Below are 43,396 nucleotides of genomic sequence, written 5' to 3' on the forward strand. Positions count from 1 at the left end.
TTTTTCTCCGCTGAACCATATAATCTGCAAAACCCAATTTCTGTTCGTTTTTCATAACCTAAAATACATAAAAATATCCTAAATAACAAAAAAAAACAAGTGTAATTTATTGTTAATCAATTAGTTAAATAACATATTGCCTTGCAACGGTCTTAATTGGTGTAAACAAATCGGATGTTCGTGAATATTTCGAGATATTTACGAATATCATCAAAGGTAACAAACGCATTTTATATATATTCAGAAGCGTTTTCAATTATTTGAGATTGTCAGGAGTCGAATCTGCTTCTGGGTACATAAACTTTTTTTCCCAAATTTTGAAAGGATTGCTCATAATAAAGCAATCCTTTTTCGTTCATTTCCAGTTTTTTTCTCTGAATGAAGGGTCGATGTAGGGAACAAGCAGAACAATATCTCATAAGTTTATTACTGACTGAAGGCATTCTGGATTATCTCGAATTTTAAAAGTTGTTTTTGTAGTTTGGTTAGGAATCCATAAACAGTATGATAAGATAAATGCTAAAACAATCAGTTATGTTAAGAACAATTAAGACCGCAGGGAAATAATTTCAATAAAAAACAGCTACGGGTCTAATTACCTGAAGCTGTTTTAAATTTTTAAAATTATTTAGCCGTAATAACATAAATAAGCAACATCAGTTTCACATTCCACATCGAATGAAGTGCCTGCTGCTACCTCAAATTCATCCTGTTCTTTATAGATATTAAAGCCAGCCTCTTCTAAATTTACATTCATCGTGCCTGATATGACTACCATTTTCTCTGGTGATGATGTTGAAAATGTATATGTCCCTTTTTTCATTACTCCAAGTGTAGCCTTGCCTTTTACTGTTTCCAATCCCAGGCTTTGCACTTTGCCTTCAAAATATAAATTGTGCGATACCACTTCATTTGTTGTGGAAGAATTAGTTGTATTACTCATGATTTTAGTTTTATTTGATTCTTGTTAAAGTTGAAAACAAATGTATCGACTGTCAAGTATAATAAATAATTAAATAAAACCTGTTTTGCTATAATTTAAACCCAGGATCTATCAAAGCATTTAAAATTCGAGTTGCGGTACGTTGCTGCTAAAAGTAACGGGGGCAGTAATAGCCGTTAACAAATTCTTCCTAAATTCATCTTTTTCCATATTGATCAATCCATATTGGCTAAACCAGGAGTTTGCCGCTCCACTTACATGTAATTTAAATCCATCATCTCTCAGTTTGACCAATAGATAATAAAAGGCTACTTTGCTCGCATTATTAATGGTATGGAACATACTTAAACTTGCAAAAGATCCGTTTACTGCCATACCCACTACACCACCAACAAGTACGCCATTGATATAAGTCTCCACACTATGGGTAAGGCCCATTTTATGAAGTTCTGTTGCCGCTTCAATATATTCAAGAGTTATCCATGTTTTTGTTTTAGTGCCCCTTGGCATTGAGCAGGCAATTAAGGTCTCCTTAAAATTGGTATTAATTCTTATTTCAAATCGCTGGCTTGGCTCTTTTAACTTTTCCTTTTTTAATTGACGCAATAAATCTTTTCGAATTTTAAAATCCTGTATAGGTATTATTCCTCTTATTTCCGGGTCATACCATTCAATAATTTTACCGTTTTTCATATTAGGTAATGGGAAAATTCCTTGTAGAAATCCTTGTAAAATGATATAAGGTGACAATTGAAACTGACCATAAGACCAAAGCAAGGCTTTGTCCTTACCCCCAGATACCTTAGTTAAGGCAGTATGAGATAATTTCTGAAGTACTTTCTTTGTCGACTGTCTAAAATTTGATGATATTTCTTGTAATAAATCCCCCATATTTAAATGATGTTATGTTACATAAATGTAAATAATTTATTTACTTATTAAGCTATATAGTTCTTAATTAAGAATTTTATTTCATTAAATAGCGGTATTAGTCCTTTATTCGAATGCTAAGGTTTCTTTAATGGAGTACGGTTTTTGATTGCTTTATTGTACAAATATCCGGTAAAAGGAAAGGATTGCTTTTCGGCAATCCTTTCCTTTCAATATAAAACTTTAGTCGTTATTTTTTTAAATTATTCAGGTAAACTTCTAAAATACTTTTTAAATAAAGTTCCGGCTTAGGCATATTAATAATTGTTCCTGGTTCTTTATCCTGCGACTGTTTAATGTAATTGGCTTTAATCTTTCCCCAATCTTTAGAATAAAGTTGTATAAAGACATCAACAAACTCCTTATCAGTGTACTCTTCTGGAAGCTTACTCAACACAACTTCAATTTTTTCTTCTTTTCTATGTAATACTGCCATGATGATCTTATTCGACTTTTTCTTTCAAAGTTACAAAAAATCCTTCCATGATGTCTTTATAGCGGTGAAAAACCAATAGCTTGTCAGCTATGCCGACTAATAAAACAATATACCACTTATTAGCGGTCTAACCATTGTTTAAACATTGCCGATTTTTCTCTGCTGATAAATATTTCTACTTCTTCTTGCCCATTTATTATTACTTTCAGTTTCCCATTAAAAAAATTATGAATGGATTTAATACTGTTAATGCTAATTAAATGCTGTCGGTTAGCCCTAAAAAATACTGATGGATCTAGCTGGTCTTCTAACTCATCCATGGTAAAAGTTATAGCCTGTACATCACCGTTTTCAAGCACTAGATTAGAAACTTTAAATTCAGAAAAAATATAAACAATGTCGCTCACATTAATGGTTTTATAACCATCATGTATCGGAATTAAAAACCGGGAGCGGAAAACAGTACCTGGTTTTTTTATAATTTCTACTAGGTTATTTATCATCTCACCGGTTTGGTGTTGAGTAGAAATTTGTTTGTATTTTGTTAAGGCATTGGCTAATTCGAGCTTATCTATAGGTTTAAGTAAATAATCAATACTGTTTACCTTGAAAGCACGGATAGCATATTCATCATAAGCAGTAGTAAAAATTACCGGTGCGGTTATGGTGCAGGCAGAAAATATTTCAAAACATAAACCATCCGCCAGGCGAACATCCATCAAAATTAAATCAGGCTCGTCATTTGAAGCAAACCATTCTACACTATCTGCAACACTCTCTAATATGCCCACCACATTAATTTCTGGATTGATTTCAAGGAGCAGGTTTTGAAGCCTTTTGGCATTCCTTTGCTCATCTTCTATAATTAGGATTTTCATAGGATACAGGTTATTTTGATTAGTTATAAAGTGTTGATTTCCTTTTTATTAACTAAATCTGCAGTAAGGGTAATTTAACAATAAACTGGTTATCAGTTTCTATAATCTCAAGTGTTTGATCAGATAGCAACTTATACCTGCTTTCTATATTCTTTAAGCCCATGTGCGTGGAGGGAATATTATAGTTTAGCCGCTGTAAGGAATTGGAAATAACTAGGTGCTCTTCTCCGTCCATGCAAATGCTAATGAACAAAGGTTTAGTACGGCAAGCCATGTTATGTTTGATGGCATTTTCTAGCAACAATTGTAAGGTAATAGGCGGAATTCCTTTCTTAAGAACTTCATCGCTGACATTGATTTCCATTTTAACATTATCACCAAGCCTGATTTTAATCAGGTAAAAATAAGCCTTTGCAAATTCTATTTCCTCCTCTACGGCTATAATGTTTTTATTCAAGTTAATAATCATATACCTGTAAACCCTTGATAAATTTTCGAGGAAATGCTGTGCCAACAATTGATCTTCAGTAATGAGCGCTGATAGCGTACTGAAGTTGTTAAACATAAAATGAGGATCAAGCTGTGCCTTGAGTGATTGTAGTTGCGCTTCTAAAGCGATATGCTGAAATTCTGCCGCTTTTAAATTAAGTTCTGCTGCTTCAAGCATGGCACCCTTCCATTTCTGTAAAAAGAAGTTACCGGTATAAATAAAACTGATCAGAATGGATAATAACATACTGACCACAAATACTTGTCTGATAGCAAGTTCATCTATATCACTAATTTTGGAATCGCCTTCAAATATTAAAAAAGAAACACGCAAATAAAAATAAAGCAAAACGATTGTAGAAACAATCTGTATGCTTAATTGAATAATAAACCTGCCAAGGGGATAGGTTACCCAAGGTATTTTTTTGTCAAGTTTCCTGGCTACAGAGAGGCTAATTTCTGTGAGGATCCAACAAAATAACAACACAAAAATCCATTCACCTATAATTCTATATATGCTGCGGTTAAAAAAATCTCCCCAGGGCCGGTATGGGTCTACCAGGAAAGCGAGTAAATAAAAGCCTGAAAAAACTACAGGGGTGATAATGAACCTGAAGTATTTGTAAAAGTCTTTATTTTGCTGTTTTAATTTCATGTTAAAATAAATCATCACAGATGAGGTTTATCAAAATCTATTAATGTGCTGTAAAAATACCCTTAACCAAGCTAAATAAAGCGGATAACTTACTGAATGATGCGTTTTTAAAGCTAAAGCGGTTATTACTGCAACCCAAATGCATTTGTTTTGTAACAAGTTTGGTTGCTAAAGCCTATTCTAAGTTGGCAGACTACATTTGGGGGTTCAATAGTTCCGCTTCAGCAATAATTTTACTTTGTTCAGTGAAATTATAACGTCAACTGTTTAATCCCTTCCTTACTTTTGCATCTTCTAAAATAACCCATGTAATGTTAATTAAAAAGAAAGTATCAGTCTATTTCTTAATCGGGAATGATTGGTTTTACAATCTTTTATTAAAAAAAATCAATTTAATGAAACCACATGGCTATGCTAGCTTCATCACCTTTTAAAATAGATACATACTAATGAAAACCCACAAATTATTCTTTGTGCTCCTGGGCTTCCTTCCCGTATTTCTGCCGGGATTTGTCTTTGCTCAAACAAATCCGGAAACAGAGGTGCTAAAAAATGCTACACTTGCACAAGTAATTGACTATGCCTTAAGGTATAAACCAGAAGTTAAGCAAGCCTTACTGGATGAAGAAATAGGCGAGCGTGATATTAAATCAGCGCTTTCAGGATGGTTTCCGCAAATTAACGCAGATGCCAACTTTAACCATAACCTTAAACAACAGGTAAATGCTTTGACCACCAATGGTGAAACAAATTACATTGTGTTTGGTACAAAAAACACCTCTTCAATGATTTTACAGGCCGATCAGCAATTTTTAAATGCCGGTTTAATTCAGGCTTCTAAAACAGCTAAGTATTACAGGGCGCAATACAAGCAGACTACAGAAAGTAAGAAAATTACTACTATTGTGGACGTAAGTAAAGCCTTCTTTGATATCCTTACTAGTCAGGAGCAGTTATTGATCATTTCTGAGAATATTGCCCGTTTAGAAAAACAACAGAAAGATGCTAAGGCTCAATATGAAGCTGGCTTGGTTGATAAAACCGATTATCAACGTGCTCAAATTAGTTTGAGTAATTCAAAAGCTGATAAAAAAAGAACTGATGAACTGTTGAAATATAAGTATGCTTATATAAAAGGATTAATTGGTTATAATTCTGAAAAAGATTTCAGTTTATCTTTCAATGCGCAGACTATGGAACAAGAGGTTTTAATGGATACAACTCAAATGCTGAACTATCAAAATCGCATTGAGTACCGTTTGTTGGAAACTCAAAGACAATTACAAGGCATAAATACTAGTTTTAATAAAGCAGCTTACCTACCAAAACTTTCTGGCTTTGTAAATTACAGCTGGAATTATTTAAATAATGATTTCAACAATTTGTACAATCAATCCTATCCAGGTTCAATTGTGGGTTTAAAATTAAATATTCCAATCTTTCAAGGGACTAAACGTACTCAGGAAATCAGGAAATCTCAATTGTTGGAGAAAAGGATTGACCTTGATCTGGAAAATACAAAAAACCTGATTAATACGCAATATGAACGTGCTTTGGCTACCTATAAATCTAATCTTAACGATTGGAAAACGGCAAATGCTAATGTGGGAATCTCTAAACAAGTTTATCAAACGATAAAACTTCAATATGATGAAGGTATCAAAACTTATTTGGACCTGATGACTTCAGAGACTGATCTGCGCACCGCACAATTGAACTATCTTAATTCTTTATATAGTTTGCTCTCTTCCAAACTAGATGTAAAACAGGCTTTAGGCACTATCACTTTAACTCAATAATAAATAGCAATGAACTATAATTTTATAAAATCAGGTTTTTTTATACTTGGTACGCTCGTTTTAGCCTCTTGTGGAAATTCAAATCCAACACAACAACAAACTGCTCCACCACCAACATCGGTGTCAACTTATACCGTTGGCGAAGAAGAAGTAATAGTTGTTGATACTTATCCAGGAGTAGTTGTTCCATTAAACGAAGTAGAATTGCGTGCCGAAGTTGGTGGATATATTACGGCTATTTATATTAAAGATGGTCAGAAAGTTACCAAAGGACAGAAGTTATACGAGATTGACCGCACAAAATACATCGCTGCTCATCGCGCTGCGCTTGCAAATGTACAGGTTGCAAAAGCTAACCTTGCTAAAGCTAAAAAAGATGCAGACCGTTATATAAAGTTGAATCAGCAGGAAGCCATTGCTAAACAGCGTGTGGATTACGCGTTAACAGATTTGGCAAATGCTGCCTCACAAGTTGCAGCGGCAGAAGCGGCTTTAGCTACTGTGGCTTCTGACCTTAGGCGTTCCATGATCTTATCTCCGTTAAATGGAACTATTGGAATCTCTCAGGTTAAGTTAGGTGCTTTTGTGAGCCCTGGTACTACCTTATTAAATACAGTATCCACAACCAATCCTATTGCTGTAGATATTGCTATTAATCAGAAAGATATTGCCCGTTTTGTTAAATTACAGCAAAACCCTGCTACACTTAAAGATTCTGTGTTTAGCATAGAAATGCAAGATAATACAACCTACCAGATGCCTGGTCAAATTGTAACCATAGACCGTGCAGTAGATCCTGATGCCGGAACAATAAAGGTGAGAATTAGTTACCCCAATGCTAAAAATAGTTTGCGTGCAGGTATGACTTGTAATGTTAAAGTGTTAAACAGAATTGAGGGTAAACAATTGACTATTCCTTATAAAGCAGTAGCTGAGCAATTAGGCGCTTATTCAGTTTACGTTGTTGGCGACAGCAGTAAGGCTGAACAGCGTATTGTTAAATTAGGTAGTGTGGTAGGTGATAAAGTGGTGATTACTGATGGTGTCAAAATAGGAGATATTATTGTTTCTGAAGGTGGACAAAATGTAAGACCAGGTGCTGTAGTTAAGTCTACACCAAAAAATTAATTTTTACTCCAATTAAAATCATATGATTTCAGAAGTATTTATACGAAGACCGGTTACGGCCATCGTTATATCCATTTTACTTGTATTGATAGGTGTTATTGTACTTACAGGATTACCTATCAGTCAATATCCAAATGTTGCCCCACCTACAGTAACCGTTAATGCAACGTATACCGGTGCCGATGCAGAAACAGTAGAACAAACCGTTACTACCCCTATTGAAAGCCAGATTAATGGTACCCCGGGTATGAAGTACCTTACTTCTAACAGTACATCTGATGGTCGTTCTTCCATTACTGTTACTTTTGAAGTGGGTACAGACATTGACATTGCAGCCCTGGATGTTCAAAATAGGGTCGGTATTGCAGAACCTTCCTTACCTGAATCGGTAAGGCGTTTGGGTGTAACCACTAAAAAAGCTAATTCTGATCTTTTGATGGTGCTCGGTTTATATTCTCCTAACGGTACTTACGATCAGAAATTCCTTTCTAATTATGCCAACCTTTACTTAAAAGATGCCTTATTAAGGGTGCCTGGTGTTGGTGATGTTATGGCTTTTGGCCAGCCTTTTAGTATGAGGATCTGGATGGACGCTACAAAAATGGCCAGCTTAGGCATTACCCCTGCAGAAGTTACAGCAGCTATTCAGGAACAAAATTCACGTGTTCCGGGTGGAAGTGTAGGTGGCGCGCCTCAGCAAGATAACCAGACTTTTGAGTATTCCATTATTTTAGATGGTGACCTGACCAATGAAGAGCAGTTTAGAAATATCATTGTGAAAACGGCACAAGATGGTTCGGCAGTTTATCTGAAAGATATTGCAAGGATTCAGCTGGGTGAATTCTCTTATTCCATAACCGCTAAACTTAATGGAAAAGTAGCTTCCATGATGGGGGTTAATCAAACCCCTGGAGGTAATGCAGTTCAAACAGCTGATGGTATTAAGTTAACGCTAGAAAATTTAAAGAAATCTTTCCCTACTGACTTAGATTATACCATAGGTTACGAAACGGTATCTATCGTTAAAGTTTCCATCAACAGTGTTGTTCATACCCTTGTTGAAGCTTTAATATTAGTTACTATTGTTGTCTTTATATTCCTTCAGAGTTGGAGGGCAACGCTTATTCCTGTTTTGGCTATTCCAGTCTCTATTATTGGTACTTTCATCTTCTTTACGCTTTTTGGCTTTTCGGTAAACATCCTTACGATGTTAGCTTTTGTATTGGCTATTGGTATTGTTGTGGATGATGCTATTGTGGTTGTTGAGGCCGTTCAGCATTATATTGACCATGAAGGTATTTCTGCTAAAGAAGCAACTAGGAAGGCCATGAAAGATATTACTGCTCCGGTTATTGCTATTGCCTTAATATTAGCCGCTGTATTTATTCCCGTTGGTTTTATACCAGGTATGGTGGGTCAGCTGTATCAGCAATTTGCAATCACCATTGCCGTTTCCGTATTAATATCTGCCTTTGTCGCCTTGTCACTTACTCCTGCTCTATGCTCATTATTGTTAAAACCAATGAGCTTAAATAAGGATTCTAAAGGTTTAAATAGCTTGTTCTTTAAGTTTAATACTTGGTTTGCAAGGGTAACTGCCAGCTATTCTGAAGGTGTTCGCTGGTGTTTGAAAAAAGCGCCAATCGTAATGGTCATAATGGTTTGTATTTATATAGGTACCCTAGCTATGTTTCAGTCAAAACCTACTGGATTTATCCCTAATGAGGATGCTGGTGTGTTTTTAATTGGGGCTACCTTACCCGAAGGTTCTTCTTCTTCTCGTACAAATGTTTTTATAGACAGGGTTACAGAAACAATAAGGAAGGAAAATCCTGAGGTTGCCAGTGTAACTTCCATTTCTGGGATCAATATTTTAAATAGGTCGTTTAAAGCTAATGCGGCAACTTTCTTTGTGCAGTTAAAACATTGGGATGATCGTGATCAAGATCTTTCCGCCGTATTGGCTAAGGTAACTAAAACTTTTGCAGGTGATAAAGAAGGCCATATATTAGCAGTTCAACCACCTCCAATTCCAGGATTGGGTGTTAGTGGTGGTTTTAGTATGCAAATACAGGAACAGCAATCTGGTGATATTAAAAAATTTGAAGCTGTTGCTGGCAAGTTTCTTGCTGCAGCTAACCAACGTCCGGAAATTGCAATGGCCTATACTTTGTTCAGTGCAAATACACCGAATTATAAAATCACTGTAGATCGGGAACAAGTAAAAAAAATGGGTATATCTATTGGCGCTGTTTACAGTACCATATCAACTTATTTTGGATCTAGCTATATCAACGACTTCACTAAATATGGCCGAAGTTATAGGGTAGTGGCACAAGCAGACACAACATTCAGGAAAAATATTGAAAACCTGAGTAACTTATATGTTAAAAATAATACTGGCGGTACGGTGCCGTTAAGTGCATTGGTAACTTACAAGAAAATAGAAAATGCTTCCATTATCAATCACTATAATTTATTTAGAGCAATTGAAGTAAATGGCGGGGCTAAACCTGGTTACAGTAGTGGTGAGGCCTTAAAAGCATTAGAAGAAGTTGCTGCTCAAACTTTACCTGCAGGTTATTCTTATAACTTCTCTGGCTTAAGTCAGCAGGAACAAGAGGCTGGTAACAGTACAACAGTCATCTTTTCTTTAATTATTGTATTTGTATTTCTACTGCTTGCCGCTTTATATGAAAGTTGGTCTGTGCCTTTCTCTATTTTATTAAGTGTGCCTTTAGGGTTGTTTGGTGCTATCCTGGCCCTGATGTTTCTTCCCCATTTGGATAACAATATTTATGCACAGGTAGGTCTAATTACCTTAATCGGTTTATCGGCTAAGAATGCCATCCTGATTGTGGAGTTTGCCAAAGAGCGTGTGGATTGGGGAATGCCATTAATACCTGCAACAATTGAAGCGGTAAAATTAAGGTTAAGACCTATTATCATGACTTCCTTTGCCTTTGTTTTAGGTATTATTCCATTAATTCTTTCTTCGGGTGCAGGATCGGTTTCCCGTCAAACTATTGGCTGGACAGTTGCCGCAGGTATGCTTTCAGCAACCATTCTGGCCTTGTTTATTGTGCCAGTACTCTTTGTATTGATTACTAAAGTAGCTTACGGAAAAAAACACCTTGCTGAATTAGAAGCTAGTTACAAACCTGATGAACATAAGGATACCTTACATGCAGATTAGGTTTCTTTTTAACCGCTGTAAATAGTAATAACAATACCATTCAATCCCCCTCTATTTATTTAGACGGGGATTTTTTTTAAACTTATTTTGTACTTCTCAAATAATAATTCTTTAATATCAGCTGAATTTATAACTTTAGATAACTTATATAAAATTACTGTATGAAATATTTCACTTTTTTATTGTTGCTTTCTGCAATATCTTTTTCTGGCTTTTCACAAAATAAAGATGCAATACTGGGCCAATGGGTTAATCCAACAGGCGAGGCACATATTGACATTTTTAAAAAAGGTGACAAATTTTACGGTAAAATCGTTTGGTTAAAAGAGCCAAAGGATGAAAAAAGGAATGTAAAAACGGATTATAAAAATCCAGACCAAGGTTTACAGTCCAGACCTATTATAGGATTAGAAATGTTAAAAGGTTTTATTTATGAAGATGGAAAGTGGACTGATGGTAAAATCTATGATCCAAAATCAGGTAAGACCTATAGCTGTAACATTACAAGAAAGGATAATAACCAGATCAGCATCCGTGGTTACATGGGGATCTCCATTATTGGCAGGTCTGAAACCTGGAAACGTGTTAAATAAATAAAATATTTAGTGTGCTTGTTCTTCTTCCTACCTTTTATTTCTATTGCCCAGCAATATGAATTACAAGGAAAACTCAGTTTACTTGCTGGAAATCAAGGCATAATTAATAAACTTACCGGCTTTATTCAATAGATAAAATCGTTTTAGCGAGGTTAATCATGTTTTCACTTCCTGTATACTTACTTTGTTCATCTGATAGTTTTACCACTTCAGTCCATTCACCGTCTTGAGGATGAGCATCAGTCATTTTTATAACAATATTCATAGGCTCCGGGCCAACATCATTGGTGAGGTTTGTGCCTATACCAAAAGATATTCCAATTTTATCACGGAAATGGCTCTCAATTCTGGCAACTTTATCATAGTTTAATCCATCTGAGAAGATGATTGTTTTCGTTCTTGGGTCAATACCTAGCCTTTTATAATGTGAAATAACTTTATCACCAAAGAGCAGGGCATCGCCACTATCGTGCCTTACGCCATCGAACAATTTAGAATACATTTTATCAAACTGTTTAAAGAAGACTTCCGAGGTATAGGTGTCTGATAATGCAATCCCTAAATCGCCCCGGTAAACCTCCACCCAGTGTTCCAGACCTATGGCATTGGCCATCTTAAACCCATAACGAGCAGCATGAAACATAAACCATTCATGTGCATGCGTTCCAATGGGTTTAGTTTGGTAAAGCATTGCCAAGTGAACATTGCTGGTGCCAATGAAAGTGCCCGCTCCATATTGCTTTAAAGCTTGTAATACTAAACGATGTACATTATAGCCATACCTGCGCCTGGTGCCAAACTCTGCTACAGTAACCCCTAAATTGTGGTACGCTTCAATTTTACTCCTGGTAATGTTTATAACTTCTTCATCATTAACCCTAATGGTTCGGCTCAGTTTATAATATAATTCACAGATCAACGACATCAGTGGTACTTCCCATAAAATTGTGCGGTACCAAAAACCTTCAATTTTCACTTCCAATTGGTCTCCGCGTTGGTAAATTTGAACTTCCTCAGGATTATAACGGAAGCCTTCGAGTAAATCAAGATACACCGGGTCAAGGTAAGGACAGGTTATTTGCAGAAATTTTTTCTCTTCTGGGCTAAGCTTTAAGGAAGCCATTTCATTTACAGCATGCCTCAAGGCTTCAGAAAAGCCAACTGGAAAAGAATGTTTACCACGGTTGATAAACTTATAACGAGCTTTTGCACCTGGAAATAGCCTTACAACACCTTGTTGCATTGTGAATTTATAGAAATCATTATCAAGAATAGAAGCAAATGAAAATGTGGTTTGTCTTAATTCCATTTATTAATTTAATGTAGAACGTGTTTTTAATTTATTGAACCTTTTGTTGATCAAATACTTTAACAATTCAATGCCGAGAACGCCAAAAATAGTAGCTAATAGGATAACCAGCATGATGGGCCAATCTAAACTTACTGTTTTAAAAATTGTTTGTAATGGCGGCATATATACAAGTAAAAGCTGTAGTATAATGGTTAAAATAATGACTAACAACAGGCCTTTGTTTGTGAAAATTCCAACTTTAAACATAGAATTATAGGCAAGGCGTACTGAAAGAGCGTTACCCAATTGTATAAAGCAAAGTAAAGTAAATACTGCTGTTTGTTGGGTTTTTACATCATAGCCTTTGTTTGCTGCCCAGGTTTGCACAAAAAGGACTATCATAGCCATGAAAGTTCCAGTACATAATATTTTTGCAATCATGCCTCCGGCAAATAAATTCTCTTTAGGAGGTCTGGGAGGCCTACTCATGATCCCTTTTTCTGCAGGTTCAGCGGTTAATGCCAGACCCGGTAAGCCATCTGTAACCAGGTTTATCCAAAGAATATGAATGGGGAGCAGGGGTATAGTCAGCCCCAAAATTGGAGCAAAAACGATAGTTAATATTTCTGCAAGGTTACATGAAAGTATATAAAGAATAAATTTTCTTATGTTTTCATATATACGCCTTCCTTCTTTCACTGCTTTTACAATAGTGGCAAAATTATCATCGAGCAAAATCATATCAGCCGATTCTTTAGAAACATCTGTGCCGGTAATGCCCATTGCAATACCAATATCTGCCTGTTTCAATGATGGTGCATCATTTACTCCATCACCAGTCATGGCAACGAATTCTCCATTTTTCTGTAAAGTTTTTACAATATTTAATTTTTGTTCAGGAGAAACTCTGGCATATACAGCAATGTTTTCTATTTGCTGAATAAAATCTTCAGCAGAAAGCTTTGCCAATTCAGCCCCAGTCATGGTCTTGTTAGAATCTTTATCTATTATCTGCAATCGTTCTGCAATAGCAAAAGCCGTTAATGGCTGGTCGCCGGTTATCATTACTATTTTAATGCCAGCCAGTCTACATTCTTTAATGGCATCAATCACTTCTTCCCGCGGTGGATCGATCATGGCGGCCATGCCCAGGAAAGTCAATTCCTTTTCGATAGCTTCATTAATTTCAAGAGGTTTTTCATCAAAAACTTTATATCCAAAAAACAACACCCTTAAACCATCTGCTGCAGATGCTTTGTTTAGATCTAACCATTTCGGTGATTGTTTTTTATGTTCTTCCGTTAAAACTTCTACAATCTTACCGGGGGCACCTTTTACGAATAAGATCCACTTGTTTTGGTGTTCATGTAAAGTGCTCATCCGCATTCTTACAGAATCAAAAGGAAGTTTATCGACAAGAGGATATTTGAGGTCTGCGTCAGCTTTTGATAGGCCATGGAGTAGTGCATAATTAACCATTGCCGTTTCTGTGGAGTCACCTAAAATCGTTCCATCATCAGAAAAGCGCACTTCGTTATTGAGCATCATTGCATATTTCAATAATTCTTCTGTTCCATCAATTGCCTTGATCTTTTCAACCTTCATGATGTTCTGAGTAAGCGTACCGGTTTTATCGCTACATATATAGGTAACAGAACCCAAGGTTTCTACAGCAGGCAGTTTTCTCATTAAGGCTTTTTGATTAACCATTCTGCTTGCACCTTTAGAAAGTGCAATAGTAATTACTGCAGGAAGTGCTTCAGGTAATGCAGCAACTGCTAAAGACAATGCGGTAAGAAACATCAATAAAGGTGCCGCTCCATTCCATAAACCAATGCCAAAAACAAGCACACAAATAACGATGACTACTATTGCCATTTGTATACTGAACGAGGCAAGTCTTTTCTGCAGTGGCGTTTGCTGCGTGCTAGTATTCAAAAGGTCTGCTATTTTACCGATTTCGGTATTCATTCCGGTTGCGGTAACGAGTGCTTTTGCACTACCATTACTAATGATGGTCCCTTTAAATACCATATTTAGCTGATCTCCAGGGCCAAGGTCCTCGTTATTGATGGCATCAACTGTTTTTTCTACAGAATGGCTTTCACCAGTAAGAGCAGCTTCTTCTATTTTAAGTGCGCTGCATTGAAATAGTCGGGCATCGGCAGGAGCAATATCTCCAGCCTCCAATAAAATCACATCACCAGGCACCAATTCGTCTGAGGTAATTTTCTCTGGGTTATTGTCCCGGAGCACAATGGCATATTGAGCAGACATTTTTTGCAGCATCCTTACTGACTCCTCGGCCTTATATTCTTGTATGTAACCGATCAGTGCATTAGCGATAATGATAGCTAAAATTACATAGGCATCAATATGTTCCCCCATAGTGAAGGAAATAGCAGCAGCAATAATTAAGATGATGATCATTACATCTTTAAACTGCGAAAGAAAAATAGCGATTTTACTTTTTTGTTTAGCTTCCTTTAATACATTCTTTCCAAACTTATTTTGCAGGGAAGCAATGTCATTTTTTTTAAGTCCAGATAATGATGTGTTTAACTCTTTAACTACTTCACGGTAACTCAGTTGGTAAAATTCTTTCATTTTTTGGTCTTGCTATTAAAGCGCTAAATGATTAATAAGCCCAGGTTTTTCCAGGATGGTGGTTTTTTAAGCTTGTTAGCACAAGTTCGTCATTATTTTTAATTAAGTAACGTTCAATCTATTTGAGGGCGATTTAATTTTCTGATTATTGCTATATTTCTTATATAGACGACAAATCCAGCAATCTGTCCGATCAATAAAACAGGGTCTTTTCTGATTATTGCATAAATTAGTATTAATATGCAGCCCGAAAGACTGATTAGCCAAAAGCCCAGGGGAAGGAGAGATGTTTTTCTTTTTTCAGAATAGGCCATTTGGTAAATAAAGCGAAAAGTAAAAATCAGCTGACCGACGCTGCCTAAAATAATTAACCAGTGCGGTATGTTTTCATTTTTAAAAAACCTGTGCAGGTCTATTTGATTGTTGTTGAAAGAATAGATCAGGATAAATACAGGAAACAGCAGTAAGAAAAGTTTTAGTAGCTGATGGGGTTTCTGCCAGGCACCCTGAAGTTGCATATTGCGGATGTAGATAAAATAGGTAATTGACTGACCTAAAACAATGGCAAAATCATTTCTAAACCAGCCATAAATAAACAGTAAAAATGAAGCTAATAAACTATGTATCCAAAATTGTTTAGGCACTTGCGTTTTTTGTGTTTTTTCAGAAGAAATCCATTGCTGAATCATTCTCCATGAAAAAAGAAGCTGCGCGGTAAAACCGATGGCATAAATTAAATAGTTATGAATTTGCGTCGCCATTCCTCATTTTGATGATTTCAATTTCATAATTGATATAACGTTTTCGCATCCAACGATAGGCAAACGCATCCTGCAAAGGTTTTATGGAACGATTGAAAATACTGAATTTAGATTTCCCGGCGATTCGTGGGAAGTGGCGCACATTAACCTGTTTTACGGTGCCATGCCGTCAAAAAAAGGAATCTTTTTTACTGCTGCCGTACGCATGATCTTAAGAGGACAGCCCGTATCAATAATGCCATCATTTATTAAGCTGCGGCGAATGAAATTAGCGATTTTTGATTGGATCCGTTTGTTGATTGTATCTTTTCTATTGCCACGATAACCTGTTATTAAAGTATTATCCTTCATTTCGCTTAAAAGTAAGTCGAAATCAAAAGGAGTGGTCTGTAAATCAGCATCAATATAACCTATAAGTGGTGTAGTAATATGATCAATACCAGCCTTTATTGCTGTACTTAAGCCAAAATTCCTGCTGAACTTTATAAATTCGAAACTAGGATTAAAAGCACATACCGATTCAATTTTTTTAAAACTCTGATCTATAGAACCATCATCAATAAATAGCACCTTACTTTTAGTGGTACTTATAGAAAGGTAATCGTTAAAAGTGCTAATTACGCGGTCTAAATTAGCTTCTTCATTGTAAACGGGAACAATGATGGTCATTAGGTAACTCATTTCTTTATTGTTTCTTGTAATAAATTGTCCATTTGCCGATAGCTTTTTGCTGGTTATACGAACTTAACAGCCAACTATATTTTTCAGGAATACCATCTCTAGTGATCAAAACTGAGGGCGATTGTGCTATTCTGTTTAAATAAGAAAGTTCATCGGCTCGTTTAGCATCAATCAAGTGTTTTTCCCAATTGAAGTTGAGTTGGAAATTTGTATTCCGGAGGAGAGAATAATGGTCGTATTTTACACTATAAGTTTGTCGTTGCAAATCAAAGCAAATAGCATTTATGGCCCTATTCCAAACAATAATATTTTGATGTTCCATGTGCTTGCTTTTTATGAAACTAGTTACTGCTGATATAGGATTGATTTCCACTTCTAATTTCTTCAATAAGTCTGTTGAAATAGGGATTAGGAATATCGGGAGTATTAGAAACGACAACAAGATTTTATGTTTGTAGTTTTTAAGTTTATATAGGATGAAGTAAAAATAAAGAACCAATAATAATATTAAAACGAACTGGAAATTACTGGCCTGATAATTAAACTGAGGTACAAAACCAAAACATAAAACGATAAGTGCTAATGCAATTATGGAATAGACGGTAAAGATGTAAATAAAGTGCCCTTTAACTTTTTGATCTTCCAGGTGATATAAATAATACGCAGATATTATGGCTATGAAGGGCATGATTGGTAAAATATATAAGATAAGCTTGGAGCTGGATAAAGAAAATAACAGCAGCGGAAGGACGATGGACATGAGGATTAGCCATTTTAAGTCAGACTTTTTTTGTTTTAAGTACCCTCTCAGACTTCCAATAAATAGACTCAGCTGCGGTAGCACAAACAAAGGCAGCAATGCAAAATAATACCAAAAAGGTTTACTTCTTTTCATGGTGTCAGCATTAGCAACTCTATTTATTAACTGTTCATTTACAAAGAAATTATAAAATTTAGGCGAGCTATACATTAAATAGAAAAACCACCAGCCGCCTACGATTATAGCAAGCAGAATACCTAGGTAAATGTGAATACTTTTAATTTTGGTAACGATATTAGGTTTTGAATTTAACAGCTTTTGAATAGGATAGATGGCTAATAAAGGTAATAACAGCCCAAATGGGCCTTTGGTCAAAATGGTTAAACCTAAACAGCAAAAGTAGAAATAGAGCCATTTTATAGCTGACTTTTTATAATAGTTTAAATAGCATAAAACGGCTAACAATGCAAAAGTGTTTAAGTACGCATCGGTGGTTAAATTACGGACAGAGATAAGCACCAAGGGTATTCCGCAGTATAAAAAGGCGGCAAATATTGCTAATCTTTTTTGATCAAACAATCCAATAGTTATTTTGTAAACCAGAAATATTTGCAACAAATAGGCTACTTGTAAAAAGAAGCGCGCACCAAAGGCATTAACTCCAAATATTTTTAAACCAATTGCTGTAATCCAATAGGTCATTAGTGGTTTGTCAAAATGCATTATTTGCATATATTGTGGCTTTAACCAATTTCCTGTTTCCAGCATTTCCCTGGAAATTTCGGAATATCGTGCCTCACTGCTCTCTATTACCCCCCAACTTCCCAATTGCCAAAACAGCGCACATAAAAGTACAGCAAACAGAATTCCAAGTTTTGTTGAATTAAGAAGGCTTATCATAATTTGTGTACTGTTTTAAACCAATTAATAAAGTTTATGATGCCCTCTTCTATGGTTGTTTCCGGATAATAATTAAGTAATTCTCGAGCCTTATTGATGTCGGCATTAGTGCCTAAAACATCTCCGGGCTGCATCGGTAATTGGTTGATGACTGCTTTTTTTGCTAAACCTTTTTCTAGAAGTACCTGTAGTTGTATTAAACTAACAGACTTATCGCCACTCAAATTAATGACTTCAAATACATTCTTCTTTTTATCCAGGTAATTAATAGCCAGTTGGATACCTTTAACAATGTCGCTAACGTAAGTATAATTACGCATGCTGTTTCCATCACCAAATAAAGGAATAGTTTGGTTTTGGAGGATCATTTTTGTGAATTTATAAATGGCAAGATCTGGCCGCTGACAAGGGCCATAAACCGTAAAAAAGCGCAGTGCAATGGTATTTATCTGGTATAAATAATGGTATAAATAGCAATAATCCTCAGCTGATTTCTTTGTTATGCCATAAGGACTGATCATAGGCCCAAGGATTTGATTTTCTTTAAATGGTAACTTAAAGTCACTATTTCCATATACTGATGAAGAAGAGCCAAATATTAATTGATGAACTTCGTATTCCTTCAGGCATTCTAACAAATTTATTGTTCCCTTTACATTTACCTCTTCATATAAAACAGGGTTTTCAATACTTGGGCGTACACCCGCCAATGCTGCAAGGTGTATAACTCCATCGATCCTGTTTTGTTCGAAAATCTTTTTTAATGCGCTTTTATCCCTAATATCTACCTGCTGCAGCTCATGGTTTTTATGGTTAATTAAATGTTTTACATTTTTCCTTTTAATTTCAGGATCATAGAAAGAATCAAAATTGTCGACATTAATGACTTTATGGTTCTGTAATATTAAAGCGTTACATAAATGAGATCCGATAAAACCTGCTCCTCCAGTAACTAAATAGGTATTCATTGGTAACTTGTTTAAGTGTAATTTAGCTATTAGCAGTAGAAAAAAACAAAATTATTTTTTATTTAAATTTTGCTTATTTAATTTTTTAAATAATATTTTGATTAATGTTTAAAGCTAGAGCTGAGTAATCAGCTTCTAAAACAGGCTTTGTTGTTTATGGTTGTTTTTGGAAATAGCATGCGGTATAGGACAATTGATTTATGGCGGAATTTTAGCAGATCATTGATAGGTCGTTTGCAGGTCATTTAGACCTACCAAGGACCTACCAACCACCTAGTAAGGACCTGCCAACGACCTGGCAAAAATAACTTTAGGACAAACTTTTTTTCAGGGTTCAATGATCACCTTCATTGCTTTTTCTTTTGAAGCATTTCCAAATACCTCATAGGCATGAAGTATATCATTCAATTTGAAATGGTGGGTAATTAATTGTTTAGGATTCAACTTTCCTGAAGTAACTGTTTTTAATAACATAGGTGTTGTATTGGTATTGACCAGACCGGTAGTCAAGGTTATGTTTTTAATCCATAGCTCCTGTAGCTGAAGGTCAACACTTTTTCCATGCACGCCAACATTGGCAATATGGCCTCCGGGGCGAATTATTTTTTGACAAACATCAAAAGTTGTTGGTAAGCCAACAGCTTCAATGGCTACATCTACACCATCCTTGGTTTCTGCCATGATCTTTTTTACCGCATCTTCCTTCTCAGAATTAATGATATCGGTTGCTCCAAATTTTTTCGCTACACTTAATCGATTTTCATCGAGGTCTACCATATATATTTTTGCAGGAGAGTAGAATTGAGCAGTGAGTAATACCGAAAGGCCAATTGGCCCTGCGCCAATAATAGCAATAGTGTCACCAGGTTTTACTTGTCCGCTTAAAACGCCAATTTCATGACCAGTAGGTAATATGTCACTTAACATCACCAATGCTTCCTCATCAGCACCTGCAGGAATAGAATGCAGACTATTGTCGGCATGAGGAATCCTGACATATTCTGCCTGGGTACCGTTAATCAAATGCCCTAAAATCCAGCCGCCATCCTCACAGTGGCTAAACATTTGTTTTTTGCAGTATTCACATGTTCCATCAGAGGTGATACAGGAAATGATAACATGATCACCTTTTTTAAAGTTTCTAACACCTGCCCCTAATTCCTCAATAACACCAACCCCTTCATGTCCTAGGGTTGTTCCGGGTTTGCAGCTCGGCGTTTTGCCATGTAAAATACCTAAATCAGTGCCACATATAGTGGTTTTTAGAATTTTCACCAGCGCATCTGTCGGTTTTTCAATTGCTGGTAGTGGTAAATCTTTTAATTCAATTTTTCCTGGTCCGCCATAGACAAGGCCTTTCATCATTTTTTTCATATTTATTGGTTTAATTATTATAAAATGTAGTGGTTCGAGCGCTAATTGTCTGAAATAGTACCAGATTTCTTTAATTGAAATATTCTTTATTCCTTTTAAATGCTATCGAATAAATGATTAGTGTTATTCTATTTTAGCGTGATTTATGTTTGTAGAATGTTGTCATTGAGATTTTTAAAATAAAGGAAAGCGGTGGTCTTCTTTAAACACAGCAATACTAAAATGGTTTTTTATATAAATGTTAGATAAGAAGAGGAGTTGAAGTGATAAGCAAAGAGAAACAAAATCTATAAATTATATAGACTATATATTTTTTATACTATCTTTGCGCTAGTTATTTTGAAATACTTATCAAGAAAGGTGGAGGGAATGGCCCGTTGATACCTTAGCAACCATTAACAATTGTAAATGGTGCTAAATCCAACCCAAAAATATTTGGGGAAGTTAAGTCAGTTGAATGCAAAAATATTTTTATAAATATATGTAGCACTTCTGGTTTACGGAGGTGCTTCTTTATTCAGCAGCTTCTTGAAACTTGATTGATAGGTAAATTATTTAAAAGTTAAAATTAATTACGATGAAAAAAAACTTACTTACCTGTCTAATCCTTCGAATGCGCATCGATATTTGTTGCTGTACTTAGGGAGTAATAAATATCAGGGCATTTCAGCCCAAATTAACAATCATTTTTCAAGTCTTTTAAAATTGTCCCTGGCAGGGAAATGCAACTGCTATGCCTCGATTTTAGGAAACGCATTAATTAAAATTATTAATATATCCAATTATGTTCAAGAAAATTAAGCTGTCGGCAATTCTCTTTTTGCTGTTGCTTTCACAAATAGTACAGGCCCAGAATATTAAGGTATCAGGTACTGTAAAATCTGCAGATGGCGTAACCTTACCAGGTGTTTCGGTATTTGTTAAAGGCGCAAAACAAGCAGTTATGACCAATGGGAAAGGCATTTTTTCCATCACGCTAACAGGTAAAAGTACCTTGGTATTTTCCTATATCGGGTCTTCTACAAAAGAAGTTGAGGTAGATAACAGCACTAATTCTTTAGAAGTTATACTTAAAGACAGCGATAATGCATTAGATGAAGTTGTGGTAACTGCATTAGGTATTTCCAGACAAAAAAAATCTTTAGGATACGCAGTTCAGGAGCTTAAGGGTGATAATCTTGCTGAGGCTAAAGAAACAAATTTAGTGAATGCCCTTGCAGGTAAAGTTGCAGGTGTGAGGGTTACCAATAGTCAGGGAAATATGGGATCTTCGCGAATAGTAATTAGGGGAGAAACTTCTATCTCTGGAAATAATCAGCCTCTTTTTGTGGTAGATGGGATTCCGGTAGATAATTCGCAACTCAATTCTGCAGGTGCAAGAGATTTTGCCAATACCATTTCTGATATCAACCCTAATGATATTGAATCAATGAGTGTCTTAAAAGGACCAAATGCAGCAGCACTATATGGATCAAGAGCGGCGGCTGGTGTAATTATTATCAAAACAAAAACGGGTAAGTCGAATAAAGGACTGGGGATTACCTTCAACTCTAATGCAGTTTTAGAAAGTTTGCTTACCCTTCCAGTGTATCAAAATGCATTTGGACAGGGCTCAGAAGGTAAGTTTAGCTATGTTGATGGAAAAGGTGCTGGTATAAACGATGGTGTTGATGAAAGTTGGGGCCCCAAACTTGATGGAAGATTGATTCCACAGTTTTATTCTAAAGGCATACCCGTTCCATTTGTAGCGCATCCTAATAATGTCAGGGATTTTTTTGAAACCGGTTATTCCTTAAGCAATGGCATTTCTGTAGCAGATGCAACTGAAAAGATCGATTATCGCTTATCCTATAATAACTTGAAGCAAGTAGGCGTGGTTCCAAATTCGGGTCAGGGTAAAAACTCTTTTGCGTTGAACACAACTTTAAGGTTAACACCAAAAGTGACCATTAGCGCAAATGCGAACTATAGCAAACTAGGTACTGATAATTTACCTGGAACGGGTGGTTCCAGAGCTACAAGTACAATGCTCCAGTTTACTTGGTTTGGAAGACAGGTAGATGTCAATAGATTGAAAAATTATTTGGATGAGAACGGAAATACCTTCAATTGGAACAACAGTTATTACAGTAACCCCTATTGGGTAGCTTATGAAAATACGGTTTCACAGAACAGAAACAGATTAATTGGAAGTATTGGTTTGAATTATAAAATTATCGACGGTTTAGCGTTTAACCTCCGTTCGGGAACAGATTATTATAACGATCGCCGCAAAATTAAGGTAGCTTATGGTACAAGTGGTACGCTGTTTGGTTCGTATACAGAAAGTGCGTTTACTGTCAATGAAAACAATACAGATGCCACCTTAAACTTTACTAAACAGTTGAATACAGATTTCAGTTTGGAGGCTTTATTAGGGACTAACATCCGTTCCCGCTACATCGAACAGAATGATCAAAGTGCACCACGATTAGCCGTTGCTGGTCTGTATAATTTGAGTAATTCCAGAGATCCTTTAACTTCATCTAATAGATTTACCGACCTGAAATCTTATAGCGGATATGCCTCAGCGCAAATTGGATTTAGAAATTATCTATATGCAAACGTTACTGCCCGTAACGACTGGTCGTCGACTTTACCGGCAGAAAACAGGTCTTACTTTTATCCTTCTTTTAACGGAAGTATGGTACTAACTGAAGCTTTTGATATTAAAAGTAGCGTATTGAATTTTGCGAAAATCCGTGGAGGCTGGTCGAAGGTGGGTAAAGATGCAGATCCTTACCAATTGTTGAATACCTATGTTTTTGGTGCGCCATTCGGTTCCAATCCACAGCTTTCCCCATCTTCAACGGATTACAATCCAGACTTGAAACCAGAAACTACAACGTCCTCAGAGATAGGTGCAGAAGCAGTGTTATTTGATAAAAGACTTCGTTTTGACTTGAGTTTATACAATACAAATAGTTATGACCAAATTCTGAGTGTAGATGTAAGTCAGAGTACAGGGTTTCGTTCAAAATTGTTCAATGCAGGTAAAATTAATAATAAGGGTATTGAAGTTCAATTCGGCATAACACCAATAAGAAAAGCATTTACCTGGGATATAGATTTGAATTATGCAGCCAATAGAAGTAAAGTAATTGAACTTGACAAAGCTGGCTTACTACAGAATTATGTGGTTAGTACAAGTACTGTACAGGTAATTGCAGCTGTAGGTGAGCCTTATGGAGCGCTGTTCGGGAATGCTTTTTTAAGAGACGGCAATGGAAATATAGTTGTTAATGCAACCGGAACGCCACAAGCTGATCCAAACAAAAAAGTATTGGGCAAATATACTCCAGACTGGATAGGAGGGATTTCAAATACATTTAGTTATAAGGGAGTTAGCCTAGGTATTTTGGTTGACGCTAGTTTTGGCGGCTCAATTTATAACGGAACTTATTCAACCGGAACTTATACAGGTATTTTAGCCTCAACACTACCAGGAAGAGCTGCTGAATATGGTGGTATCTCTTATTATTATCCTGGCGATTTAAAGGGGAATGGAACGGTTAGATTAGCAAGCGGTGCAGCTGCACCAGCCGGAGTAACAGTTTATGATGATGGAATTATATTCGATGGTGTAACGGCTGATGGAAAACGTAACGAGAAAATTCTCCCAGCACAACAGTATTACAAATCTTTCCGTACCATTAATGAAGCCAACATTTTTGATGCTTCTTATGTAAAGTTACGTGAAGTTAAATTAAGCTATAACCTTCCATTAAAGTGGATCAGTTCTTTAAATCTTCAAGGGGTTTCTGTTTCGCTGGTAGGCCGTAACCTGATGATCATCCATCGTAACGTGGAAGATATAGATCCTGAGGTTGCCTTCAATACTGGAAACGGACAGGGCATAGAAAGTCTCTCCAATCCAACTACGCGTTCTTACGGACTAAATCTTAACATTAAATTTTAACATTTCCAGACATGAAAAAGAATAGAATATATATCATTGCTATGTTAGCGCTTTCACTTGCTTCATGTAGTAAGGAACTTGATAAAGTGAACATCAATCCAAATGCCACAGAAAATGCGCAGCCCGATTACCTTTTAACGGGGGCTATTAAAAATACAGTAGATGCTTATTGGGGAGTAACCAATAATATGAATTCTAGCTTACTTTTTGCGCAACATTGGGCAAAGGTTCAATATACAGAAGAAGACAGGTTTATATTTTCAAATAGTAGTTTTGTTTCGCTTTGGTCTGTCGGTTATTCGCAGAGTATTAACGCCTTTGATAAAATTATAGAAATAGGAAATACTACGAGCAATCCAAATTATAAAGGAGTGGCCTTAACACTAAGATCTTGGGTGTTTCTTTTACTTACCGATGCATATGGAGATATTCCGTATTCGCAGGCGGGAAAGTTAAACGAGTTTATCACACCCACTTATGATAAGCAAAAAGATGTTTATTTTGGTTTATTGGAGGATCTTAAAACAGCTAAAACGACTTTGGATCCGGCAGGAAAAGCAATAGCGGGCGACCTTATTTACAATGGAAATATTGACAGATGGAAAAAACTAGCCAATTCACTAAGACTGAAAATAGCACTTCGCATTGCGGATAAAGAACCTGCAAAAGCAAAACAGGTTTTAGATGAAATCAAAGCTGATGGCGATCTATACCTTAACGACAATACGGCTATTGCACAATTGGTTTATCAGCTCTCCCCACAGCAAAATCCAATAGGAGCTCAATTTGAGAACAGAGATGATTACAGGATAAGTAAAACCATTGTAACTAAATTATTTAGTTTGAACGATCCAAGACTGGCAATTTATGCGAGTAAAACACAAATCGCTACGCCAGCAGAATATGTGGGCTTGCCAAACGGTTTAACCAATTCTGAGGCTAGTATTATTGGGTTTGCAAAAACATCTAAACCGGGAGCCTATTTTCTTTTGCCACAGGCACCTGCAGTTATTTTTAGTTATGCTGAGGTGTTGTTTGGTAGGGCAGAAGCTGCCGCAAGAGGCTTTACTACCGAAAACGCAGCCGACTTATATCAACAGGCAATTAGAGCATCTTTAAAGCAGTATAATGTTTCTGATGCTGTAGCAACAACTTATTTAGGTCAGGCTTCGGTTCAGTATGATGCCGCAAATTACAAGAAGTCAATAGGTGAGCAAAAATGGATCGCACTTTTCGGACAAGGTTTGGAAGCTTGGACAGAAAGACGCAGGCTTGATTACCCGCAATTAACAGCCTCGGTAAATACGGTGTTAGATGGAAAAATTCCAGTTCGTTTTATTTATCCTGGAACGGAACAATCTTTAAATGGCCAGAGTTATAAAAATGCGGTAGCTAACCAGGGTGTCGATTTATTAACCACCAAATTGTGGTTTGATGCTTACTAAGAGTGTCAAAAAGATTTAAAAAGCCCCCATTAAGTTTCTTGCTTTTTGGGGGCTTTTGCATGAGGTTAATTTTTAATTTACCAATTTTAATAAGTTAAGATCAAAATATATTATTTTACATTATGAAAATACTTGTGGTAGAAGACGAGCTGGCATTGCTTGAAAGTATTCTGGACTATTTTACTGGTGAAGGAAATATTTGTCAATATGCAGCTGATTTCCATTCAGCGATGGAAAAAATAAGTATTTACAATTATGATTGTATCCTGCTTGATCTTGGTTTGCCAGGGGGAGAAGGGTTAAGTATTCTTAATAAAATAAAAGAACTTAAGAAAAAGGATGGCGTATTGATTATTTCTGCAAGACACTCACTGGATGATAAACTTGCCGGACTTGATCTTGGAGCTGATGATTACCTGGTTAAACCGTTCCACCTTTCAGAACTTAAAGCCAGGGTGAGTGCTATTGTGAGAAGAAAAAACTTTAATGGAGATAATATTATCATATTTAACGAGATTTCTGTTGATGTTTCTGGAATGTTAGTAAATGTAAATAAAGCAAACGTGATACTCACCAAAAAAGAGTTTGACTTACTGGTTTATTTTCTTTCCAATAAAAATAAAGTGGTTTCAAAAAATGCAATGGCAGAACACCTCTGGGGCGATGAAATGGACATGTCTGATGATTTTGATTTTATATATACTCATGTAAAAAATTTAAGAAAAAAACTGATGGAGGCAGGCGCTAAAGATTATTTGCGCTCACTTTATGGTATCGGTTATAAATTTAGCGAACGATGAGACTTTCGACTAATTACAACAGGGTAAACATTCTTACTTCTATTATAACTCTAATTATAACAGGTGGAATTTATTATCTTTTTATTCATTCCATTTTAACAGATAAACTTGATAAGGATTTAGCTGTTGAGGAAGATGAGATTCGCCAATATACAGCTACCTACGGCCAGTTACCTTTGCCTGCAAGTTTTATCGATCAGCAAGTTTCTTATAAAAAAATAAAGCTCGGTTCAGAAAAAAGGGATTTCTCTTACACGACTTATTTCAATTTGAAAGAAAAAGAAGAAGAACCTGGTCGAAGTCTTTTTACCTGGGTAAAATTACGTGAGCAGGTTTATGAGGTTAGGATTACCAAATCAAGACTAGAAGCTGAAGACTTAGTACGGGTGATTTTATTAATTACCCTTGCAGTAACTGTGATTTTGCTTGTTGCACTTTTGCTGATTAACAGGTTTTTGCTGAATAGGCTCTGGCAACCATTCTATAGCATCTTGAATCGAATAAAGGCATTTGAGGTGACTTCGACGGAAAATATAAAAGAAGAACCTACCAAAATTGATGAATTTATACAGCTGAATGCTTCTGTAAATGCAATGGCCGAAAAGGTTCGTAAAGATTACCGTGAACTCAAAAGTTTTACCGATAATGCTTCACACGAAATGATGACGCCCTTGGCAGTTATCAATTCCAAATTGGATTCACTGCTCCAAACCGAGTCTTTTACCGAACAACAGGGCGTATTGATAGAAGATATTTATCATGCTATTGGTAAATTATCGCGCTTGCACCAATCGTTGCTTTTGCTTGCGAAAATAGAAAACAACCTGATTTCTGATGTGCAGGAAGTTGATATGGCTGAATTAATCAGCGGTAAAATACGGCAATTTCATGAGCTCTTTGAACGAGATGAGCTGAAGATCGAATGGATATCGAATCCCCAAACTGTTAAAATGAGCAAATATTTGGCAGACATTTTATTAAATAATCTTTTCAGCAATGCGGTGAAGCACAATATACATGGGGGAGAGATTAACTTATTACTTGTAGATGAAAAATTAACTATTTCGAACTCTGGAAAAGATTTGAATATGCAAACTGATTTATTCGATCGCTTTTCAAAATCTGCTGAATCTGATGGAATGGGTTTGGGTTTGGCTATTACTAAGCAAATTTGCAACCTGTATGGATTTAGTTTGGAACATGCCAATCTCAACGGCAAACATTTTTTCTCTGTTTATTTTAATTCAGAATCCTAACTACAGAATTGCTTCATAATTGACTCGTAGCTTTAAATAAAAAAATAAAACTATGAAAAGATTTTTTGGAATTCTATTAGCAATAGTTTGCGCTGCAACTGCTGCAAATGCACAGAAGGTTAGTGGCGATAAAGTGCCTGCACCAGTTAAAACTTCCTTTGCAAAACTGCACCATGGAACCAAAGTTACTTGGGAAATGGAGAAAAAGGATTACGAAGCAGGCTTTATAGCCGCCGGAAAAGAAACCTCGGAAGTTTATTCTGCAATTGGAAAGCTTTTAGAAACTGAAGTGGAAATTAAAAGTGCTGAACTTCCTTCAGCTGTTCTTGCCAAATTAAAAGGCATGAAGATAGCTGAAGCCGCAAAAATTACCAAATCGGATGGTACGGTGAACTATGAAGCAGAAGTAAAGGGAAAAGACCTTATTTTTGATGCAAAAGGTAACTTGGTAAAACTTTAAGACATGGTTAGATTCTTCCTGACGGTTTCCGCTATTTTTATATTCAACCTTTTCGCTTTTTCGCAGACTACTGAATCTATCCTGATAACAAAACCTGATTCCCTTGGAAGCTGGTACACAGGAAAAGAGATTCCGAAACGTAAATTCAAAGCCACTGCTTTCATAGCACCTGTAGTTTTGATTGGTTACGGGTTTGCATCGGTTTATGATCATGGCGCATTAAGACAACTTGATGTGAGCACGAAAGCGGAGCTTCAGGAAGATCACCCTTTATTTGCCGCACACGTAGATGATTATCTTCAATTTGTTCCTGCAGCTGCCGTTTATGCCCTTAATCTATCAGGAATAAAAGGTAAACATAATTTATTTGATGCTTCCATGTTGTATGTCACTTCTGTTGCAATTATGGGGGCTTCTACACACTTTGTTAAGCAGGGTGTGGGGCGCATGAGGCCAAATGAGCGAGGGAATAACTCTTTCCCTTCCGGGCATACAGCATCATCCTTCATGGCTGCAGAATTCTTGTATCAGGAGTATAAAGACGTGAACCCATTGATTGGTTATGCAGGTTATTTTGTAGCTACAGCTACAGGAACCCTTCGGATGTATAATAACAAGCATTGGTTCAGCGATGTAGTTGCAGGTGCCGGTTTTGGTATAGCCTCTACCAAAATTTCCTATCTGGTCTATCCTTATATAAAAAGTCTGTTTACCACTAAGAAAGAAGGGAATTTTACTTTAATGCCTTTTCGGGGGCAGGGTGCGACAGGTTTAATGCTGTCTGGAAAATTTTAAAACGACAGCGTTGCTCCATAATTTCTCTTAACTTACTATTGAATTACGTTGGTAAGTTTCAATAGCTTTTTATTTGTTGCATAAAAATGAATAATCTTAATAAATATCTTTTTATCATTTGTCTCAGCCTCTTTGCTGTAAAGGCTTTTGCCCAGAATCCCACGCGAGATCTGGATTATTACCTGAATCAGGCACGCGCTTCAAGCCCGCTTTTGAAAGATCAGCAAAATCAGCAGAGATCATCAGGAATTGATAGCCTCATTATTAAAGCAACAGCAAAACCACAACTTACAGCTAATGGCGCTGGATTATACGCCCCAATTATCCGGGGTTACGGATATGATGAAGTGATTACGAACGGACATTCACTGGAGGGTTACCTTAAACTGGATTACGATTTGCTGAATAAAAAGCGCATCAGCAACCAGTTGGAGGGGGTTAAAATCCAGCGTGATTCCATACTTTATGCGAGCATGATTTCTCTTTATGACCTCAACCGATCGATAGTTGATCAATATCTGCTGGCCTATGGGAGCCAGGAACAACGTGACTTTAATAGAGAGGTTGTCTTTTTACTGGAAAAAGAAGAGGTATTGCTTAAACAACTAACCCGAAGCAATATTTACAAGCAATCAGAATACCTGACCTTTCTGGTTACCCTACAGCAACAGCAGCTGGCTGCGAAACAATCTGAATTACAGTTGCAAAATGATTATGCAACCTTGGCCTTTATTTCCGGTGTTATTGATACGACATCAATGCTTTTAACGCAGCCTAAAATTGATAATAGTGGAATACATACTGATAGAAATTTCTTCTTGCAAAAATTTTCCATTGATAGTTTGAAAAATGAAAATATAAGGCAGGAGATTAATCTAAGTTATAAACCTAAACTTGGGATTTATGCAAATGGTGGTTACAGCTCTTCCCTTATTTTACAACCTTATAAAAATTTTGGAGCCAGTGTTGGCTTTACTTTTTCAGTGCCCATTTATGATGGTCAACAAAGGAAAATGCAATATGATAAACTGGCGATATCTTCAAATACAATTTCAGCCTACAAAAATTTCTTTGTTAGTCAGCAAGCCCAGCAGTTAATCCTAATTCGTCAACAAATTGCCCAAACGGATGTACTTTTTGTAAAGATAAACGAGCAGATAAAATTTAGTAAAGCCCTTATAGATGTCGACAGTAAACTCCTTCATACTGGAGATTTGAGAATTGCAGACTTTGTAATTGCGATAAACAATTATATGGCTGCCCAGAACTTATTTAGGCAAACCACTATTAATCGGTTGAAACTTATCAATCAATACAACTATTGGAATAAATAATTATGAATGGATATCAAAAACAAATTAGCGGTAGGACCTCATCAATATTTATGTTTGGCATTATAATGTTTCTTTTTTCAAGCTGTGTAAACAATGCTCCAGAAGTAACAGCAGATGCTCCACTAACTGTTACCCCTGTTGAGGTCACTGGCGTAACTGATAGTGCTATGAATGATTATATAGATATCTCTGCTGTGTCAGCATATCTTGAGAAAAGCTTCGTAAAGGCCAATATCAATGGTTATGTGGAAAAGGCAAATATAAAATTGGGACAGCAAGTGGGCCGAGGTCAACTCCTTTTTTCACTTATCACAAAGGAAGCCCGATCTATCGGTAATACCGTAAATAAACTGGATCCCAATTTCAAGTTCTCCGGTGTATCTGTCATCAGCGCAGATGGAATGGGAATTGTAGTTCAGGTAAACCATCAGAAAGGTGACTATGTTCAGGATGGTGAAGCGATGGCAACGATAAGTAACCGAAACAGCCTTGTTTTTTTACTTGACCTGCCTTATGAGCTTAACCAGATAATTTCTGGCAATCAAAATCTGAATGTAATTCTTCCAGATGGTGTAGAACTTTCCGGAATGGTCTCTGGAACAATGCCTGCCGTTGACTCTCTTGCGCAAACACAACGTTACATCATAAAGGTTAATGCTAAAAAGGATATTCCCGAAGGGTTGATCGCTAAGGTGCGGTTAACCAAATCAGCCCATCCGAAAGCACGGATATTACCAAAATCAGCGATATTATCAAACGAAATAGAAGATGAATTCTGGGTAATGAAATTAATTAATGACTCCACAGCTATAAAGGTTATTGTTGAAAAAGGAATTGAAGGGGCTGGCAGTGTAGAGATTCTTAAACCAATATTTTCTAAAACAGATCGCATAATTAAAACAGGTAATTATGGCCTTGCTGATACTGCAAAAGTAAAGATCCAGAAGAAGCCATGAAAAACTTTTTTATAATTCATAAGAATTCTATCCTGGCGGTAATGGTCATCATCCTCGTTGGTGGCGTCTATTCTTTTTTTCACTTGAAAACCGGCCTCTTTCCGGAAATCACCTTTCCGAAAATTAAAATTATTGCTGATACAGAGCTGCAGCCCGTAGATAAAATGGTGGTAACTGTTACCCGCCCATTAGAAAATACAGTTAAACAGGTTCCTGAACTTCAGCTGATAAGAAGCACGACTAGTCGCGGCAGTTGCGAGCTTTCCGCTTATATGAACCCGGGTGCTGATATTGATTTGAGCCAACAGCGTATAGAATCGCAAATTGCAAAAATTAGTGCCACCCTTCCACCAGGCGTTAATATTTCGGTTGAAAAAATGAACCCTTCAATTCTGCCGGTTAGTGGATACAGTTTAGAAAGCCATAGCTATTCATCCGCAGAACTTAAAAAAATTGCAAATTTTACAGTAAAACCATTTCTTTCCCAGGTTTCCGGGGTCTCTGAGATTAGGGTCATTGGTGGTAAAACAAAAGAACTATGGATGGAGCTTGATGCTCAGCGTATGCAGGTTCTCGGTATTACTCCGGATTTGATAAACCAGGCCCTTTTACAAACTAATTTTATAAAATCTAACGGTTATTTATCAGATAATAATTTCCTGTATTTATCCATTACCGATGCCTCAGTTAAGACAAAAACAGATTTAGAAAATCTTGTGCTTACTCGTAAGGGGAATAGGATTGTGAAGGTTAATGATATTGCTAAAGTTAGTTTTCAGCAGAGTGTAGAATATACCAGGATAAATGCGAATGGATACGATGGAGTCTTGATTGCGGTGATTAAACAACCGAACGCAAATTTGATTGACCTGTCTAGTGAGATGAAAGCAAAGGTCGCCCAATTAAAAAACATCCTGCCTCCTGGAATTACGATTAAACCATATTACTTACAGGCAGATTTTGTAAATGAATCCGTTAAAAGTGTAAGGGATAGTTTATTTATAGGCCTTACATTGGCCATGATTGTTGCCGTTATTTTTCTCCGCTCTTTAAAAGCCAGTGCTACCATTCTTATTACGATTCCTATAACGCTGTGCCTGACCGTGATCTTCTTATTGGGGATTGGATACACCCTTAATATAATGACCTTAGGTGCCATTGCGGCAGCAATTGGTTTAATTATAGACGATGCGATCGTGGTTGTGGAGCAAATTCATCGTACACATGAAGAGCATCCGGAGGAGCCGACGATAAAATTGCTTGGAAAGGCCATAAGCTATTTATTTCCTGCAATGTTAGGATCATCAATCAGTACGATTGTGATCTTTGTGCCTTTCATACTGATGACGGGGGTAGTCGGATCATATTTTCAGGTGATGACCAATACGATGATAATCATCTTAGTCTGCTCGTTTTTTGTAACTTGGATTGCTTTGCCGGTTATTTATTTATTGTTAACAAAAAACCCATCAGAAAGGTCGGCAGGAAAAGAAGTAATTGTACATGAAGTAAAACCCCAGAACTGGGTGCGTTATTTTATCATGCGTCCTTACATTACTTTTATTTTCCTATTGATGCTCGTTGCGTCCATTGCAATAGTTTTCCCAAGATTGCAAACAGGATTTTTACCCGAAATGGACGAAGGAAGTATTGTTCTGGATTATTCTACCCCACCAGGAACATCGCTTGAAGAGACTGACAGAATGCTTAAAGAGGTTGAAAAGGAAATCGTTAAAATTCCTGATGTACAGGCTTACTCAAGAAGAACCGGTACGCAGATGGGCTTCTTTATTACCGAGCCTAATACCGGTGATTATTTAATTCAGCTTAAGGCGAATAGGACCAAGCGTACTGAGGAGGTGATAGCAGCTATAAGAGCTCATATAGAAAGTACCCAGCCAGGACTTGTTGTAGATTTCGGGCAGGTTATTGGCGATATGCTAGGGGATTTAATGAGCTCTACCCAGCCAATTGAAATTAAAGTATTTGGCGGCGACCAGCAAAAGTTACAGGGACTATCCAAACAGATAGCCGAATTGGTATCTAAGGTTAGCGGAACTGCAGATGTTTTTGATGGAATTGTGCTTTCAGGCCCTACAGTAAACATAGTGCCAAATTATGCAGCACTTGCCCAATATGGCATTACGCCCTTATCCTTTCAGCAGCAATTGCAAACCGCCATGCAGGGCAGTGTTATCGGTGAGATGTACGACAAACAGCAGCTTTCTCCGATAAGGATGGTCTACCCCGGAAGCCGGAAATTCGGGACATCAGCTATTTCAACAATCAAGATATTCCTGAACGATGGAACGGCAATCCCCATACAGAATCTGGCTAAGGTTGAACTTAAAATGGGTAATGCAGAGGTAATGCGAGAGAACCTGCAGACCATTGGTGCAATTACCGCACGACTGGATAATCGGGACCTTGGAAGCGTGATGAAGGATATTCAGTCAGTTATTAAGTCTAATGTGAATTTACCCTCAGGATATCATATGGAATATGGAGGTGCCTACAAAGAGCAGCAAAAATCTTTTTCAGAACTTTTAACCATTCTTATTGCTTCAAGCTTATTGGTGTTTACCGTTATATTATTTCTTTTTAGAGATTTTCGTGTAGCTTTTATTATCATCCTCGTTTCCGTACTGGGCATTTCGGGTAGCTACATTGGTTTATTAATTACCGGTACACCTTTGAATGTTGGGAGCTATACAGGTTTAATTATGATTGTAGGTATTATTGGAGAGAATGCGATATTTACTTTCCTTCAATTTAAGGAATCGCTTCACGATAAAAATGTCGATGACGCCATTACTTTTGCCATTTCCACACGTTTACGTCCAAAATTAATGACTGCTTTAGGTGCCATAATCGCACTAATGCCCTTAGCATTAGGTATTGGTGCGGGAGCTCAGTTGCATCAGCCTCTTGCTATTTCAGTTATCGGTGGTTTCCTAGTGGCGCTACCACTATTATTGATTGTGCTGCCGACTTTAATCAGAAGGTTTTATAAACATAATCCGTTGCCAAATGAGAGAATGGGTTAATAAAATTACGAAAGACAAGAAATTGGAACTTATTTTTCAACTTCTTGCCATGATAGCCTTAATGGGTTTCATACTCCTTACAGCGCTTATTGTGATTTATCCGACTGGAATAATTGATAAATGGTTTTCTCTTGAGATACAGGAAAATTCAAGCCCGCTTTTCGATGTAATGATGACAGCCATTAGCACACCAGGGTATATGAAAGTTACCATCCCATTGGTTATTGGAATGGCGGCAATATTTCTGTTTTTTAAGAAAACCAGGCAATCATTATTTATTGCGCTAACCTTGCTCTCGGGTTTATTCAGTTCAGTTGTAAAATACTTTGTAAACCGACCCAGACCAGCAAAAGATTTAGTCCGTATAATTGAAATCACCCGCCAGCAAAGTTTTCCCAGTGGGCATGTGACTTTCTATACCGTTTTTTTTGGCTTCCTAATTTTTCTGATGTACAGCATCAAAGAAATTCCTCAGATACTTAGATTATCCGTTGCAACCATTTCTGCATTATTCATTATGATGATATCCATATCAAGAATATATCTTGGAGCGCATTGGCTAACAGATGTACTTGGAGGTTATTTCCTCGGAAGCATTGTGCTTTATAGCTTGGTCTATTTATATAAAAAATAAACAACACCAATAAAAATAATTCCAACTTAAAAATATAAAACGAAAAGGAAATTATTAGCGATCATGCAGATTTCAACAGCTGCCCTTTCCGGAAGTGCACAAAAGAAAACCGGTTTACGTATTCTTGCTATCCGTAAAAAACCATAATACCTCAGGAGATTATGGAATTGCCATCGCAGGAGAATTTGGTAAACGCTATTCGACTAATGGAAAATCTGGGAACCTGTACCGTATTTGATCTGAGAAATTTCATAGTGATTCTTCAAATTACAGTGGAGAAAAACCCGTATGCAAATTTTTTAAGGATTATGCTAAAAAGGTAGTAGTTTTCAATGGAAAGAGTCAGGATGCGACATTATCGATGCACAGCTTGATAAAGTTTTGATGAGTATTCCGCTCGGTGGAAAACCAGAATCTGGTGTATCAGTTGGAAAAGTTTCTGGGCTCATTTACAGTTGATTTTAAAAAAAAAGTACGAGGAGGATAAAGAATGTACAAAGCGGTTTAAAATATATAGATACGCTGTATTTGACCTGATTGGAAAAGAAGCCTTCAATAATTTTCTGGAGGAGAAAAAAAGCACGTTTTTTTTAGTAAATAGTAAGTAGGAAAATGTAGACCTCATAATTAAAGGCGTTCAAGTAGCTTATCATAACACTATTGCAGCGATACGCTTTAAAGAATGAGATTATTTGGCTGCAATTGTAAATTATCTAAATAAATAGTATAAAATAGTTTACTTTTTGTTTATTAATATGTATACAATTGTTTACCTTTGATTATCTCAAAACAGAAAGAGAGATGAAATGGAATGAGCTACTTAAGAAAATGAAAAAGGCCGGATATGTTTATCTGCGAGATGCGAAAGGTAGCCATGAGATTTGGCATCACCCGGAAATCAAGGGAAGCGAGGAAACAATCGCAAAGCATGGATCAAAGGAAATAGGAACCGGACTAGCAAAAAAGATTCTAAAACGGGCAGGGCTTAAGTAACCTGCTTTTTAATTATAATAGGTTCTACAAGCCATTTTGTAGTGTTTTCGTGCGTTAATAGAATGATCAGAGAACACATAAAAAAGAAAAATAGCCACTAATGAAAAAGATCGTATTTATTGTTGAAAAAACCGCAGATGGTTTTTCAGCTTATGCGGAGGATGATAATATCCACGCATCAACATCAGGCGATACAATGGCCGAATTAAGAACAAACATTGTAGATGCTTATAACTCAATAGCCGAATTAAAAGGCTTACCAGAGGTAACAATTGACACTATTAATATTCAGCTTGACTTACCTCAATTTTTTGAATACTATAAAATTATTAATGCAAGCGCATTAGGATCTCGTATAGGAATGGATAAAACATTACTATCACAATACATTAATGGCCATAAAAAAGCAGGACCGAAACAGGTGCAGCGCATTATGAATGGAATAAAGCAATTAGGCAGTGAACTGTCATCTTTAGAATTGGCATAAAAACAAAAGATGTCTATCTGAAAATTCGCCTGTAAAAAAATGGATTGTATATAAATCTGCATATTGACAATTAAAAAACCCTGTAAGTAGTTAACTTACAGGGTTTTAAACGTTGTGTCAGTACTCAGAGCGGGAATCGAACCCGCACGACTTTTAAGGTCACAGGATTTTAAGTCCTGCGTGTCTACCAGTTCCACCATCTGAGCAGGTGTTAAACCTTTTAAAATTAAAAACCCTCAATGAAGAAGGCTTTTAGAGCGAAAGACGAGATTCGAACTCGCGACCCCGACCTTGGCAAGGTCGTGCTCTACCAACTGAGCTACTTTCGCATTTTGTTGTCCTCATCCGAGGTCTAATAAACTAAGAAGCTTTTCGATATTTGAATAAGTTTCTTTCGTTTTGGTGATGCAAATATAGGCACAATTCTATCTCCTGCAAGTTATTTTTAAAAAAAAATCTTAGGTTTCTAGTAAGTTATTGTTTTTCAGCACCTCTAAAATTAAATTATGTTCGAAACCTCTGGTCAAAAGATGGGTTATTAGCTTATGTTTTCTTTTAAATGGATCTTTTTCCGTTATTATCCTCAGTTTTTTTTCCGCGCAATCTTGTAGCGTACTTAAATAATCGTCTTCATTTATACCATTAAGTGCACGGGTGATCATTTTTTCAGGTACCTTTTTCAACTTCAAGCCCTGTTTAATTTTAATTTTCCCCCACTTATTGATGTTAAATTTTCCAGAAACATAAGCTTTAGAGAATCTTTCTTCATTTAGAAAGTTCGTTAAAATTAATTCTGTGATCAGTTCTTCTACATCATTAGTGTATAAACCCCATTCATATAGTTTATTTCTGATCTCATATTGTGAGCGTTCCTGATAGGCACAATAGTGCTCCGCTTTAGCTAATGCAACTTTCTTATCTAAAACGACCGGTTTTTTGTTGTTAGTTTCCAATACTACAATATTACAAATATCTCCTCAACTCCTGTTTATTTAGTTTGCAGTAATCTTTAATGCTTTTTTATTATTACGCTTAACCTATAATTGGGGGCTGTCCATGACCCTTTAACCAATATATTTGTTCTTTATGTAGAATGTATTTTTCAGTAAAAAGCTATAATTTAGTCAGTCTGCACAACGGTTTTACTAAAATTACCTACATTAGTCTGCATGAAAACCAGCTACCGTAAGGTTGTAATAAAAATAGGATCAAATGTATTAACGCGTGAAGATGGTCTACCAGATCAAAACCGTATCGAACACCTGGTAGAACAACTGTCTGCTATTAAAAAACAAGGTATAGAAGTAGTCGTTGTTTCTTCTGGTGCTGTAGCTTCCGGAAGAAGTCTGATAAAAATCCAGGAAAAGCAAAATACAGTAGCAGCACGCCAGCTTCTTGCTTCCATTGGCCAAATTAAGCTCATCAATACTTACATGCAACTGTTTGAAAAACAAGAACTTATCTGTTCACAGGTTTTGGTGACCAAAGAGGATTTCAGGGACAGGATGCATTACTTGAATATAAAGAATTGTCTGGAAATATTACTCCAATACCATGTTATTCCTATTGTAAATGAAAATGATGTCGTATCCGTAACCGAGTTAATGTTTACCGATAATGACGAGCTTGCCGGATTAATTGCCTCTATGCTCAATGCGGATGCTTTAATTATCCTTTCTAATGTTGATGGCATTTATAATGGCGACCCAAAAACAGCAGGTACAACCGTTATAGAAAAAATTAAGCCCGGTGCCCAAAACCTTTCCTCCTTTATTACCACAGCAAAATCTGGATTTGGAAGAGGTGGAATGGTGACTAAACTTTCTATGGCTCAAAAAATCGCCAAATTAGGAATACCTGTCCACATCGCTAATGGTACAAGAGACAATATTATTATTGATGTTTTAACAGAAAACGTAATACACACACACTTTTTAGCGGAGAAAAATACTTCAGGGAAAAAGAAGTGGATTGCACATTCAGAGAATTCAGCAACTGGTGTAGTTAAACTTAATCTTGGTGCCCAACAAGCGTTGATATCAGGTAAAGCGAGCAGCCTATTGCCCATTGGAATCGTTGAGCTGCAGTCAGCATTTATGAAAGGTGATATCATTAAATTAATAGGGGAGGACAATAAGCTAATTGGTTTAGGAATTGCAGAATATGGTATTGATAAAGCCAGAGAAAGAATTGGCTTGAAAGGGCAGAAACCTTTAGTACATTATAATTATTTTTATGCGATTAGTTAGTCATTATTAGAATTTAATAAGATCATGGAATACCAAATTTACTTCCAAAATAGCCTCAAAGCAAAGAAAGATATTTCTCTGCTTACCAATGACGAAATCAATAAAATATTATTGGAATTGGCTGATGCTGTGGAGGAAAGCATACCTTTATTAATAAAGGAAAATCAGAAGGACTTGGATCAAATGTCTGACACGGATCCTAAATACGACCGGCTAAAACTAACTGCAGTGAGTATCGCTGCCATTTCATCCGATATTAGAAAAGTTGCTAAACTTCCTAACCCTTTAGGAGTAGTTTTATCGGAGCAAGTAATGCCCAATGGATTGCATATTTCTAAAGTTAGGGTGCCACTGGGCATTGTAGGTGTTATTTATGAGGCACGCCCAAATGTGACCCTTGATGTTTTTACTTTATGTTTTAAAACGGGTAATGTTTGCATCTTAAAGGGAGGCAGTGATGCTGAATTTTCTAATCAAGCGATTATATCGGTTATTCACCAGGTTTTAAATGCACATAACCTTAATTCAGCTTTTGTTACGCTTCTGCCTTCAGAACGTGCAGCCACTCATGCCTTGCTTCAGGCCAGAGGTTTTGTTGATGTGTTGATCCCTCGCGGTAGTCAGCAGCTCATTAACTACGTTCGTGAAAGTAGCAAAATTCCTGTTATAGAAACTGGTGCAGGTATTGTACATGTATATTTTGATGCTCAGGGTGATTTAAATAAAGGTAAAGGGATCATTTTCAATGCTAAAACCAGGCGTGTGAGTGTTTGTAATGCACTGGATTGTTTGCTGGTTCATCAAGACCGCCTTAACGACTTACCCGAACTGCTGCAGCCTTTAATAGCAGAGAATGTAACGCTTTTTGCTGATGATGCGGCTTTCAGCCAATTAAAGAATAGTTATCCTGGCCATTTACTTCAAGTTGCCAAACCTGAACATTATGGTACAGAGTTTTTGGACTATAAATTGGCCGTTAAAACTGTCGAAGATATCAATGAAGCCCTTAATCATATTGCTGAAAACAGCTCAAAGCACAGCGAAGCCATCGTTTCTGAAAACCCTAACCATATAGCGTTGTTTTTAAACCAGGTAGATGCCGCAGCTGTCTATGCTAATGCTTCAACAGCTTTTACTGATGGCGGACAATTTGGACTGGGTGCAGAAATCGGTATCTCGACTCAAAAACTCCATGCCCGCGGACCAATGGGCCTGGAGGAATTGACTAGTTACAAATGGTTAGTTTGGGGAGAAGGACAAATAAGATAATATGGAACTTATTCATACCATGAAACATTTGGCAGTACTGTTAAATGCAAAATCATTTATAGGAAACCCCAGTGCGGTGATCGAGAACCTAGTTATTGACAGTAGGAGTATCATCAATCCCGAATGTGCCTTGTTTTGTGCTTTATCTGCACAGAGAGATGGACATGAATATATAAAAGATGCTTTTGACCATGGTATCCGGAACTTTTTAATCAGCGATGAAAATTATTTTGGGCTGTATGCTGATGCCAATTTCTTGTTAGTAGAAAATGTAACTGTCGCGTTACAAAGTTTAGCGAAATACAAACGCGAACTTTACGCCATCCCCATTATTGCCATCACTGGCAGTAATGGGAAAACCATGGTTAAAGAATGGTTGTACCAATTATTGGCGCACGAATATAATATCGCCAGAAGTCCCAGAAGTTATAATTCTCAAATTGGGGTGCCCTTGTCTTTGTGGCAAATTAATGAAGAACATACCCTAGGGATATTTGAGGCTGGCGTGTCAAAAAATGGGGAGATGCATGCTTTAGCAGAAATAATTAGGCCCACTATTGGCATCCTCACTAATATTGGTGAGGCTCATGCCGAAGGTTTCTCCACAAGTAAAGATAAATTACTGGAGAAATTAAAACTCTTTGTTGACACCGAACTGTTCATTTATTCTCCTGATTATATTCATGGTATTCCTGAAAAGGAATTGCCTGGTGTGAGGAAGTTTTCCTGGAGCACTACGCAAAATGCGGATTTGAAAATCATGTTTATTGAACCTATCGAGCAGCAAACTTATATTAGTGCTTTTTATAATGGCGCCACTATTGAATGTCTTCTGCCTTTCAGGGATAAGGCTTCTATAGAAAATGGTATCATTTGCTGGGCTGCTTTACTGGCCTTGGGTTATGCTCCTGACACAGCAGACTTGCGTTTAGAGAAATTATCCCGTATTAGCATGCGCCTGGAATTAAAGAATGGCATCAATCAGTGTTCCATCATCGACGATTCATACAGTGCTGATATTTCTTCTCTGGCTATAGCCCTGGATTTTCTTAACATACAAAATCAACACTTAAAAAAGACGCTTATCCTTTCTGATTTACAGGAAACAGGTAAAAGTAATGAAGCCCTGTATGAGGAGATTGCTTCTTTAATCAGACAAAAACAGGTGAACCGGTTAATTGGGATCGGGCCGAATATTTCTGACTTTGCATCACTTTTTGAGCTCGAGACTAAATTTTACAATTCTACACAGGCATTTATAGATGATTTTCCTGGTCAGCATTTTGCTAATGAAACCATTTTAGTAAAAGGTGCCCGAAAGTTTGAATTTGAACGTATCAGTAAATTGCTTGCCCAAAAACTTCATGATACAGTCATGGAAATAAATTTAAATGCCCTCGCTAGCAATCTTCGTTTTTATAAATCAAAGTTAAATGCCGGCGTAAGGGTGATGGCCATGGTTAAAGCTTTTTCTTATGGCAGCGGAAGTTTTGAAATTGCTAATGTTTTGCAATACCACAAAGTAGATTACCTTGCGGTTGCTTTTGCTGATGAAGGTATAGCGTTAAGAAAAGCTGGCATTACCTTGCCTATTATGGTAATGAGTCCTGAGCCTTCCGCTTTCGAGGCCATTGTGAAGTATAAACTGGAACCTGAACTTTATAATCTTGATATTTTTAAGGGGTTTTTGAGTTTTCTGGAAGATCATGAACATGCTTATCCTGTACATTTAAAAATCGATACTGGTATGCACAGGTTAGGTTTTGAAGAAACAGAAATAGGCGATTTATTAACAACGCTCAAAGTTGCAGATAAATTCAAAGTGATGTCTGTTTTTTCTCACCTGGTGGGTAGCGATGAACAACAGCACGATACATTTAGTGAGTACCAGATAGATCGGTTTTTAGTAATTACAGAAAGAATTGAAGAAGAATTGGGCTATAAATTTATCAAGCATATCGCCAATACTGCTGCCATCACTAGGTTTCCTGCAGCGCAATTAGATATGGTGCGGATAGGCATTGGCTTATATGGTTTTGATGCTGGCTTACCCAACAATAAGGGCTTACAAACGGTTGCAGTTTTAAAAACAACAGTCACACAAATCAAACACCTTAAAAGCACCGAAACTATAGGTTACGGTCGTCGTGGTGCATTGCCAGATGGTGGTTCCATTGCAACGGTAAAAATAGGCTATGCCGATGGTTACCGCCGTGACTTTGGTCACGGGGTTGGCAAAATGCTGATCCATGGTAAAATGTTTTCTACTATTGGTTCCATTTGTATGGATATGTGTATGCTTGATGTAACAGGAGTTGATGTGGAGAACGGTGATGAAGTCATTGTTTTTAATGATTTTCTGACCATTGCAGATTTAGCAAGGCAAATACACACAATTCCGTATGAGATACTCACAAATATTTCGCAAAGGGTGAAACGTATCTATTTTTATGAGTAATTTTGGGGCATGAACAGAATTGGAAGAGCCTTACTAAATTACCTTATCAAAGGATTGCTGATTGTATTGCCCATTTCTTTAAGTGTTCTGATTGTTATCTGGGGCGTAACCAATGTAGATAGCTGGCTGAATGTGAATAACATTCTGGGAGTAGATCCAACAACTGGTGCGAGTAGAAATATTCCTGGCTTAGGTCTGGCCTTAGTTCTAGGAATTATACTTGTTGCTGGTATTTTTGTTACCAATTTTGTAACCGAACCTATGTTAAGGTGGTTTCAGAAAATAATGAACCGCTTACCAATTCTCAAATTTATTTATTCATCCATTAAAGACCTTACGGAAGCTTTTGTTGGTGATGAAAAGAAATTCAATCAGCCGGTATTGGTGGAGGTAGAGGGAGAATTAAAAAGGATTGGATTTCTAACACGGAGTGATTTGGAAGCTATTGGTCTTCCAGGGGAAGCGGTCGTATATTTTCCTTTTTCGTATTCTTTTGCCGGACAAGTATATGTGGTGAAAAGGGATAAAATAAGTTTGTTGAAAATGAGTGCGGCTGATGCTATGAAACTTGTTGTTTCTGGTGGGGTAAGTCATTTTAAAGCAACAGTCTGATAACATCAATGTTTCCGATGATTTTCTTTTAATACCTCTGGTTCAATTCCTTTTAGGAATTGATATTTCAAATTGATGTTTTTTTCACAACCCTTTAGTGTTTAATAAAAATTATCTCTTTGAGATTGGTATGTATTCTCTAATATGCATATTTTTGTAACTACTCAGGTACTTTAAAAGATTTGACTGTTTTCAGCCCTTGTAATCGTTGTTAGTTTAGGGGCAGTTTCAAAATTCAAATAAAATGGCTG

General features: G+C 36.7%; 33 protein-coding genes, 2 tRNA genes and 1 riboswitch. Of the genes, 20 read left to right on the forward strand and 15 right to left on the reverse strand.

All coding sequences use genetic code 11. From position 1 onward, the window contains the following. Window positions 1-628: 628 nt before the first annotated feature. From ppnP to AAKU52_RS13445, 5 genes are all read right to left on the reverse strand, one after another. Window positions 629-943: a pyrimidine/purine nucleoside phosphorylase gene (ppnP, locus tag AAKU52_RS13425; protein ID WP_354334328.1), complete on the reverse strand. Its 315-nt coding sequence runs from the start codon at window positions 941-943 to the stop codon at window positions 629-631. Window positions 944-1,063: 120 nt separating this feature from the next. After that, complete coding sequence (locus AAKU52_RS13430) at window positions 1,064-1,834, reverse strand: leucyl/phenylalanyl-tRNA--protein transferase (protein ID WP_354334330.1); 771 nt, start codon at window positions 1,832-1,834, stop codon at window positions 1,064-1,066. A gap of 229 nt (window positions 1,835-2,063) precedes the next feature. Further along, on the reverse strand, window positions 2,064-2,309 hold the full coding sequence (locus AAKU52_RS13435) for a hypothetical protein (protein WP_354334333.1): 246 nt from the start codon (window positions 2,307-2,309) through the stop codon (window positions 2,064-2,066). 119 nt (window positions 2,310-2,428) lie between these two features. Beyond that, a complete protein-coding gene (locus tag AAKU52_RS13440; RefSeq protein WP_354334335.1) occupies window positions 2,429-3,187 on the reverse strand; it encodes a LytR/AlgR family response regulator transcription factor in 759 nt (252 codons plus the stop codon). 52 nt (window positions 3,188-3,239) lie between these two features. Then, complete coding sequence (locus AAKU52_RS13445; RefSeq protein WP_354334337.1) at window positions 3,240-4,331, reverse strand: sensor histidine kinase; 1,092 nt, start codon at window positions 4,329-4,331, stop codon at window positions 3,240-3,242. 449 nt (window positions 4,332-4,780) lie between these two features. Between AAKU52_RS13445 and AAKU52_RS13450 the strand changes: the two genes are divergently transcribed. From AAKU52_RS13450 to AAKU52_RS13465, 4 genes are all read left to right on the forward strand, one after another. Next, complete coding sequence (locus AAKU52_RS13450) at window positions 4,781-6,130, forward strand: TolC family protein (RefSeq protein ID WP_354334339.1); 1,350 nt, start codon at window positions 4,781-4,783, stop codon at window positions 6,128-6,130. 9 nt (window positions 6,131-6,139) lie between these two features. After that, window positions 6,140-7,258, forward strand: a complete 1,119-nt coding sequence (locus tag AAKU52_RS13455; RefSeq protein ID WP_354334341.1) for an efflux RND transporter periplasmic adaptor subunit — start codon at window positions 6,140-6,142, stop codon at window positions 7,256-7,258. Window positions 7,259-7,280: 22 nt separating this feature from the next. Continuing rightward, a complete protein-coding gene (locus AAKU52_RS13460) occupies window positions 7,281-10,454 on the forward strand; it encodes an efflux RND transporter permease subunit (RefSeq protein ID WP_354334343.1) in 3,174 nt (1,057 codons plus the stop codon). 161 nt (window positions 10,455-10,615) lie between these two features. Further along, complete coding sequence (locus AAKU52_RS13465; protein WP_354334345.1) at window positions 10,616-11,047, forward strand: DUF2147 domain-containing protein; 432 nt, start codon at window positions 10,616-10,618, stop codon at window positions 11,045-11,047. Between the two features lie 124 nt (window positions 11,048-11,171). Here AAKU52_RS13465 and pncB read toward each other — a convergent pair whose 3' ends face one another. From pncB to AAKU52_RS13500, 7 genes are all read right to left on the reverse strand, one after another. After that, complete coding sequence (pncB, locus tag AAKU52_RS13470) at window positions 11,172-12,359, reverse strand: nicotinate phosphoribosyltransferase (RefSeq protein ID WP_354334347.1); 1,188 nt, start codon at window positions 12,357-12,359, stop codon at window positions 11,172-11,174. A gap of 3 nt (window positions 12,360-12,362) precedes the next feature. Continuing rightward, window positions 12,363-14,948: a cation-translocating P-type ATPase gene (locus tag AAKU52_RS13475; RefSeq protein WP_354334349.1), complete on the reverse strand. Its 2,586-nt coding sequence runs from the start codon at window positions 14,946-14,948 to the stop codon at window positions 12,363-12,365. Window positions 14,949-15,061: 113 nt separating this feature from the next. Continuing rightward, window positions 15,062-15,709, reverse strand: a complete 648-nt coding sequence (locus AAKU52_RS13480; protein WP_354334352.1) for a lipid-A-disaccharide synthase N-terminal domain-containing protein — start codon at window positions 15,707-15,709, stop codon at window positions 15,062-15,064. 153 nt (window positions 15,710-15,862) lie between these two features. Beyond that, on the reverse strand, window positions 15,863-16,390 hold the full coding sequence (locus tag AAKU52_RS13485; protein WP_354334354.1) for a glycosyltransferase family 2 protein: 528 nt from the start codon (window positions 16,388-16,390) through the stop codon (window positions 15,863-15,865). A 4-nt stretch (window positions 16,391-16,394) separates the two neighbouring features. After that, window positions 16,395-18,050 carry an ArnT family glycosyltransferase gene (locus tag AAKU52_RS13490; RefSeq protein ID WP_354334356.1) on the reverse strand — a complete coding sequence of 552 codons (1,656 nt, stop codon included), beginning with the start codon at window positions 18,048-18,050 and terminating at the stop codon, window positions 16,395-16,397. Further along, window positions 18,047-19,018, reverse strand: coding sequence for a GDP-mannose 4,6-dehydratase (locus tag AAKU52_RS13495; protein WP_354334358.1), 972 nt, complete (start codon window positions 19,016-19,018; stop codon window positions 18,047-18,049). The genes AAKU52_RS13490 and AAKU52_RS13495 overlap by 4 nt, the downstream gene beginning before the upstream one ends. A gap of 327 nt (window positions 19,019-19,345) precedes the next feature. Continuing rightward, window positions 19,346-20,392, reverse strand: a complete 1,047-nt coding sequence (locus tag AAKU52_RS13500) for a zinc-dependent alcohol dehydrogenase family protein (protein WP_354334360.1) — start codon at window positions 20,390-20,392, stop codon at window positions 19,346-19,348. Between the two features lie 345 nt (window positions 20,393-20,737). After that, window positions 20,738-20,843: riboswitch (SAM riboswitch) on the forward strand. 333 nt (window positions 20,844-21,176) lie between these two features. On the opposite strand from AAKU52_RS13500, the gene AAKU52_RS13505 reads away from it, so the two are divergent. From AAKU52_RS13505 to AAKU52_RS13560, 12 genes are all read left to right on the forward strand, one after another. Continuing rightward, window positions 21,177-24,350 carry a SusC/RagA family TonB-linked outer membrane protein gene (locus AAKU52_RS13505; protein WP_354334362.1) on the forward strand — a complete coding sequence of 1,058 codons (3,174 nt, stop codon included), beginning with the start codon at window positions 21,177-21,179 and terminating at the stop codon, window positions 24,348-24,350. Between the two features lie 11 nt (window positions 24,351-24,361). After that, the gene (locus AAKU52_RS13510; protein ID WP_354334364.1) at window positions 24,362-25,795 is read left to right on the forward strand and encodes a SusD/RagB family nutrient-binding outer membrane lipoprotein; all 1,434 of its coding nucleotides are present in this window, start codon (window positions 24,362-24,364) and stop codon (window positions 25,793-25,795) included. A 122-nt stretch (window positions 25,796-25,917) separates the two neighbouring features. After that, window positions 25,918-26,595: a response regulator transcription factor gene (locus tag AAKU52_RS13515; RefSeq protein ID WP_354334367.1), complete on the forward strand. Its 678-nt coding sequence runs from the start codon at window positions 25,918-25,920 to the stop codon at window positions 26,593-26,595. Further along, window positions 26,592-27,851: a sensor histidine kinase gene (locus AAKU52_RS13520; protein WP_354334369.1), complete on the forward strand. Its 1,260-nt coding sequence runs from the start codon at window positions 26,592-26,594 to the stop codon at window positions 27,849-27,851. Before AAKU52_RS13515 ends, AAKU52_RS13520 begins: the two co-directional genes overlap by 4 nt. Window positions 27,852-27,903: 52 nt before the next feature. After that, window positions 27,904-28,311: a hypothetical protein gene (locus tag AAKU52_RS13525; protein WP_354334371.1), complete on the forward strand. Its 408-nt coding sequence runs from the start codon at window positions 27,904-27,906 to the stop codon at window positions 28,309-28,311. Between the two features lie 3 nt (window positions 28,312-28,314). Continuing rightward, entirely contained in the window at window positions 28,315-29,106 is a 792-nt protein-coding gene (locus tag AAKU52_RS13530) for a phosphatase PAP2 family protein (protein WP_354334373.1), read from the forward strand. 86 nt (window positions 29,107-29,192) lie between these two features. Further along, window positions 29,193-30,440 carry a TolC family protein gene (locus AAKU52_RS13535; protein WP_354334375.1) on the forward strand — a complete coding sequence of 416 codons (1,248 nt, stop codon included), beginning with the start codon at window positions 29,193-29,195 and terminating at the stop codon, window positions 30,438-30,440. Between the two features lie 50 nt (window positions 30,441-30,490). Next, complete coding sequence (locus AAKU52_RS13540) at window positions 30,491-31,396, forward strand: efflux RND transporter periplasmic adaptor subunit (RefSeq protein ID WP_354334378.1); 906 nt, start codon at window positions 30,491-30,493, stop codon at window positions 31,394-31,396. Beyond that, window positions 31,393-34,443, forward strand: coding sequence for an efflux RND transporter permease subunit (locus tag AAKU52_RS13545; protein ID WP_354334380.1), 3,051 nt, complete (start codon window positions 31,393-31,395; stop codon window positions 34,441-34,443). Before AAKU52_RS13540 ends, AAKU52_RS13545 begins: the two co-directional genes overlap by 4 nt. Then, window positions 34,427-35,077 (forward strand): phosphatase PAP2 family protein, encoded by a 651-nt coding sequence (locus AAKU52_RS13550; RefSeq protein ID WP_354334382.1) that lies wholly within the window; start codon window positions 34,427-34,429, stop codon window positions 35,075-35,077. Before AAKU52_RS13545 ends, AAKU52_RS13550 begins: the two co-directional genes overlap by 17 nt. Window positions 35,078-35,842: 765 nt before the next feature. Next, window positions 35,843-36,070, forward strand: coding sequence for a type II toxin-antitoxin system HicA family toxin (locus AAKU52_RS13555; protein ID WP_354334385.1), 228 nt, complete (start codon window positions 35,843-35,845; stop codon window positions 36,068-36,070). Between the two features lie 100 nt (window positions 36,071-36,170). Beyond that, complete coding sequence (locus AAKU52_RS13560; protein ID WP_354334387.1) at window positions 36,171-36,557, forward strand: hypothetical protein; 387 nt, start codon at window positions 36,171-36,173, stop codon at window positions 36,555-36,557. 121 nt (window positions 36,558-36,678) lie between these two features. Here AAKU52_RS13560 and AAKU52_RS13565 read toward each other — a convergent pair. From AAKU52_RS13565 to AAKU52_RS13575, 3 genes are all read right to left on the reverse strand, one after another. Further along, window positions 36,679-36,763: transfer RNA gene (locus AAKU52_RS13565), tRNA-Leu, on the reverse strand. A gap of 50 nt (window positions 36,764-36,813) precedes the next feature. Next, window positions 36,814-36,886: transfer RNA gene (locus AAKU52_RS13570), tRNA-Gly, on the reverse strand. A 129-nt stretch (window positions 36,887-37,015) separates the two neighbouring features. After that, on the reverse strand, window positions 37,016-37,510 hold the full coding sequence (locus tag AAKU52_RS13575) for a regulatory protein RecX (RefSeq protein ID WP_354334389.1): 495 nt from the start codon (window positions 37,508-37,510) through the stop codon (window positions 37,016-37,018). Between the two features lie 216 nt (window positions 37,511-37,726). On the opposite strand from AAKU52_RS13575, the gene proB reads away from it, so the two are divergent. Genes proB through AAKU52_RS13595 form a run of 4 tightly spaced genes read left to right on the forward strand, consistent with a single transcriptional unit; the run spans window position 37,727 to window position 43,145 of the window. Further along, window positions 37,727-38,806: a glutamate 5-kinase gene (gene proB / locus AAKU52_RS13580; RefSeq protein WP_354334391.1), complete on the forward strand. Its 1,080-nt coding sequence runs from the start codon at window positions 37,727-37,729 to the stop codon at window positions 38,804-38,806. 24 nt (window positions 38,807-38,830) lie between these two features. Next, window positions 38,831-40,075, forward strand: coding sequence for a glutamate-5-semialdehyde dehydrogenase (locus AAKU52_RS13585; protein ID WP_354334393.1), 1,245 nt, complete (start codon window positions 38,831-38,833; stop codon window positions 40,073-40,075). 1 nt (window position 40,076) lies between these two features. Beyond that, window positions 40,077-42,533 (forward strand): bifunctional UDP-N-acetylmuramoyl-tripeptide:D-alanyl-D-alanine ligase/alanine racemase, encoded by a 2,457-nt coding sequence (locus AAKU52_RS13590; protein WP_354334395.1) that lies wholly within the window; start codon window positions 40,077-40,079, stop codon window positions 42,531-42,533. 9 nt (window positions 42,534-42,542) lie between these two features. After that, window positions 42,543-43,145 carry a DUF502 domain-containing protein gene (locus AAKU52_RS13595; protein ID WP_354334397.1) on the forward strand — a complete coding sequence of 201 codons (603 nt, stop codon included), beginning with the start codon at window positions 42,543-42,545 and terminating at the stop codon, window positions 43,143-43,145. Window positions 43,146-43,396: the final 251 nt, after the last annotated feature.

Origin of the sequence: Pedobacter sp. CG_S7 (genome assembly GCF_040544395.1) — a bacterium.
Lineage (GTDB): Bacteria > Bacteroidota > Bacteroidia > Sphingobacteriales > Sphingobacteriaceae > Pedobacter.

Bases quoted from the DNA above. Each gene is read 5' to 3' on its own strand.
- ppnP (WP_354334328.1), bottom strand. From the start codon at position 943: ATGAGTAATACAACTAATTCTTCCACAACAAATGAAGTGGTATCGCAC.
- AAKU52_RS13430 (WP_354334330.1), bottom strand. From the start codon at position 1,834: ATGGGGGATTTATTACAAGAAATATCATCAAATTTTAGACAGTCGACA.
- AAKU52_RS13435 (WP_354334333.1), bottom strand. From the start codon at position 2,309: ATGGCAGTATTACATAGAAAAGAAGAAAAAATTGAAGTTGTGTTGAGT.
- AAKU52_RS13440 (WP_354334335.1), bottom strand. From the start codon at position 3,187: ATGAAAATCCTAATTATAGAAGATGAGCAAAGGAATGCCAAAAGGCTT.
- AAKU52_RS13445 (WP_354334337.1), bottom strand. From the start codon at position 4,331: ATGAAATTAAAACAGCAAAATAAAGACTTTTACAAATACTTCAGGTTC.
- AAKU52_RS13450 (WP_354334339.1), top strand. From the start codon at position 4,781: ATGAAAACCCACAAATTATTCTTTGTGCTCCTGGGCTTCCTTCCCGTA.
- AAKU52_RS13455 (WP_354334341.1), top strand. From the start codon at position 6,140: ATGAACTATAATTTTATAAAATCAGGTTTTTTTATACTTGGTACGCTC.
- AAKU52_RS13460 (WP_354334343.1), top strand. From the start codon at position 7,281: ATGATTTCAGAAGTATTTATACGAAGACCGGTTACGGCCATCGTTATA.
- AAKU52_RS13465 (WP_354334345.1), top strand. From the start codon at position 10,616: ATGAAATATTTCACTTTTTTATTGTTGCTTTCTGCAATATCTTTTTCT.
- pncB (WP_354334347.1), bottom strand. From the start codon at position 12,359: ATGGAATTAAGACAAACCACATTTTCATTTGCTTCTATTCTTGATAAT.
- AAKU52_RS13475 (WP_354334349.1), bottom strand. From the start codon at position 14,948: ATGAAAGAATTTTACCAACTGAGTTACCGTGAAGTAGTTAAAGAGTTA.
- AAKU52_RS13480 (WP_354334352.1), bottom strand. From the start codon at position 15,709: ATGGCGACGCAAATTCATAACTATTTAATTTATGCCATCGGTTTTACC.
- AAKU52_RS13485 (WP_354334354.1), bottom strand. From the start codon at position 16,390: ATGAGTTACCTAATGACCATCATTGTTCCCGTTTACAATGAAGAAGCT.
- AAKU52_RS13490 (WP_354334356.1), bottom strand. From the start codon at position 18,050: ATGATAAGCCTTCTTAATTCAACAAAACTTGGAATTCTGTTTGCTGTA.
- AAKU52_RS13495 (WP_354334358.1), bottom strand. From the start codon at position 19,018: ATGAATACCTATTTAGTTACTGGAGGAGCAGGTTTTATCGGATCTCAT.
- AAKU52_RS13500 (WP_354334360.1), bottom strand. From the start codon at position 20,392: ATGAAAAAAATGATGAAAGGCCTTGTCTATGGCGGACCAGGAAAAATT.
- AAKU52_RS13505 (WP_354334362.1), top strand. From the start codon at position 21,177: ATGTTCAAGAAAATTAAGCTGTCGGCAATTCTCTTTTTGCTGTTGCTT.
- AAKU52_RS13510 (WP_354334364.1), top strand. From the start codon at position 24,362: ATGAAAAAGAATAGAATATATATCATTGCTATGTTAGCGCTTTCACTT.
- AAKU52_RS13515 (WP_354334367.1), top strand. From the start codon at position 25,918: ATGAAAATACTTGTGGTAGAAGACGAGCTGGCATTGCTTGAAAGTATT.
- AAKU52_RS13520 (WP_354334369.1), top strand. From the start codon at position 26,592: ATGAGACTTTCGACTAATTACAACAGGGTAAACATTCTTACTTCTATT.
- AAKU52_RS13525 (WP_354334371.1), top strand. From the start codon at position 27,904: ATGAAAAGATTTTTTGGAATTCTATTAGCAATAGTTTGCGCTGCAACT.
- AAKU52_RS13530 (WP_354334373.1), top strand. From the start codon at position 28,315: ATGGTTAGATTCTTCCTGACGGTTTCCGCTATTTTTATATTCAACCTT.
- AAKU52_RS13535 (WP_354334375.1), top strand. From the start codon at position 29,193: ATGAATAATCTTAATAAATATCTTTTTATCATTTGTCTCAGCCTCTTT.
- AAKU52_RS13540 (WP_354334378.1), top strand. From the start codon at position 30,491: ATGTTTGGCATTATAATGTTTCTTTTTTCAAGCTGTGTAAACAATGCT.
- AAKU52_RS13545 (WP_354334380.1), top strand. From the start codon at position 31,393: ATGAAAAACTTTTTTATAATTCATAAGAATTCTATCCTGGCGGTAATG.
- AAKU52_RS13550 (WP_354334382.1), top strand. From the start codon at position 34,427: ATGAGAGAATGGGTTAATAAAATTACGAAAGACAAGAAATTGGAACTT.
- AAKU52_RS13560 (WP_354334387.1), top strand. From the start codon at position 36,171: ATGAAAAAGATCGTATTTATTGTTGAAAAAACCGCAGATGGTTTTTCA.
- proB (WP_354334391.1), top strand. From the start codon at position 37,727: ATGAAAACCAGCTACCGTAAGGTTGTAATAAAAATAGGATCAAATGTA.
- AAKU52_RS13585 (WP_354334393.1), top strand. From the start codon at position 38,831: ATGGAATACCAAATTTACTTCCAAAATAGCCTCAAAGCAAAGAAAGAT.
- AAKU52_RS13590 (WP_354334395.1), top strand. From the start codon at position 40,077: ATGGAACTTATTCATACCATGAAACATTTGGCAGTACTGTTAAATGCA.
- AAKU52_RS13595 (WP_354334397.1), top strand. From the start codon at position 42,543: ATGAACAGAATTGGAAGAGCCTTACTAAATTACCTTATCAAAGGATTG.